This is a genomic window from Halovenus amylolytica (genome assembly GCA_004015825.1).
Classification (GTDB): Archaea; Halobacteriota; Halobacteria; order Halobacteriales; family Haloarculaceae; genus Halovenus; species Halovenus amylolytica.
The window spans coordinates 1-55,148 of sequence record SAYS01000016.1; the positions used below are offsets into that span (position 1 = coordinate 1).

Below are 55,148 nucleotides of genomic sequence, written 5' to 3' on the forward strand. Positions count from 1 at the left end.
CGGGATGGTCTCCGAGCGGAGACCATCCCTGGAGAAGCTCAATTAGCCTTTGCTGAGGGTACATATCCCCTTGATTGGTCGCCTACTACGAGACAGTGGCGAAATTCGTCGGGGCTAAACACGTACGTTGCAGACAACCCGGGTATGCCGGAGCTGCCGCTGTGGGCGGCTATCGGAGTAGTTGCCTGGAGTCTTTCGACTGTCCCGTGGCTCATCTTCGCGTTTCAGTACACCGGGAAATACACCCGGTTCCAGCGGCGAACGGTCGGGTTGCTTTCTATCCCGGTTGTTATCTACTCCGTCATGGCGGTTGCCAGCTCTTCGGGGCGGCTCGCTGGTGGCGTTCTTTTGGATCTGTTCCTGACCTTTACCTCGCTGTATGTGCTCTTTTTTCTGATTATCGGGATCTATCTCGTCGTCCGAACGACCCACGAGTACGGCCACCTGTCGCTGGTCCAGGGTGTCGCCCTCGGCGTCGCCGGATTCGGGACGTTTCTGGGGCTCAATACGTCCGGTATCCTCATCGATGATCCCGGGATCACGGCTGCTTCGGGCGCGTACGCTGTCGGCTTCGTCCTCCCTGCCGGACTGATCGCTTTTACGATCTTCGGATACGATATGTTCGAATCGACGCCAGCCGCCGGAACCATCGGCGAACAGGCGATCGCTCGCGAGACGGACGATCTGGTCTTCGTCGTCGATCAGTCCGAGCGGATAATCAAGCTCAATCCGAAAGTTACCGAAACGTTCGGGGTCAGCAGAACGGAGGCACTCGGTGAGCCAATCGAAGAGATCCTCGATCGATCGCTCGATCAGCTGCGGCGGATGGACACCTACGAGCTGCAAACGGGTATCAGCAGGCGACAGTTCGATCCCACGGTGTCGCCGTTCACCGACCAGCACGGCCGCCAGCTTGGCTCGCTGGTTAGCCTTCACGAGGTGACCGAACGTGAACTCCGAAAACAACGGCTGGAGGTGCTCAACCGTGTCCTCAGGCACAACCTCCGGAACACCGTCGACGTCATCAAAAGCAACGCGGAGGCACTGACCGAGGAGGAATACGCCGATAGACCGACAGACGAACACGCGGATACGATCATCGACTCGGCCGATGGACTGGCACACCTCGGCCAGAAAGCCCGGCTGATCGACCGCTTTGTCTCCCGAAGTGTCCGGGACACCGAGCGGGATCTCACGGCTGTCGTCAGCGAGTTGATCGAAGACGTCTGTAACGCGAAAACGAACGGCACCGGGCCGGACGTGACAGTCGAGTTCGAACGACCGGAGTCGGCCCTCCTTCTGACTGACTGGGAGGCATTGGCTGCTGCCCTCGAAAGCGCCATCGAGAACGCGATCGAACACGCCGAGAACACTGTCTCGATCACCATCACCGAGTATACAACTGGCTACCGGATCACTGTCACCGACGACGGGCCCGGCATCCCCGACTCCGAACTCGAATCGCTCGATGCGGGCCGGGAGACGCCACTCCAGCACGGCAGCGGACTCGGTCTCTGGCAGATCAAGTGGGGGATCAAGAAACTCAATGGCACTGTCTCCTTCCAGACCGATTCGGGGACGACCGTCGAGATGACTGTTCCCGACCAGTCGGCGACCTGAGTGGCAAGCGCTCTGTCTGCTGTATCGTATTTTTACCGCGTACACGGGGTCTCCAGTTCCAAGAACGTCGAAAATCCGTCCTGAATCGATGCTGTTCTCGCACAAACGGTCGGGGCTATTATATAGTAAGCCGTGTTATACCATACCACATGAACGTGTTACAGAAACCCGAGATCGACCACGACGACAGGTCAGATCTCTACGAGTACATCGAGCGCCACGGTGCGACGAGGCCCGAGAAGGCACGACGGTCGCTCAACATGGAGCCGCGGGCGTTCGGTCACCACGTCGCGATTCTCAAACGCGACAGCGTCATCGAGGAAGAAGAGGGGAAACTCCGGATCGCCTTCGATGCGGGGGCCAAAGAGGAGTACGAAAAGGAGAAAATCTCGTTCACGATCCGGCAGGCACGCGAGGAGGATCTGACGGGGCTCGTCGGGGCAATCAGGGAAGCAATCGGCGACGGCGAGTACATCAAAGCCGAGACAGTGGCGGATATCGTCGACAACGAGGGGGTGTTGATGCGACACAACGAGATCGAGTCCCGGATGTTCTTCGTCGCCTGCGTCGAGGGGGATGTCGTCGGCTGGGTCCATCTCAAACACACCGACCTGCGGAAGCTCAACCACACGGCAGAGTTCACACTCGGTGTCCTCGAGGCGTACCGGGGTAACGGGATCGGCAGCCAGCTACTCGAACGCGGCGTCAGATGGGCCGAAGAGCAGGGGCTGGAAAAACTCTACAACGCGATTCCAGCCACCAACCAGAGCGCACTGGACTTTCTCCAGTCCCACGGCTTCGAGACCGAAGCGGTCCGTGAAGACCACTACAAACTCAACGGCAGCTACGTCGACGAGGTGATGATGGCACGCAACCTCTAGTCCCAGACGTCCGACAGCGGGTGATCGTCTGCACTCTCTTTTGTCGAGCCCGTCGAGCGCCGCCGACTCGTCTGCCGTGACGTGCTGCCAGCCAGAGCCTCGCCCGGCGCGAACGACGGCAGCTCCGGCTGTTTCATTCGCCTGACCTGTGCCTGAAACCACTCCGGCATATCTGTCTTTGCTCTGTCGAACAGTTCGAGTAACGAACTGTCCCCGAGATAGGTCGCACCGTAATCGTCCGGCGCGCGAACGACACGCCCGCAGGCCTGGATCACTGTCCGCAGTGCAGTCCGGTAGTACCAGGCCCACTGGCCGTCCTCCAGTCGGCGCGCGACCCTGGAGTCACGGGTGTTCGGATAGGGTGCTTTACAGAGCAGTTGCCACCGGCAGAGTTCCCCCTCCAGATCGAGGGCCTCCTCCATTTTGACCGAGAGAAAGACGCCGGGATCGTCGCTGCGCTGCCAGGCTGCAAGCTGGCCGTCCCGGTCCTCGCGGTCGTGACTGCGGATCCGCGCGTCGACGCCGAAGTCGGCGAGCAGCCCTTCCAGTTGCTCCTGGATCGCATAGGAGTGACAGTGCACCAGTCCCTTCTCCTCGTCGTGGCGGGCCATCAGTCGGACGAGAATCCGGGCGATCTTCGGCAGCGTCTCCTCGCGGTGTTCGTAGGTCATCTTCCCCTGTGTCACGTCGTACAGCGGCCGGTTCTCGACCGGGAACGTGTGGGGCACGTCGACGAGCGCCACGTTCGACGGATCGAGTCCGACGTTCGCACAGAAGGCCTCTTTGTTGAGAATCGTCGCCGAGAGCAGGAGGAACTTCCGCCCACGGTCCCAGACCGTGTGTTTCAGGTAGCGCTCGGGGTTGACCGGCTTGATCGTCACCGGCGACCCCTCGCCGCCATTTTGATCGACGACCCAGGTCGTCACGCTCTCGGGATCGCTGTAGTCCTCGATGAACCAGTTCAGGTCGGTCCGCAGCTTCGTCAGTCGGTCGCGTTTGTCGACCTCTTCGGGGGTGAGTTCGGCGTTGCCCCGCAACGAGTCCAGCCCGCGATCGCAGATCGTCGTCAGATACTGGGCGTACTCGACGGCGTCGTCGAGGCCGTCGATCGTCTCGGGGCGAACGTCCTCCCACGGTGGGATCGTTTCGGGTCCGAGTTCGATCGCCGCGTACATTTCCGCCCAGTCGCCCAGTCCGTGGGCCTCGTCGATGACGACGACGTCGCGCATCCCGAACACGTCGGAGCCAGCCGTCTGCATGAAGTAGGCGAGTGTCATCGCCGCAATCGACCGGTTCGCAGCGATCGCACGATCCGAGAAGTACGGACAGCGGTGTTTGACCTGGCAGTCGAACTCGCGTTCGCGTGCGCAGGGTGCCTGGTTGACCGGCGTGTCGGTCTCGCCGGGGAGAATACAGCTGTAGTTGTTCTTGCCCCGGATGATGCTGAGATCTTCGAGGAGTGGATCCCCCTCGACATCGTCGAGCTGTGAGACCTGCGGCGTGGTGTAGTAGGCACCAGTCGGCTCTTCGGGGCCGACTTCCGCAGGTGTCGCGCCACAGCCAGCGACCGCCCGGGCGAGCAGCGATTTCCCGCTGCCGGTCGGCGCCCGGGCGAGGACGACGTCGTTACCGTCCGCGAATGCCTCTTGGATATCGGAAAGCGCCTGCTCCTGGGCACCGCGGTAGGAGGGCGCGGGAAACTCCTCGAAGATGCGCGAACAGTCCACGCTCGTACTGGGTGGGTGATCGATCTTAAACCCGGGGATCTGTCAGCGGATTCGCCCGGCCTTCCATCCAGGGTCGTCGAGTCGACTTTTCACTCGCTGAAGCTACGTACACCACTCTGCAGTGGCTTTGTCACGGTCTGAAACCAGACGGACCGTTCGGAACTGTTTTAGGCGAACGCTCGCCAATACACGGCAACGAATGAGCGATCTGGACGACGAATACGAACTCGACTACTTCGAGGAGAACGGCTTTCACCGCCTCTCGTGTTCGGAGTGTGGGGCCACCTTCTGGAGTCGCGACGGGTCGCGGGAGACCTGTGGGGAACCGCCCTGTGACACGTACGATTTCCTCGACGACCCCGGCTTCGCCGAAGAGTACACGCTCGAAGAGATGCGGGAAGCCTTCCTCTCGTACTTCGAGGAGCGTGGACACGAACGAATCGACCCGTACCCAGTGGCCGCGAACCGCTGGCGCGACGACGTGTTGCTGACACAGGCGTCTATCTACGATTTCCAGCCACTCGTCACCAGCGGCGAGACGCCGCCGCCGGCGAACCCGCTGACGATCAGCCAGCCCTGCATCCGGATGCAGGATATCGACAACGTCGGGAAGACGGGCCGACACACGATGGCCTTCGAGATGATGGCCCACCACGCCTTCAACGCTCGCGAGGATGTCGAGGGCGAGTACGCCTACGAGGGGGAGGTGTACTGGAAGGACAAAACGGTCGAGTACTGCGATACGCTACTCGAAGAGCTCGGAGCGGATATCGAGGAAGTCACCTACATCGAAGATCCGTGGGTCGGTGGGGGCAACGCCGGGCCTGCGATCGAGGTCATCTACAAGGGTCTGGAGCTCGCGACGCTCGTCTTCATGTCGCTCGAACAGGACCCCGACGGTGAGTACCTCCTCAAGGACGGCAACCACTACTCGCAGATGGACACCTACGTCGTCGACACCGGCTACGGGCTGGAGCGGTGGACCTGGATGAGTCAGGGGACGCCGACGATCTACGAGGCGATCTACCCCGAGATGATAGCGTTCCTGCGCGAGAACGCGGGGATCTCCTACACCGACGAGGAGAACGCGATCGTCCACGACGCTGCTCGACTCTCCGGGAACCTGGATATCGACGATGTGGACGACGTCGAGGCTGCACGTGGCGAAATCGCGGACGAACTCGGTGTCGATGTGGATCAGCTCCGCGAGCTACTCGCGCCGCTGGAATCTATCTACGCGGTCGCCGATCACTGCCGAACGCTCGCGTACATGCTCGGCGACGGGATCGTCCCGTCGAACGTCGGGACAGGGTATCTCGTCCGGATGGTGCTCCGGCGGACCAAGCGACTCACCAACACCGTCGGGATCGATGCGCCGCTGGACGAACTGGTCGATATGCAGGCCGAGCGGCTGGACTACGAGAACCGGGATACGATCCGCGACGTGGTTCGCACCGAGGTCGAAAAGTACCGCGAGACACTCGACCGCGGGACGCGGCGGGTCGAACAGCTCGCAGAGGAGTACGCAGCCGAGGGCGAGCCGATCCCGACCGAGGAACTGGTCGAGCTGTACGACTCACACGGTATCCAGCCGGATATGGTCGAGGAGATCGCGAGCGACCACGACGCCGATGTTGACGTTCCGGACGATTTCTACTCACTCGTCGCCAGCCGTCACAGTGACGAAACCGGTGAGTCGGGGACGGAGTCTGGGCTCGATCCCGACGAGTTCGAAGATCTCCCGGCGACTGACAGGCTCTACTACGAGGATCAGAGCCGCATGGAGTTCGAGGCGGTCGTCCTCGACGTGATCGAACGCGAGGATGGGTACGATGTGGTCCTCGATCAGACGATGTTCTATCCCGAGGGTGGTGGCCAGCCCGCCGACCACGGTGTCCTCTCGACGGACGATCTGACGACGGACGTGACCGATGTCCAGATTGTCGGCGACGTGGTGATCCACCGGACCGAGGACAACCCAGGCAAAGGCGACTTCGTCCGTGGCAAGATCGACTCCCGCCGGCGGCGTCGACACATGCGACATCACACGGCGACACACCTCGTCGGTCACGCAGCACGACAGGTGCTCGGCGATCACATCCGGCAGGCCGGTGCCCAGAAAAGCGAGGACAGCGCCCGGCTGGACGTGAAACACTACGAGTCGATCACGCGCGAGCAGGTCAAAGAGATCGAACTACTCGCCAACGAACTGGTGATGGAAAACGCCTCCGTCGATCAGGAGTGGCTCGACCGCAACGAGGCCGAGGAAAGCTACGGCTTCGATATCTACCAGGGTGGGATTCCACAGGGCGAGCAGATCCGGCTGATCCACGCCCGGGAGGACACCCAGGCCTGCGGTGGGACACACGTCTCCCGCACCGGCGACGTGGGTGCGATCAAGATTCTCGGCACCGAGCGCATCCAGGACGGGGTCATCCGGCTGACCTACGCCGCGGGGGATGCAGCCATCGAGGCGACGCAGGCGACCGAAGACGCGCTCCGGGATGCAGCCGAAGTGCTGGACGTGAGTCCGATGGACGTTCCCGAAACTGCCCAGCGTTTCTTCGACGAGTGGAAAGCACGCGGCAAGCGCATCGACGAACTCAAAGAGGAACTCGCCGACGTGCGCGCCCAGGGTGGCGGCGACGGCGAGGAAGTCGAACTCGACGGGACGACGGCCGTGATCCAGCACCTCGACGGCGACATGGACGAACTCCGCGCGACGGCGAACGCGCTCGTCGAGGACGGGAAAGTTGCAGTGATCGGTTCGGGCGTCGACGGCGCGCAGTTCGTTGTCGCCGTTCCCGATGGTGTCGGTATCGATGCTGGCGACGTGGTCGGCGAACTCGCTGGCCGCGTCGGTGGCGGCGGTGGCGGCCCGCCGGATTTCGCGCAGGGTGGCGGTCCGGACAGCGACGCGCTGGAAGACGCACTGGCGGCGGCTCCCGAGATTCTCCGACAGACGCTTGACGCCTGATCTGGTGTTTTTGTTTTGGAGTGAGATGGCGGATTGGAGTTCGTGACCGCAAGAAAGCTAGTGCAGTAGTGACTAACAAAACAGCCCCGAACAACAAGAAAGCCCCCGCCCGCTCGATGACTGCGACTCGCTGTCGTTCGAAAGACGCGAGCGTCTTTCGTGATGACGAGAGAGCTTCGCTCTCTCGAACCACGCTCCTCGCTCCCTCCGGTCGTTGCGGTGCTTGCGTCGTCTCGCTCATCGAGCGGGCGGCCCCTTTCAGTCCCGCCCTGTGTGATTTCCCAGGCCGGGTGGGACTGAAAGGGGCCGGTCTCTTGATCCACCCCGGACGACGCAAGCACCGACTGGAGCGCAGCGAGTCCCGGGTGGTCAAGAGATCGGGGGCTTTCTTGCTGTTTTTAGACTTCTGTAGAACTCTTCGTCTTGGCTACCTTCTCGAAGCGTAATTTCGAATTCTCACACCTTCTTCGCGAGTCGCAAAATCGCGTCGCTCACCACGTCGACACCGATCAGCAGCGACTCCTCGTCCACATCGAACGTCGAGGTGTGGTGGCCGCCGGGGTGATCCGTCCCGATTCCGACGAATCCTGCAATGCCGCCGTTGTCCTGTACACGCTGCATGAGATAGGTGGCGTCTTCACTGCCTCCGAGATCATCACGGCGCAGTACCGAATTCACTCGTTCAGACGTCTGTGCTGCAGCAAACACCTCTTCGACGACTTCCTCGTCACTTTCCGCGCTCGGCGCTTTCCCAGTCTCTTCGATCGTCACCTGACAGTCGTGCATCTCCGCGGCCGATTCGATGACCCGGTAGGCCTTCTCCCGCGTGTACTCCATCAGTTCGGTGGTCTCCCCGCGAACCTCGCCCTGGATGAACGCTTCCTCGGGTATAATATTGGACGCAGTCCCCCCAGCGACGTGGCCGGCATTGACCCGCGTCGCGCCGTCGCTGTGCCGTGGAATCGCGTACAGATTCTGGACTGCTGTGGCCATCGCCTGGACAGCATTGTTCCCCTCCTCCGGGTGGCCGCCGGCGTGGGCGGGTTCACCTTCGAACTCGGCGTCGACCTGCGCGACAGCCAGGAAGCCGTCGATGCCGGCGACGACCTCACCAGTCGGATGGTCGAGCCCGAGATGGATCGCGATCAGTGCGTCCAGATCGTCCAGCTGGCCGCTCTCCGCGATTGCTTTCCCGCCGCCGATTCGTTCCTCCGCTGGCTGGAAGATGACTTTCAGCGTCCCCTGGAAATCACTCTCCGCGATGGCGCGCAACACACCGAGCCCGATCGTGATGTGGCCGTCGTGGCCGCAGGCGTGCATGTACCCCTCGTTTTCGGACCGGAATCCCTCCACAGCAGGGACGTGGTCGCCGTCATCACTCTCTTTCTGTGGCAGCCCGTCGATATCGACCCGGAGCCCGATCGTCGGCCCATCGCCTCGTTCGAGGGTTGTTATCACACCTGTGTAGCCGCCGGCGATCTGGTCGAGGACGTCGCTGTCGACCCCATCTTCGCGGGCACGGGCGAGCCACGTCTCCAGTTCGGCGTCGTCGGGGACACCCATCCGGCTGTCGGCGTCGAGAATTTCGGGACCGACGAGAATCTCGTCGACAGCCATCTCCCGGAGTTCGTCGACGATGCGTGTGGTGGTGTAAAACTCCCGCCAGGCGGGTTCGGGGCAGCGGTGTAGCTCGCGGCGCAACGACTGGAGCCACTCGGTGTACTCGTCCATATCTCACAGATGGGTTCGGGGTATTAAGAATCCCGGCACCCGGTGTCGAACCACAGAACGCGTCTAGGGCCAGTCGTAGGGCAACTCGTCGGAGTGCTCTTCGATCAGTTCGAGTAGCGGCTCTATCTCGTCGAACTCGGGGCCTCTCTCGATCGTGCCACTCTCCCTGTCCCACTCGATGTAACCCGCCTCCTCCAGTTTCGGCAGGTGGTTGTGGACGAGCGCTGCTTTCGTCTCGTCTTTGCTCCGGAAGAGCAGATCGGCCTCGTTCTCGACAGCCCCGCGTTTCAGCAACAGCAGGACAACTCGACGTTGGCGGTCTGCGAGCGTCTCGAGGAGTCTGTCCGTCTGACGGCTCAGTTCGACGTTAGGTGGTTCGATCGACCGCCCTGACGAGTCGGAGTTACCGGGACTCTCGTAGGACATATCTGGTGTAATGTCCTCCAAATATATAATTCATCGTATACTGAATGTTATCACTACTAACTAATGCTGTCTCATTACTTATGGGTGAGAGTTCTTCGGGAGGGGTGTCTGCCCACCAGTCCGACTCTAGCTGTCCCCGGTCTGATTGAACTGTTCGATATCTGCCGTAATGTGAATCCGCGGTGGGAACTCCTGTTCTGCGACGTTGCGGGCGAACTCGTTGTGGTCGATAATCTCGATGACTCGTGTGTAGACGGTGTAATCCCAGCTTTCGAAGGTTTCGTCGACGCCGACCCGTTTGTACTGCGGGACGGAGTGTCTGCTGGGTGGTTTCGGGTGTGGGCCTTTCAGTTCGACCCCCTTGCGCTCGGCACGGTCTTTGATATCGGAGACGACCGAATCGAGCAACTCGCCGTCCCCACTCTGTAGTGTGAGCCGAGTCACGAAGGGCATACCGGGAGAGAGCGTCTCCCCGGACTAAACCGATTCGATTCCCGGCCGTTCTCGGTTGGCTGGTTGACACGAAACCCGTCGCGTGCTCCGACATTCACTTAACGGGGGGCCAACTAAGAAGGAGTAATGATAGAGGCCACGAGCGCGGGAGCCATCCTCTTTCGCGATACGCGTGGCCGCCGGGAGTACCTCCTGCTGAAGAGTCGCCCCGGGGACTGGGAGTTCCCGAAAGGTGGCGTCGAAGGTGAGGAAGAACTCCAGCAAACCGCGATACGCGAAGTGGAAGAGGAGGCCGGGATCAGCGAGTTCCGGCTCATCGATGGCTTCCGAAAAGACTACGATTACGTGTTCGAAGCGGGCGGTGAGACGATCCACAAGACTGTGCATCTGTTCATCGCTCACTCCTTCGAAGCATCCGCAGAGCTCTCCAAGGAACACCGCGACCACCAGTGGCGCGACTACGACCAGGCGATCAACACGATCACACAGGACGGACCACGCGAGATACTCGAAGATGCCCACGAGTTCATCGAAGCGGAATATTTCGACGACGAGGCGGAGTAATCAGGCCGTCGAGCGCCTGTGAAGCCACGTCGCGAACAGCCGCCAGGGGATCAAAAACAACAGTCCAGTCCCGATGTTTACGAGGATGAACACGAGCGGCGCACCGCCCGGAAACAGTTCGGTCCCGCGGAGCGCGCTGCCGGCCAGCGACGCTGCCACCCAGGCAGGAACCAGGAGCAACAGCGTCCGTCTGTAACTTCCCAGCGTCTCGACACTGAATAGTCCGGCAAGCGAGAAGACGAGGAGCCACCCGAATGCGAACGGTGTCAGGATCAACACTGTGCGGGTGGGTGCCTCCCAGAACAGGTACTCGTGGGTGTACTGCCCAACTGCAATTAGTACGAACAAAACGAACAGATCACCGGCGAAAACGGTGAACGCCGACTGCGTCGTCGGTAATCTGGCCCGGAGTGGTGGACGTGAGCGGACTGTTTCTGTCATGACTGGTCTGGGTTGCAGATCGTTCGGGGTCTGCAAACTTGTCAGCTTCGGGTCCGACGTAGAACTGTCCGCCACCGAACGGTCCGAAGACCGTCGAATAGGCCGGAAACCGTCACACGACGCCGTCGATCCGGTCGACTGGCATCACGGAGTAATCGATCGAGAGCGTGTCCTGGGTTGCCCTGATCTTGCCGACGAAGGTGGAGATATCCTCGAGACTCCCTTCGAGGATGAAAAGCTCCATACAGTAGTGGTCACCGACGTGGTTGTGGACGTGCGAGATCACGAGCTGTTCGTAATCGTGGCGGAGATGCATCATCTTGTGCTCCACATCGGTCGATTCGAAATCGAACAGGACTGTGACGATGCCCATCAGCTCCCTGTCTTCGAGCTGTTTGTCCTGAAACTCCGTGAGGAGGTTCCGGGAGGCTTCCCGAACAACCTCGCTACGGCCCGTATAGCCGTGTTCGTCCGCAAAGGAGTCGAGTCGTTCCAGTAACTCGTCTGGCATCGAGACACTGACTACTGTCATATATTAACTAACGAGTAGCTAGTAGTAGAATCTTATTATTTTTCAGCAGTACAACCGAATCTTTCCAAACACTACCCTCTGCTGTCTGTGGAATTTACCGGTACTAGTGGCTAGTAACTCAACCGATCACCGTCGACCGCTCCCAAAAGTACAAACAGCTAGCCACGTACCAGAGGATATGAGCGTTCGGACAGCAGTCGTCCTGGCAGCCGGTGAGGGAACGCGACTCCGCCCACTGACACACAACCGCCCGAAGCCAATGCTAGTGGCTGCGAACCGCCCGATACTCGAACACGTTCTCGATGCACTGATCGAGGCAGGTATAGAACGACTGGTCCTCGTCGTCGGCTACCGCCGAAACCGCGTTCAGAATCACTTCGGCTCCTCATACCGGGGCGTCGAGATCGAATACGTCGTCCAGTACAAACAGCTCGGCAGCGGCCACGCACTGTTGCAGGCCGCCGACACTGTCTCCGAGCCGATGCTCGTCGTCAACGGTGACCGGCTCATCGAGGCGAGTTCGGTCTCGGAAGTCATGTCGGCATTCGAGGAGGGGTCGGCAGCCGCCACGATGGCGGTCATCGAACACGCGAACACGAGCCGGTACGGCGTCGTCAGTCTCGATGGGACGCGGGTCACAGAGATCATCGAGAAGCCGGAGACGGACGAGTTCCGGCTGATCAACGCCGGTATCTACGCCTTCGACGAGACGATCTTCGAGACGATCTCCGAGACACCACGCCGGTCCGGTGAACTCGCGTTGACGGATACGATCTCGAAACTCATCGACGAGCAGGTCGTTCGCGGCTGCCGGATCGACGGACTGTGGGTCGACGCGACCTACCCATGGGATCTGCTCTCCGTCACCTCGGAGGTGCTCGAACGCGGCCGCGCCACCGATCGAGAACGTAGCGACGGCGTGTGGATCGACGACGACGCTCGTGTCCACGAGGACGCGACGATCCGGCCGCCGGTCGCGGTCGGTGCGAACTGCGAGATCGGACCGGGGTCGGTCGTCGGCCCGAACGTCGCGCTCGCAGCGAACACGACAGTCGGCGCGAACGTGACGATCGAACGCAGCGTCGTCGACGCGGACAGTCGGATCGATCACGCCTCGACGCTCGTCGACGCTGTGCTCGGACAGGACGTCCATCTCGGCGTCGGCACGGTCATCCCCGGCGGCCCGGGTGATGTCCGGGTTGGCCGGGAGGTACACGAAGACCAGCCACTCGGTGCCGTTCTCGCGGACAGGGTTCGTGTGGGCGGGAACGTCTCCTTCGAACCAGGGACGCTCGTCGGAACCGAGGCGGAGATCGGCGGGAGCTGTCACGTCCGTGACCGCGTGCCCGAGGGGGCAGAGGTGATCCGGTAATGTGTGGGATCATCGGCTGTGTCGGGCGAGACGAACGGACTGTCGAGACGCTCGTCCACGGGCTGGAGAAACTGGAGTACCGCGGCTACGACTCGGCCGGCATCGGTGTCGTCGGCGACGGACTGTCGGTCTCGAAAACCGCCGGCGAGATCGAAGCCCTGAGTCAGAAACTCTCCGAACAGTCTCTCGCCGGGACAGTCGGCATCGGACACACGCGCTGGAGTACACACGGACCGCCGACGGACGAGAACGCACACCCACACCAGGACTGCACCGGCCGGGTCGCGGTCGTCCACAACGGGATCATCGAGAACTACCAGGAGCTCCGGGAGGAACTCACGGCGGCAGGACACCGCTTCAGCAGCGACACTGACACTGAAGTTGTACCCCATCTGATCGAGGACGCACTCGAGGCGGGTGCCGAACCGGAGGCGGCCTTCCGGTCGGCGATCGACCGCATCGATGGGAGCTACGCGATCGGCGCACTGATCGAGGGGACCGAGGCGCTGTTTGCCGCGCGCAACGACTCGCCGCTGGTCGTCGGGCTCGGACTCGACGCCGAGGGCGATGGGAGTGCCGAGCTGACGGGCGACGGCCCCTACTTCATCGCCAGTGACGTGCCGGCGTTCAGGGACTACACTGCACGCGTGATCTATCTCGAAGACGGCGAGTTCGCGCGACTCGACGGTGGCGTCTCCGTCACTGACAGCGATGGTATCCCCGTCGAGAAGTCGGTCGAGACGATCACCTGGGACGCCGAGGAGACGGGCAAAAGTGGCTACGACCACTATATGCTCAAGGAGATCCACGAACAGCCCCGCGCCCTCCGGCAGTGTCTCAGCGGCCGGATCGACGAACTCGGCGGCGCTGTCGACATCGAAGAGGTCGGCGATCTCTCCCCGACCGGCGTCCAGTTCGTCGCCTGTGGGACGTCCTATCACGCCGGGCTGTATGCCGCCCAGCTGTTCAACCAGGCCGGGGTTCCGGCCCAGGCCTTCCTCGCGAGTGAGTACGCCAGTTCACCCCCACCCGTCGGGGACGATCTCGTTGTCGGGATTACCCAGAGTGGAGAAACGGCGGATACGCTTTCTGCGCTACGGGAAGCCGCGAACAGAGGCGCAGAGACGCTCGCGGTGACGAACACCGTCGGCTCGACGGCCGCACGGGAGTGTGACCACGCGCTGTACATTCGTTCGGGGCCGGAGATCGGTGTCGCGGCGACGAAAACCTTCGCCGGGCAGCTGGCCGCGCTGAATCTCCTCTCACTCGCGACGGTCGAGGGGGGCCGGAGTCGTCGCGCTGTCGTCCCCGCACTCCGGGATCTGTCCGGCGATATCCAGCACATCCTCGACGACTCGGCTGCCAGCGAGGTCGCCGAAATATACGCTGACTCGAATGCCTATTTCTTCATCGGCCGCCGCTATCAGTTCCCGGTCGCACTGGAAGGTGCGCTCAAACTCAAAGAGATCAGTTACGAACACGCAGAAGGGTTCGCGGCCGGCGAACTCAAACACGGGCCGCTCGCGCTGGTGACGCCGAACACGCCGGTTTTCGCGATCGCGATCGGTGACGGCGACGCTGCACGGAAGACTGTTGGTAATATCAAAGAAGTCGAAGCCCGGGGCGCACCGGTCGTCGCTGTCACCGACGGCCGCAACGACGCTGCGATGTACGCGGATTACGTCCTGGAGGTTCCCGAGACACATCCGCGCGCGGCGGCGCTGCTGGCGAACGTGCAGCTCCAACTTCTGGCCTACCACATCGCGAACGATCTCGGCCGTCCGATCGACAAACCGCGGAATCTGGCCAAGAGTGTCACTGTCGAGTGAATAGCGCCGAAAAACGTCTTCTGGGCCACAGCCGCGTGAACGGACTACTCCTGTCGGGTCAGGTGTGCCGGCTTCACGATGAGCGTCTTCTCTTTGCCACCGTCGGTGATCTGGACTTTGTAGGCTTTGCCCTGTTCGCCGACGACGGTTCCGGTCTGGCCGTTGAAGCGCGGGTGGAACTGTCCTTTCTGGTTGCTCGGGTCGATAGCGAGGTGGACGGTGTCGCCGTTGTCGAACTCCTGTACCGATCGCTGTGGCGGCGACGTGCCCTGATCGCGTGGTTTGTTCTGCAGCTTGTGCCGGGTTCCCTGTTTTGGTCCGTTGGAGTTAGGCATTCGTGAGGTGGTCTAAACCACTCGGCATTATAAAACGTGCGTTCCGCGGTAGCGGGCTTCCGATGGGTTTAAACAGACCGATAGAAAAGCAGTGAGTGCGGGCTCGTAGATCAGTGGTAGATCATCCCCCTGGCACGGGGAAGGCCTCGGGTTCAAATCCCGACGAGTCCACTCACTTCCTTCGGTCGCTGCGCTCGTCGTCGTTCGTGGACTCGTCGACCCTCGCAAACGCTACGCGTTTGCTCGGTCCCGACGAGTCCATCGGAGCGAACGAGTTCTACGAGTGAGCGAGAATGGTCGAGGCGAGATTTGGTGCCCTGGAAGTCGCGCGCAACGCAGTGAGCACGTCTGGTTCCGGGTTCAAATCCCGGAGCGGCGGAGCCGCTCCGACCCTCGCGAAACCTGCGGTTTCGCTCGGTCCCGACGTCCGCACGAGTGAACGAAGTAAACGAGCAAGGGCTCGAAAGACGAGCGGCACTGGCCCGAGTCTTTCGGCGAGTCCACCCGTTTCTTGCCGACGCACGGACAGCGAGTGCAGATGGTGTGCTCGTGTTCAGTTTGTTTCATAGTGATTGTTGCGGTTATTTTCGTGACCGAGTCACGGATATCGACGTTTCACGGCGTGTAACACAGAATTTGCGTCGCCAGAGCGGTACAGACTCGCAACAATCACTATCAGACATAGGGTGGTCACTGTCGGGTCGTCTCCAGTGCAAATACAGAACGGAGTGAGAATTAGAAGACGTATTCGTCGTCGTGGCCCATCATACCGTCGTCCTCGTATCCGCCACCAGGGCTCTCGTCTTCGTCGGTTGGACCACTCGTCTTGTACGCTTTTAGTCCTGTGGAGAGCAGATCCTCGATCGCCTCCTCTCGGTTGAGAAATTCGCCTTGCTCGACCATCTGGGCGATCTGCATTTCAAGATGCTCCGGGATTGTAATCTCGACTTTTGGCATCGGAACACTGGGACCTTCGAGTATGTTGTATTTATAGTTGACGGGGGATCTATCGCCTCATTATTGTCTCTGAATACGCCCGATCGAGAGGACAGCGGGCTTCCAGCCGTCGGTTCGGGGTCCCACCTGTCGCTAGCTATCAGAGTTCTGTATTCTGACCCGACTCGAATCCACTCGATAGCGCTTTTCCGGACGGCTATCTGGCGAGCCTTGTGGGAGTATCGACTCCAGATGGATCGTGCGAACGCCACGGTTTGTCGAAAGTGTGTTAACGTCCCTCAGAACACTACTATAATCCTCCAGTCTCAATATAGGGTTGACTATGAAAAAGCAAGAGCTCATTCATCTTCACGGACTCCTTGCACAGGTACAGACACATTACGAGACAGATACCGGAAACGACGTCGACAACAGTGGGTACGCATCGCTCGGTGTCGAACCGACGTCGATCCACAAATCGAAAACGGAACACAAGGAGGCAGTCGCCGCGCTCGCTCACTGTCTCACGGACGAGATGACCGAGAAAAAGGCCGAGCGGACCCCCGCTACTGCCGACTGATCTTCTCTCTTCTTGCCGGTCTCTTGCTCCCTCTGGAGTATCCACTCTGTCTAAAAAAGCGATCCCCGGACGCGGGTGTTACTCCGGTCCGAGCAGTTCGTCGACGATCCGCTCGGGTTCGAACCGCTCCAGGTCGTCGTACTGCTGGCCAGTACCGAGGAAGAGAATCGGTTTGTCGATGACGTGTGCGATAGAGATCGCTGCGCCGCCGTCCTGATCTGCGTCCGCTTTCGTCAGAATCGAGGCGTCGATCTCCGCCGCGTCGTTGAAGCCGGCTGCCCGGTTGACCGCATCCTGGCCGGCGACCGCCTCGTCGACGAACACAGTCATATCCGGATCGATCACGCGGTCGATCTTCGCGAGTTGATCCATCAGGTCGTTGCTCGTCTGTAGCCGTCCCGCCGTGTCGCCGAGGACGACATCGACGTCGTTTGCCCTGGCGTACTCCACGGCGTCGTAGATGACCGCAGCCGGGTCCGATCCCTGTTCGTGCGTGATGAGCTTTCGATCCAGGGCGTCGGCGTGTTCCTGGAGTTGCTCGTTCGCGCCGGCTCGGTACGTGTCGCCGTTTGCCAGCACCGAGGAGTAGCCCCGGTCTTCGAGATACTTCGAGAGCTTCGCGATCGTCGTCGTCTTCCCGACGCCGTTGACGCCGGTGAAAATCATCACGAAGGGTTTTTTCGCGTCGGCGATGCGCTCGTCGAAATCGAACTGCCCGACGTCGATCACGTCGTACAGCGACTCCCGGAGTGCATCTTCGACGATACTGCCGGTGCTCTGGAGTCGCCCCCGGGTCTCCCCGGTGAGGTTCTCCTCGACGCCGTTGAGAATCTCGATCGTGACCTCCAGTTCGACGTTACTGTCGAGCAAGGCGACTTCGAGTTCGTCCAGATGTTTCTGAAGTTCCTCTTGCTCGATGACCGTCTTCCCGGTCGCGAAGGCTTTCGCCTTTTTTGTAAAGCCGGCCGAGGAACTCTCCTCGGATTCGGTATCCGCCGAGTCGGCGTCTTCCGCTTCCGAATCTGGCTCGGCATCCGCTGTCTCTGATGCCGTTGCTTCACCTTCGGTAGTCGCCGCCTGTGTCTCCGCTTCCTGGCTCCCCGAGTCGTCGCTGCGGTCGTCGACCGGTTCCGCAGTCGAGGCGTCGGTAGCCTCGTCAGGGCTCTCCTCGACGCTTTCCGATTCTGTTTCGTCCTCGGCGTCTTCGACCTCGTCGAGATCAGCCTCTTCTTCGACGTCTTCAGTGAAGCTACTCAGCTTGTCTTTTAATCCATCGAACATCGCGGAAAGTTACTCGTCTTGTTGCTGCTGTTGTTGCTGCTGCATCTGCTGCATCTGCTGGGCCTGCATCTGCTCTGCCTTTTGTTCGAGCTGTTCGGTTTCGGTCTCGATCTCCGCGATGTCGGACTGGATGTCCTCGATCCGATCGTCGAGCGTGTCTTTCTTGGATTCGAGCGAACTCTTCGCGCCCTCCTGGTCACGCTCTGCGGCGTAGTCGGCGCCGAGGTCGACGATCACTTCATCGATGTCCTGCACTTCGGCGCGGAGGTACGCGCCGCCGCCGAGCGGGACCTGCACGGTCGAGCCCGAATCGAGCGTTTCGATCGCCTCGATGGCCTCGTCGATCTCGCGTTTCTCCTGCTGGAGCCCGTCGATTTCGCCCTGCAGGGCCTCCTTGTGCTGTTCGAGTTCCTCGATCTGCTGTGCGACCTGCTGCATCTGTCCGCCGCCGCCGCCACCACCGAGGCTCATGCTGACACCTCCGCGATCTCGACCTGTGTACGGTTCAGGCCGTGGCGCGAGCCGAACTCGGCGTAGACGTGTTCGACTGCAACGTCTTCATTTTCCGCTTCGAGTGCCTTCTCGAAGGACTGCCATCCATCCCGAGCGTTCCAGCGTCCGGTGACGGTGTATTCGTCCATGTCCACTGATGGGACATCGACGCGGAAGAATCTTCCTACTTGGGTGACGCAACTGTTCGGTGTCACAGAGGCAATCTCGACGCCAGTTCGAAAGACACTACGGGAGCAATCGCGTTCCTATCTGTCGGATTGGGTTTCGCCGTCTGTCTCACCGGAGTCCTGGATCTTCTCGTCGACTGCCTTTTCGACTTTCTCTTCGACTGCGTTCTCGACTGAATCTTCCACTGTGTCGCCGACTGTCTCCTCGACTGTATCTTCGACAGTCTCCTCGACTTTGTCGCCGACGGTCTCTTCGACAGTTTTCTCGACAGTCTCCTCGACTTTGTCGCCGACGGTCTCTTCGACAGTTTTCTCGACAGCCTCCTCGACTTTGTCTTCGACTGTCTTCTCCACGGTTTTTTCGACCGACCCTTCGACAGTTTCAGGAACTGTCTGTTCGACAGTCTCCTCGACAGTCTTCTCGACTGACCCCTCGACGGTCTCGCCGACAGTGTCCTCGACGGTATCCTCGACAGTCTCCTCGACTTTGTCGCCGACGGTATCCTCGACAGTCTCCTCGACTTTGTCGCCGACGGTATCCTCGACAGTCTCCTCGACTTTGTCGCCGACGGTATCCTCGACAGTCTTCTCGACTTTGTCGCCGACGGTATCCTCGACAGTCTTCTCGACAGTTTCGCCAACGGTGTCCTCGACGGTCTGTTCGACCGTTTCACCGACGCTCGCTTCGACCTGTTTTTCGACAGCCTCGCCGACGCTCCGTTCGACACTTTCGTCTACCTGCTCGCCGACGGTGTCTTCGACTGTCGTCTCGACAGTTTCCTCGACAGCCTCCGTCATCCACTCCGGATCGAACCGTCCCATCTTCCAGACGACGTGTAGCGCATACGAGACGAGCACCCCGAGTGCGAATGCGATCCCGGTCTGCTGACCGACCACTGCCATGAGCACAACAGCAATGAAAATCAATACACCGTACGAAAGATCGATAAGAGCGTCGATCCGGCCTGGTTCCATACGCTGCATTCGTCGGGGGCGCGTTAATTATTTCCGAAACTCCATCGAAGATGGGGCGCTGTGACCGTTTTCTCAGCCAGAATACGGCAACCGGACTGTCGCGAGATAGTTACTGTTAACTCTTGGGACACAGATCAATAATACAATGAGTGGAACATCCGGCCCGCGGATCCTCGTCCCCGTGGGCGATTCGGTCACACTCCGGAACACTGTTGCCTACGCCGTCCGCGAGCTGACCGAGGCTTCCGAAGACGGCTCGGTCCACTTCGTTTTTCCGACCCACTGGCAGACCCGGCAACTCGACGAGGAGGCGGCCGAGGCTGCCGAAGAGCTGCTCGATCGCATCCAGACCTGGGTCCGCGAAGATCTGGATCTCGAACCCGACGAGGAGGTACCCATGTCGGTTACGACGGCGCTTATCGCGACAGAAGAGTATCTGTTCAGCTACCGGGATTACGCCGATTCGCTCGTCGAGTACGCCCGCGAGCACGACCTCGATCACATCGTCTTCGATCCGGAGTACAACCCCGACGGACAGGGGCCGCTCCTGAGCCCGATCGAGGCCGAACTCGACCGTCTCGACGATATCACGTACGAAACGGCACCGGTCGAACGGGAGATCCGCGGGCGGCAACTCCTCACCGGCGGTATCAACATCGGCACGTTTCTCGGAACCTTCGTTCTCTCCTTTTTGTTCTACCAGTTCCTGGGCGGTTTCAGCGGGACGTTCGACTACGCGACTGGTGCCATCAGCGCGGGCATCGTCGCCGCAGTCCTCTCCGGAATCACGTTCAGTGGCGATTTCCGACCGCTCCGTGCCCTGCGAACGATCGGCCGACTGCTCGTCTATTTTCCTTTCCTGCTCTGGGAGATCGCGAAGGCGAATCTCCAGGTCGCCTACATCGTGCTCCATCCGTCGCTTCCGATCGACCCCAGCGTCGAGCGGATCCGCCCCGCAGTGCCGATCGGGCTCCCGGTGACGCTCCTGGCAAACAGCATCACGCTGACGCCGGGGACGGTGACGATCGACATCCGGGATCGGGAGTTTTACGTCCACGCCTTCTCCCAGTCCTCCAGAGATGGCCTCTACGACGGCGATCTCGAACGCTGGGTCAGGTTCGTCTTCTTCGGCCGAGGTGGGTTCAGAATCGCCTCACTGCGCGAACGTGGACAGGCCGACGAATCAGCCGACGACCAGGAGTCACCGCCGGCCACCGAGGAGGCTGATTCAGTATGACACTCGTCAGTGAGGGACTCGTCGGTGACGTCTTCCTGGCGCTGGTCGGTGCGTTCATCCTGACTGCGATCGTCGCGATGTACCGCGTCATCCAGGGTCCGACGACACAGGATCGCGTGATCGGCGTCAACGCTGTCGGGACGACGACCGTGCTCATCATCGCGCTGATTGCGGCCGTCTTCGACCAGCCGGCGTTTCTGGATATCGCGATCGTCTATGCACTCCTGAACTTCCTGATGAGCATCGCGATCTCGAAGTTCACGGTCGAACGCGGGGGTGTCCTATGAGCCTGCTGGCCTGGAGTGCCGTCGCGCTCGTCGTCGTCGGCCTGTTCTTTACCATCGTCGCCGCCGTTGGCCTCATCCGACTACCGGATCTCTACACACGTGCACACGCTACATCGAAAGCGGATACACTCGGCACCCTCCTCACCCTCGCTGGCGTCGCGGTCGTGTTCCAGTCCGGGGTGCCCCGCATCAAACTCGGCTTGCTCGCGGTGTTTATGCTGATTACGACACCGACGGCGACACACGCGATCACCCGCGCGGCACACGACCAGGGGATCGCGCCGTGGGTCCTCGGGGGTGACGAGGAGTGATCACGCTGCTCGAAGCGGCGTTGCTCGGGTTCGTCCTCGTGAGCGCGGTCGCGACGATCCTTCTGCGGGATGTCCTGGCAGCGATCGTCGCCTTCGGTGCGTACAGTCTCGGTCTCGCAATGTTGTGGCTCACGCTGCAGGCACCCGATGTCGCACTCACGGAGGCGGCGATCGGTGCCGGTGTGACGACGATCCTGTTCATTCTGACGCTGACGAAGACTGTCCGGCCGAGCGAGGATTCGGTGTTCACGCCGATCAACTGGCCGGCTGCGGGTGTAGCCGTCCTCTTCGCCGGCGCATTGCTCTGGACGGTGCCGGCGATGCCGGCGATCGGTGATCCCAGCGCACCCGCCTGGGCAGATGACGTAACGCAGTTCTATCTCGAAAGCGGCTACGCGGAGACCGGCGTCGAAAACGTCGTGACGGCCGTCCTCGCCGCGTTCCGTGGCTTCGACACCTTCGGCGAGGCGGTCGTCGTCTTCGCTGCGGGTGTTGCAGTCCTCGTCATCATCAGGGAGGAACAGTTCACATGAGCAATCATAATCCAGAGACAGAACGAGTAGAACGCCCGTACACGGAGAGTAGCGTCATTATGACTACCGTCAGGGTCGTCGCCCCCTTCGTGTTCACCTACGGACTGTTCGTCATGTTCCACGGCGCGTCGTCTTCGGGCGGGGGCTTCCAGGGCGGTGCGATCGTCGCCGCGATGGTGTTGATGCTCGCTTTCGCGTTCGGGATCGAACCGACACAGCGGTGGTTCAAAAACACCGCCATCGTCCTGCTGGCGACCGGGGGTGTCCTCGCTTTCCTCTTCATCGGCGTCGGCCCACTCCTGCTGGACGGGACCTTCCTCGAATACAGTGCCTACGGATTCAAGAAGGCACCAAAATACGGGATCGAGGGCGTCGAGCTCGGGATCGGGGCGATCGTCGCCAGCGTCATCTCCGGGCTCTTTTTCGCCATTGCCCGTGGCTTCGAGTACACGGAGGGACAACAATGATCGACCTCCTGACGACGAAGTACAACTACATCGCGGCAATCTTGCTGATGGCCGGCGGACTGTACATGGTCATCGGCGACCGGAACCTCGTCAAGAAGGTGATCGGGATGAACCTCTTCCAGACGGGGATCTTCCTGTTTTTCATCACGACCGCCTTCGTCGAGGGCGGCGAGCCGCCGGTGATCCAGGAGGGTGTCGAAACCTACGTCAGCCCGCTGCCACACGTCCTCATCCTGACTGCGATCGTCGTCGGGGTGAGCCTGACGGCCGTCGCGCTGACGCTCATTATCCGGATCTACAGCGAGTACGGGACACTCAGAGAAGACGTGATAACGGAGATGGAAACCGATGACTGACGCAATCGTTCTGGCGGTGGTTGTACCGATTTTTGGGGCGATGCTCTCGATGATTGCCGGCCTGCGGTTCGACCGGTCGGGCTGGACAGTCGCCGCCCTGACCTGTCTCGCACAGTTGGGGACTGCGCTCGCGATCCTGTACACCGTCGTCCAGGACGGGACACAGCGGTACGAACTCGCCGGCTTCACTCCACCGGAGGGGATCGAACTCGTCGCGGATGGGCTCTCCGCACCGGTAATCGTTCTGGTCGCCACTGTCTCACTCGCGGTCGTCGTCTACGCACGCCAGGCAGGCCCACGCGGAAATGCCTTCTACACTCTCTACCTGCTCCTTGTCGGTGGACTGGCAGGCGTGACGTTGACGGGGGACATCTTCAACATGTACGTCTTCCTCGAAATCACGGGTCTGGCAGCCTACGCGCTGGTCGCGAGCGGCGATTCGACGGAAAGCGCCGTGGCAGGACTGAAATACCTCATCCTGGGGACGATCGGTGCCTCGCTGTTCCTCCTCGGTGCGGGCTACGCCTACATCGCGACGGGGACGCTGAATATGGTCGATCTCTCGGAACAGCTGGCAGCCGCTGGCTACGGCTCGCGGCTGGTCCTGGGTGCGTTCGGCCTGCTCGTCACTGGATTGCTCGTCAAGGTGGCGCTGTTCCCGGTCCACACCTGGCAGCCTGGCGCGTACTCGAATGCACCCGACAGCGTCAGCGTCTACATCTCCGCGCTCGTCTCGACGGTCGCCGCCTACGCCGTTGCCCGCGTCCTCTACACCGTCTTCACCCCCGAATTCTTCACTGCCAACCCAATCGCACAGACCGCACTCGTCTACGCGGCTGCAGTCAGTATTATCGCAGGCAGCGTGCTCGCAGTCCTCCAGCGCGATCTCAAACGCATGCTCGCGTACTCCTCCGTCTCGCAGTTCGGGATGGTCGTCGCAGGCTTTGCCCTCCTCTCGCAGTCGGCGGCAGTCGGTGGTGTCATCCACCTGATCGGCCACGCAGTGCTGAAAGGCGGACTGTTCGCGGCGGTCGGCGTCGTCGCCGCACAGACCGGGGCGCGGAGCATCGACGAGTACGCCGGCCTCGCCAGCCGCGCACCGCTGTCGGCGGGACTGGTCGCCGTGCTCGGCCTCTCGCTGGTCGGTGTCCCGCCGAGTGTCGGCTTCGTCGGAAAGTTCTACATCGCCGTCGGTGCTGTCGAGACCGGCACGTGGCCGATCGCGGCGGTCATTTTTGCCAGCACTGTGTTGACACTCGCCTACTTCGCGCGGATCATCGAGCGGATGTATTTCGCCCAGCCTGCGGTCGAACCGTCCTCGGATGGCGCTGTCGCAGTCGACGTCGGCGACGGTGTGTCGGCTGACGGTGGCGAAGAAATCCACTCGTCAGCGGGTGCCTCTCCGGAGATGGTCGCTGTCGTCGTGGTCGCTGCTGTCGCTGCGGTGACACTCGGCTTCGCCGGGAGTGCAATCGAGAGCTTCCTCGAACCGACGCTCGTGGAGGTGTTCGGCTGATGAGCGACGTCGCCTCCCTCCGGCCGCTCGCGGCGGTGCTCGTCTCCGCGGTCGCGATCCCGCTGATCGTCGGCTCCTATCGTCGGCAGAACCTCAGGGAGTTCTGGACGATTCTGGTCGCACTCGCCAAAGTCGCGATCGTCGGCAGCATGGTGCCCGGTGTGCTCGACGGGACGGTCTACGTCACGGACATCGGTGCCTACGTCGCTGATATCAGTTTCGTCCTGCGGGTCGACCCACTCGGACTCCTGTTTGGCCTGCTCGCGAGCGCGCTGTGGGTCATCACGAGTTTCTACAGCATCGGCTACATGCGCGGACTCAGCGAGGACTCGCAGACGCGATACTTCGCCTCCTTCGCGGCGAGTGTGAGCACTGCGATCGGTGTCGCCTTCGCTGGCAACCTGATCACGCTGTTTATCTTCTACGAACTGCTGACCGTCGCGACCTACCCGCTCGTCGCCCACGACGAGACGGCGGAAGCACGCGCTGCCGGCCGGAAATACCTCACCTACACGTTTATCGGCGGGGTTGCAGTCCTCGCAGGAACGGTGCTCGTCTTCTCGATGGCGGGCACGACGTCGTTCACACCGGGCGGGATCGGGGAACTCGCCGACGCCGATCCAGCACTCGCACGCCTCGCCTTCGCGCTGCTTGCCGGCGGGTTCGGCGTCAAGGCCGCACTGATGCCGATGCACTCCTGGCTTCCTGACGCGATGGTTGCGCCGACGCCGGTCTCCGGGCTGCTCCACGCCGTCGCGGTCGTCAAAAGCGGTGTGTTCGGGATCGCCCGCGTCACGCTCGACGTGTTCGGCCCCGGGACGATGCAGGATCTGGGCGTTGGGCTCCCACTGGCAGCTATCGCCGCGTTCACCCTTCTGACCGCGAGTATCATCGCGCTCCGGAAGGATAACCTCAAGCGGCGACTCGCCTACTCGACGATCAGCCAGCTCTCCTATATCGTGCTCGGCCTCGGGATTCTCTCGGGTGAGGCCGTCGTCGGAGCCTTACTGCATATCCCCGCCCACGCGTTCATGAAGCTCACACTCTTCTTCTGTGCGGGTGCGATTCACGTCGAGACGCACACCGACGACATCTCGGATATGGCCGGGATCGGCAAGCGCATGCCACTGACGATGGTCGCCTTCGCCGTCGCCGCGGCCGGGATGGCGGGGATTCCGCTGGTCGCCGGCTTCGTCAGCAAGTGGTATCTGCTGATCGGCAGCGTCAGCGCCGGCCAGGAGATCTTCGCGGTGGTGCTGTTGATCTCCGGCATGCTCAACATCGCCTACTTCTGGCCGATCGTCTACCAGGCCTTCTTCGAGAGTCCCGACGCACACGACGAGAAACCGCTGATCGAATCGCCGTTCGGCGGGCTGTTCGGCTCGGAATCGGGTGAGTCGACTCCCGTCGATGGCACGACTGTCAAGGCAGACGGTGGTGACACCGTGAACGACGATGACCACGACGAACACGACGACGCCGACCACGAGACGGATACCGATGTGGACCACGACGACCACTATCATCACGGTGGCCCGCCAGCGGGTGGCTGGGACGAGCGCAACTGGCACGGGAGCGAATCGACCTGGTTCATGCTCGGGCCGATCCTCGCGGCCGCGACCGGTGCGCTCGCGCTCGGGATCGTCCCCGCGACAGCGCTGTTCCTCGAGATCGTTCAGGAGGTCGCGATCAACGTGGGGGTGATGCCATGAGTTCGCTCGGCCTCGTCCCGCCGGGACTGGTCGTCATCGCCGTCGCCCTCCTCTTGCCACTCCTCTCGCGACGTGTTGGGCACGCGCTCGGATTGGCCGCGACACTCGGCGTCCTCGGCTGGGCCGCAGTGATTCCGACTGGCGACTACCTGGACGTCCAGTTTCTCGGTTTCGACGCGATCCTGTTCAGCGTCGACGACTTCTCGCGGCTGATGGCGCTGATCTTCGCCTTTATCGGTGCGATCGGTGTCATCTACTCCTACGCGACGGATGCCGAAAACAAACAGACAGCCTTCGCACTGGGCTACGTCGGAACTAGTATCGGTGCTGCCTTCGCCGGTGACTGGCTTTCTTTCGTCTTCTTCGTCGAACTGATGGGTGTCGCCTCCACACTGCTGGTCTGGCACTACGGCGGCGAGGCAGTCCGGGCTGGCTTCCGGTACGCGCTCTGGCACGGCCTCGGCGGGAGTCTGATCCTCGCGGGGATTGTCTGGCACTACGTCGAGGCTGGCACCTTCATCATGGAGACCGGGGCCGGGATCACGCCGGGGGTTCCGGCAGCCCTCTACGCGCTCGGGTTCGGCGTCAACGTCGGCTACGTCGGCTTCCACGTCTGGCTGCCCGACACCTACCCGCGGCCACACATCGCCGCGAGTGTCTTCCTCTGTGTCTACACCACCAAAACGGGCGTCTACGGCCTCTACCGTGGCTTTCCGGACGGACACCTCTGGCTGGCCTACATGGGCGGCGCGATGGCCGTCTTCGGTGCCTTCAGTGCACTCCTCCAGAACGATATGCGCCGCCTGCTCTCCTATCACATCCAGTCGCAGGTCGGCTACATGGTCGCTGGCGTCGGTGTCGGGACCGCACTCGCCACCTCGGGTGCGTTCGCACACGTCTTCAACCACATCCTCTACAAGAGCCTGCTGTTCATGTGTGCCGGTGCGATCATCTACCGGACGAACACGTCGAGTCTGAAGAAACTCGGCGGGCTCTGGCGGGAGATGCCACTGACAGGGGTCGTCTTCGGGATCGCGGCGCTGTCGATCGCCGGCTTCCCCGGCTTCAACGGCTTCGTCAGCAAGGGGATGGTCGTCAATGCGGCCCACAAGGAGCACCTGGACGCGCTGTGGTACATCCTGCTTCTCGGCGGCGTCGGCACCTTCATGTCATTTATCAAGTTCGGCTACTACGCCTTCTTCCACGGCGAGGCCCAGCAGACCGTCTCCGGGCCGGGGCTCAATCTCGGCCAGAAGACGGCGATGGTCTCCGTCGCGGCGCTGTGTGTCATCTACGGGCTGTACCCCGACGCGCTGTTCAGCATCTTGCCCGGTGGCGGTGCGAGCGAGGCCCACCCATTTACCGTCTCTCACATCGCCGAGGGGCTGATTCTGGCTGCACTGGGACTGATCGGCTTCGCGATCCTCAAAAAGCCACTCTCGAAGGTCGGCCGCGTCCCCGATATCGACGCCGTCTACAACCGCGTGGCCTTCTACGGCACTCGGTCGGTCGTCGTCGGCGTTACCGAACTGTACGCCGCAGTCGACCGGCTGGCTGTCAGGGCGGCCGACACCGCGATGTGGGCGGCTCGGAACCCGGCTGCCAGTGTCGAACGCGTGACGCCAATCCGGATAGCGAACGAAGCCCGGGCCAACGGCAGTGGCCGCCCCGCGCTCCAGGCTGACATCGGCCAGTCGACGATGATCATGATCGGCGTCCTCGTCGTCGGACTGCTCGTTCTGTTCCTCTTCGTCTGAGCTGTTCGTGTGAACTACCCCACCCTACTCAGCCGCTGGCGCGGCTTCCTTGAGGGTGGGGCTTCCTGTCTCAACGACGCGCTGTACATCCACAACATCGGAAGCACCCGATGGCGTGAACATAGGGAGCGCAGTCTCCACAGGCGTTGTATCTTCGGACTGTCCCAGTCCTAGCTTCTCGAAACCGCGAAATAAAATGTTGAGCGCAGCGTTTGCATCTCTGTCCATCTCGAACCCACAGGCAGGACACGAGTGTTCTCGCACCCACAACGGTTTGTCTGATTCGACACCACACGAAGCACACTCTTTGGTCGTACCCGCAGGCTCGACCTCAACAAAGTGCGTGCCCTCTCGCTTGCACTTATATTGGAGCATCGTGGTGAACGTGTCCCACGCCGCCGAAGCCGTGTTCCGACTGTTTCTAGCCGACTCCAGCATCGACTTCACATTCAAGTCCTCGACAGCCACCAAGTCGTACTCTGTGGCGTAATAGTTGGAGAGTTTGTGCAGGAAGTCGTGGCGTTTCCGCCTGACTTGCTGGTGGCACTCGGCTACTCTCAACCGCTGCTGCTCCCAGTTGTTTGACCCCTGTTGTTTCCGCGAGAGCGACCGTTGTTCGCGCTTGAGTCGCTCTCGTTCATCTTGTAAATCAAGTGACCCCACTGCACGCCCGTCCGTATCGTGAGCGTATTTGAGGATACCAACGTCAATGCCGATACAGCGGTCAGGATTAGCTGGTTTCGGTGGCTCTTCTTTGCCTTCGACAGCGAAGGAAGCGTACCATTCACCAGTCCGTTCTTTTTTGAGACAGACCTCTTTCACCGCGACATCATCGGGAATCTCACGGTGGTAACTGATTGGGATGTCTGCAAGTTTGGATAGTGAGATAACAGTCTGGCCGTCCTTTCTATCGAACTCGAAGCCAGACTGAACGTAGGTGAAACTCCTGAACTCGTCTGGTGCTTTCCAATTGAGGCTCCCGACGTTGTAGCCGTTCTGTTTGAGTTGTGAGAGAGCTTTGATGCTGTCTTCGATTCGCATCACAGCGGCTTGTGTGACTGTCGAGTACAGGTCGGTAAGCTCGTCCCACCAGTCCTTGAGGTCAGTAAGCTGGTCACGGACTTGACGCACTCGTTGGTTAAGCGTTCCCGCCGATTCAGGGATTTTCTCAAACTCGTTGAGTGCGTGGTTGTACAGTTGCCGACAGGTATCGCGGTGGTAGTCCAGCGTCTCTCGCTGGTCTTCTGTTGGGTGGAGGCGATACCTGTAGGCGTAGTGCATGAGTTACTCGTCGGGTTCTGATGTTCGGACGATTTTCACGTCTGCGCCACGCCAGTCTTTCGGGACAAAAACGTGAGCGCCGTTACCAGTGGCTTTCACTTCGCCTTTGATGACTTCGTGGCCTTCAATTTCGTGTCTATCCATCATCAGAGTGTATACATTGTACCTACATTAATGTGTTTACTCCGTGGGCCTGTGGGACTGCAATAGAACAGTGTATGCGAGACGATGACGGCGTTGACGAATCGCGGAGCGATTCGTTCGCACACCAGAAATCGGAGATTTCTGGGGACGCTGTATCCCCGCCCTACTGCGCTACTCACTCGCTCCACTCGTTGCGTTGCTCCTTGAGGACGGGGGCTTAGCGCCTATGTACTGCTAAAAGAGTCGCTTTCGGGCCCTCTCGTTTTCCTACCGACCCTGCCGGTGGACGATGCCCTGCATGTTCGCGGTCTTGCCCGTGAACTCCCTGAGGGCCTCGCTCGTCTCCCCCTCGCCGAGCACCATCGGTTCGCCGTCGTCGCCGCCCTCGCGGATCGCCGGATCGATCGGGATCTCGCCGAGGAAGGGCAGGTCGACCTCGTCGGCGAACGTTCGGCCGCCGCCGCTGCCGAAGATCGGATGCTCGCCGCCACAGTCCGGACAGTGGAACGTGGACATGTTCTCGACGATGCCCAGCACTGGCGTCTCGTGTTCCCCGAACATCTCCAGTCCCTTGCGAGCGTCGTCGAGGGCCACCTCCTGCGGTGTCGTGACGATCACCGCCCCCGAGACCGGCACACTCTGGAGCATCGTCAGCTGGGTGTCACCGGTGCCCGGTGGCAGATCGATCACCATGTAGTCGAGATAGCCCCAGTCGACGTCCTCCCAGAGTTGAGTCAGCACCTTGTGGACCATCGGGCCACGCCAGATGACGGGGTCGTCCTCGCCAAGCAAGAAATCCATGCTCATCAGCTTCATTCCGAACTTTTTGGGCGGAATGATCTGCTCGTCCTCGGTTGCGGAGGGCATCTCGTTGGCGTCGACCATGCGGGGCACGTTCGGCCCGTAGATGTCCGCATCGAACAGCCCGACACGCGCACCGAGATCCGAGAGCCCGGCCGCGAGATTCACCGCGATGGTCGATTTGCCGACGCCACCTTTCCCCGACGCCACGGCGATAATATTCTGTACCCGAGGGAGGATCTCGTCTTCCGGATCGTGGTCGTCCTCGACCGAAGCCGAGAGTTCGACATCGTAGTCGAGGTCGGATAGTGCCTCACGGCTGTCCGCTGCGATCGTGGTCTCCGATGGGGAGAAGGGCGCACCCAGCACCAGGTCCACGTAGATCACCGACTCGTCGTGGTCGATATCGATCGCGTTGACCAGATTCAGCGAGACGATATCGTCACCGAGGTCGGGATCGGTCACAGTCCGCAGACGGTCACGCACGTCGCCTTCGTCGATCATACTTCTTTTTCCGGTACTCCTGGCGAAAAGCGTTGTGAACCGTGATTTCCCGCTGCCCGGTACTGCCTCGTCACCGAAGAACCGGCAACGTCGCAACCGCTAAATGAGAGCCAGCCGAAAGAACAGTATGGTTAACATCACACTGATCGAACTCCACGCGGACGATGGCTCGTTTTCAGCCAACCTCCCGTTCGGCAGCGGTACTGACGACGAGGAGGAGGATATCGAACTGGACGAGGAGGCCGAAATCGAGGACTCGGACGGTGGAAACAAGGGTCTCGCAGTGCTCGGCGTCTTCCTGTTCATGATCGCCGCTGCCGCCGCTGTCAAATATCTCAGCGGCGACGACGAGATGCCCGACGTCGACATCGATACCGAAGACGAGCCGTCGGTCGAAGTCGCGACAAACGAGTAGGGATACTCTTTACTCTGTAGCCGTTCAGTGATAGGTATGACTCTCTATCGAAGTGTTCGGGCTGTAACTGGTGCAGCGGGTGACGGGCCGGTCGACTGGACGGCTGTCGTCGACGCAGCACGCGAGTCGACCGATCCCGGTCACCTCGATCTGGACGAGGGAGAACGCGAGGGGTACGCCACAGACGTCGGTGACGCCCGCGACCGCGTTCGCGCTGTCGCGAAACTCGACTTCGATCTCCCGGAGCGCGTCGAGGTGATGAACCGCCACCACTGGCTCGATGCCAACGTCGAGACTTTCGAACGCGTGATGGACCCGATCGAACAGCAGGCCGAATACATCCCGGGTGTCGCCCGGATGGTCAACACCGGATCGATGGCCTTTGCCCTGTCCTTTCTCTCGGATCACGTTCTCGGACAGTACGATCCACTGCTGCTTGCCGACAACGACAACCACGCACTGTACTTCGTCCGACCGAACATCGTGAACGCGGCAGAGCAACTCGACGTTCCATACCCGCGGTTCCGTCGCTGGATCGCCTTCCACGAAGTGACCCACGCCGCGGAGTTCGGTGCCGCCCCGTGGCTGCCCGACCACCTCGAATCCGCGATGATGGAGGCTGTCGAGAATCTTTCGACTGGCAACATCGATCGTGAGACGCTCGGCGAACTCGATACGACGATGACTGCCGTCGAGGGGTACGCCGAACTCATCATGGACGAAGCCTTCGACGACGAGTACGCCGATCTCCGGCGCAAACTCGACGAACGGCGGCAGGGTCGTGGCCCGGTCGAGAAACTGATCCGGCGAGTTCTCGGACTGAGCGTCAAACGCCGCCAGTACGAACGCGGCAAATCATTCTTCGACACTGTCGTCGAGCAACGCGATATCGAAACTGCCGGCCGTGTCTGGGAGTCACCCGATATGCTGCCGACCGACGCGGAACTGGACGATCCCGACGCCTGGCTCGCACGGATCGAGGGATAAGCTGGTCTCTTTCTAATCGCCGAGCGTACAGGCCCCAGAATACTCACCGTCGGCAACTGACTCGATCGCTGGCTCGTCGCCACAGACCGGACACTCCGGGTTGGGAGCGATCGGGACGAACTCCATCGCCATGTCACGTGCGTCGTAGGCGAGTAACCGCCCGTCGAGTGGCTCACCCTCTTCGAGCAGAAGCTTCACTACCTCTGTCGCCTGGATCGCACCGATCGTCCCTGGAACGACTCCCAGAACCCCCGCAGTTGCACAGTCGGGAACGGCACCCTCCGGCGGCGCTTCGGGGAACAGACATCGATAGCAGGGACTCCCGGTCAGTGTCGTCGCCTGCCCCTCGAAGCGGTACACTGCACCGTGCGAGAGTGGGATATCGGCGAGCATGCAGGCGTCGTTGAGCAGAAAGCGGGTCGGGAAGTTATCCGACGCATCCACGACGACATCGTAACCGTCGATCAGTTCGTCGACGTTCGCCTGGCTGACTCGTGTTTCGTACGTTTCGACGGCGATATCGGGATTCAGTCGAGCGATGAACTCCCGGGCGCTGTCGACTTTCGGCCGGCCGACGTCGTCGTTGCCGTGGATCACCTGTCGCTGGAGATTGCTCAGTTCTACTTCGTCGTCGTCGGCGATCCCGATGGTCCCGACGCCCGCCGCGGCGAGATACTGCAGGGCTGGCGAGCCCAGCCCACCGGCCCCCACCACGAGGACACTGCTATCCAGCAGGGCAGCCTGTCCCTCCGGCCCCACGTCGTCCATGATGATGTGCCGCGAGTAGCGGTCGAGTTGTTCGGCGTCGAGATTGAGGCTCATACTCTCGTATTGTCCCGAACCGGCAAAAAAGGGCTGTCGGCCGGATTTTCAATGTGGGAGTTAGGATGGTGTCTCGAATCGGACGAGCACTGCGGCGTCGACGGTATCGGGCCGCCAGGTAACCCAGCTCTGTGTTCCGCCATCGACGGTCTGTTCGCTCGTGAACGTCTCTCCTTCGGATACCTCTCCGTCCCAGAATTCGTGCTGTACCTCGCCGTCGTGAACGTAGCGAACCTGCAGATCAGTGCCAGTCGAACCGCCGGCATGCTTGATCTCCAGTATCCCGTCTTCGATCATCGGCTGGAAGAAGATCCGGGGCGGGGCCTCCCGACCGAGATCAGACGGCGAGATCGGTGTGAACAGATCGTTGTAACCCGGGACTTGTAGTGCTGTTCGGAATATCGCTACAGGTAGCGTACCATCTTGTGTCGTCCGGGCACTGATCGTTGCGCCAGTCTTCGAGAATGACCAGTCTGTGGCCGGAATCTCGTCTGTCTCAGATGCCTCGAAGGCATCACGGATCGTGGATTCACTTCCCATCCCCTCATCGAGGTAACTGATCGATCGCTGTAACTCCGTCTCCTCGCCCGGCGTTGCACTCACACCAGTCCCATCGACCCCCCGGATGACGTCGTCGAAGGCTGCTGTTCCGGTGTCGGAGCCAAGCGGCAGTAACGCGTAGCCGACCCCCACACGGATTGGTCCGTCGTCTAGCGTTGCGACGACATCAGCGAATGCAGGCGCACTCTGTACAATCGGTGCTGATTCCCGTTCGATCTGCTCGAATTCCAGGGCAAGTGCCTCGGCCGGTTCGACCGAAACATTCGTACGGCGTGTAGCGACGAACTGGTCGTCTGCGACTGCGAAGGCTCTGAACTCGTCTATCTGTTCTCGTTGTCTGATAAATTGCTCGAAACCCGATGCTTCACCGACCGATTCGAATAGATCGTTCGTGTTGAAAAAATCGGCAATCGGGGCCGCATCGAAGGTTCCTGTGACGTGGATTCCTTCGCCACTCGGAACTTCGATATCCAGTCCTGCAGCGATCCCCTGGGATCTGTACGTGCTTCCGACAATGCGGTCGAGATCAGCAAGCACAATTCCCTCGAACTGTGAATTGAAGGTTTCGATGATCGCACGGGCCGAGACACTCCCCTGAACATCTGGAAGGATCTCGATCGGATCGGCGTGTTCCAGAAGATCACTGATCCTGTACTGGTAGCCAGCGAAGTACTTCGGTGGGATCTGTGACGATGGATCGGCAACTGATCGCAAAAACTCGTCCTCTGTATCGACGCTTGCTCCTGGTTCGGACTGTTCTTCTCCAGAGTTTCCGGAGCCAAGACAGCCTGCCATTCCAGTAACTCCAGCCGTCATTAGTGTACTCGCTGCAAGAAAACGCCGTCGGGTAGTCATTACCTACTCTCTCTCACGCGAGTAATAAACTCTTGTGTCCACGGTATCAGACGCGATACATACAAGTACGTCTCTCATATGTGATTACACTCGTGTGGGGCCCATTGACACTCGACAATTCCAAAAAAGTATGACTCGTTATTCGAAGTCGGATCTCTTACAGGGTCACCTCACTTTCGTCGGATTCGATGGTGTCAGGCACTTCGATGAAGGCGTTCCGCGTCGCGCGGTCAGCCGTCGTGATTTCCAGCTCAGCCTCTTCACCTGTTTCCATATCTGACAAGCCACTATCAACACCACCAGATTGGAAATCGCTATCTCCGCTTGTAGGGTCATCACTTTCCAGGCTGAAGTTTGTTGGGCCCGTAGATGCGTTTCCAAATGGAATTACAATCTGGTATCGATCTGAATCCTCTGTCATCACCGCATCATCGCTATCCGAGGTGATTACATTTAGATAGTACAGATCGTCGGTATCATCCCCCTGTGTCGCGTGGACGTAGTTGGCGAAGCCGTTGTCGCCGACGTACTGGATCGACAACTCTGAGAGATCAACGTTATCAGATCCCGGCGACCGCTGGACCGTCAATCTAACTCGATTAATGGTATCCAACGAGGCGTTGACCTCACCGACTTCACCGATCACGTTGATGTTGTTCGCAACCTGACTCGTACTCTCTTCGCCGGTCTGTTCGGACTGGGTTTGCAGGAACCCGGCCGTGTTGATCAGAACGCCCGCCGCGATCGCTGCGACGAGGACCAGTGCGATGAACACGATCAGCGTACCGATTCCGACCTGACCGCGGTCGTCGGTGAGTGCATCTCTAATCATTACAGTGTCACCTCACTTTCGTCGGATTCGATGGTGTCAGGCACTTCGATGAAGGCGTTCCGCGTCGCGCGGTCAGCCGTCGTTATCTCCAGCTCTGCCTCATTGCCTGTGGCAAGGTCACTTAGAGTCGAATTAAGTTCATTGGTTTCGCCAGTATCTCCTGCTTCTGTGTAGTTTACACCAGATTCGTATTCAACGCTGAATGGGATAACAATCTGATATCGATCGGAATCATCGGTCATTACTGCATCGTCTGAGGAACTCGCAGTGATCGTTTCGACACCATACGAGTTATCACTCGGATCTTTGCTCGTGTGGATGTAGTTTGCGAAGCCATTGTCGCCGACGTACTGGATCGACAACTCTGAGAGATCCACGTTGTCTGACCCCGGCGCCCGCTGGACCGTCAACCGCGTTGTGTTGATGCCATCATTATTTTCATTAACAACACCAATTTCGCCGATGATATTGATGTTGTTGGCAACTTGGCTCGAACTGTCTTCACCGGTCTGTTCGGCCTGGGTTTGCAAGAATCCGGCCGTGTTGATCAGCACACCGGCCGCAATCGCTGCGACGAGGACCAGTGCGATGAACACAATTAGTGTTCCAATACCAACCTGCCCGCGTTTGTCAGTTAGTTTATTTCGTATCATTGTTTTAATTGGTTATTTCGATCACAGTCCAATAGTGTCACCATCGTCAACGTCGAGTGTATCCGGTGCCTGGAGGAAGGCGTTCCGCGTTGCGCGATCGGCCGTTGTTATCTCCAGTTCGGCTTCCTGCCCCGCTTTCAAAACGGAAAGGTCGGCCGAATTTAGACCGAGACCGGCTCCTTCATTGGCATCATCCACAACAACGGTACCATCTGAGTAGGTCCCAGCAAAGGGGATAACAATCTGATACCGATCGGCGTCGTCCGTCATTACTGCATCGTCGGATTCGGCCGTAATTTGTGTAATTCCATAGGTTGCGGTTGAAGATTCATTATCCGTTTGAGAACTGTTGTGGACGAGGTTTTCGAAGCCGTTGTCCCCGACATACTGGATACTTAGTTCGGTAAGATCGACATTATCAGAGCCCGGGGAGCGCTGCACGGTCAGTTTTGACTGATTAATTTCGCCATTCGAAGCATCACTTACCACACCAACTTCTCCGATAATGTTGATGTTGTTCGCAACCTGTGAGGAACTTTCTTCCCCAGTCTGTTCGGCCTGGGTTTGCAGGAACCCAGCGGTGTTGATCAGCACGCCCGCCGCGATCGCGGCGACGAGTACCAGTGCGATGAACACGATCAGTGTCCCGATACCCACCTGACCTCGTTCGTTTCGTTTTATGTAACCTTTCATAGTTGTCTCGTCTGCACCAGTTGTGCTGCAGACTTACTTTCCACTTGCTTATTCATACTAATAAGCGTGCGCTCCAAATTATCGCTTCTGAAAATACAGTAGTTCGTCGATTCAACAAATGAAAATAAGGTATAGGGGCGCTCAAAGCCGTCTTTTCTCCATTCTACTCCCAGGATGACAGTCCCCAAGTCTGGTGACTATTTTTTCAATTGACACCTGGATAGCCCTCGAATATCCGTAGTAAATATATTCTACTAAGCCACTACCCTGGGATACAGGAATCTGCCTGATAGATAGTCTACTAAATATATCAAAAATCGTACGTCTACTTGTCGTAGTTGACGATACTGAGTATCACGAACAGCATCCCGATCGTAATGAGGCCGCTGTGGACTAGCAGGAGCCACCGTGCATTATCAAAGCCGTAGAGAAAGGCGCTGATCAGCGTTGCTGCCGCACCCGCGACCGCCAATGCGAACCCTATGGAGAGGTGTAACATCGAGGTTCTGGACGTTTCTAAGTATGCGCGGAGACCCATTCCTGACATCGTCAGACAGCTTGCGATGAATATCACGGCCGTCATGGCGTACAGCGTTGCAATCACAGTCGACACTATACTGCTACTTTTCTGTTCTCTAATTTAAATCCAACTATCCAAATTTTGTTTCTGATAACTTACTGGAGACGTTGTTTCAACTCCCGATAGCTGGTCGGGTTCGTTCGATGAGCTTGACCGCCAGACACCGCCTCGGCGCGGCCAGAACGACCGCGGTCTGCCACACTGTCAGCTGGCTTGCTGTAAATCTACGCCAGCCATCACAGCGTCGTGGCTATCGGCAGCTTGTATATACGTCTGTCTGGCCCGGGGCGCGTAGTCGACGCCCCAGAACGGTTACTCGGGCGAGGGTCAAGCGAGTTTCGCCCACGACACTCCAACCGATGTGGGGTATTGACTGCACACGCGGGAGAAGAGATCACTGTCTCTGTTCAGAGACACTCACAGGACGGAAATGATACTGGGGAAGTCAGCCTTCCGAGAGCGTTCGCCAGGCTTCGTCGAGCGTGTTGGTCACTTCCTGGCGCTCCTCGATGGTCACACCGAGTTCCTCCCCGAAATCGATCCGGACCGAGTCGACGTTCCGCCGGTACACTTTGATCCGTCGACGGTCGTCCGAGAGAATGTTGTCGTGTAGCTCCAGCAGATTGTTCTCGGTCAGCTCGTCGATCCGTCGGTAACAGGTCGCGATCGGAATCTCCAGTTCGTCGCTGAGCTCCTGGGCTGACCGTGGCTCGTCGGTCGCATCGAGTATCTCTGCGCTGTATTTGTTCCCCAGCGTCTGCAACAGGTCCACTGAAGACATCTATTATCAGATTATAAAACACGATACCCATAAATCTACCGCCTGGCGACGGAAATTATCGGTCGCTCTGGCACCTGGAGAATGCGGATAAAATACCGGTTCTGAAAGTTTAGGCCGCTATTTTAATTCGTAATAACAACACTGCGGTCACAGTGGTGAGTCGTTTTCACTCATCATCGAAAACGCGCTGGCATTGTGATGGACTGTGATCCCACCGTCGGTGATCTCCATCGGGAAGATGTCGGTCTCGATGTTCTGCTTTCGCATTTTCGCTACCCAGACGTACCGGCTCACGCCGGAGTCAGTCGGCGTCTGGATCAGATAGATGTTGCCGTCGGTCAGGAAGTTCTCCAGGTTGATCTCCGTCTCCGGGAAAATCTGGCCCTGTTCGTTCGTCATCAAGGTGGTGAGTTCGTTGTCGGCGAGGATATCCGTAAACTTGAGTAGGTACGTGCGCTGTTCGCGCTCGGTGTCGAAGAAGAGTTTGAACATCGTCAGCGAATCGAGCACCAGTCGCTCGTAGTTTTCGTCGTCGAGTTCACCGAGCAGCAGTTCGAGCGAGGAGCTAAAGTCGTTCTCGCGGAGGAGGACCTGCTTGTCGTAGACTGTGATCCGTCCCTCGTCGACGTACTGCTGCCAGTTGTCGAAGCCGATCGATTCGGCAGCCTGGCGGAGGTCCTTTTCGCTCTCCTCGAAGGAGAGGAAGATGCCGTCCTCGTCGAACATCTCGACGCCGTTGTAGATGTACTGCAGGCCGAGGATACTCTTTCCTGCACCGGGGTTCCCGCTGACGAGTGTCGTTGAGTTCTTGACGATACCACCGTTGAGTATGTCATCGAGTCCGTCGATGCCAGTTTTGGTAAGTTCAATCATGAGTGTACTTGTTGTGGATCGACCCAGATGACGAAGTTGCCGTCGCCTTTTTTGATGACCCCTTTGATGGCGTCTTTGTCTGCAGCAGGTGATTCGTCGACGTTTGCGTAGTCGACCTGGACGACCTGTTTGACCTCGTCGACCAGCCAGCCAGCAGCACCCTGGTTCTGGGTGATTTCGGGGTCGTAGACGATGATCCGGTTGGCCTCCATGTCGCCGTCACCGAGTCCGAACACCGTCTTCGGGTTGACGATCGACGTCGTTCGGCCGCGGAGATCCATCACGCCTTCGACGTGTGGCGGCGAGTTCGGTACAGTCGTCAACTCGCCGACGTCGACGATTTCGGTCACGTAGTCGATGCTCACACAGTAGGTTTCGTCGCCGAGTTTGAATTCGAGTACTTGTCCGTTCGTTTGTGTCATCCCAGTTGCCTCCGTGGGTTCGCCGCAATCCTGACCGCTGAACACACCGTGGCTGCCACCAGCGACGGTGTCGTCCACTGATTCGTGTACTCAATGAAATTTTGCGACGCAACTTAAATCTGCCCGTTAAGCTATCATATTTGATTACATGGGCGGAGTATTTATTTGATGAGTCGACGCAGAGTAAGACGAGAATGGAGCCGAGCCTCGCACAGTTGCTAGTCAGTGGTGTCGCACCGGTGGGTGGTCGATGACCAGCGCAGTCGTCGCCGACGACTCGCATTTCATGCAGAGTGTCATCTCCGACATCCTCGAAGACGGCGGGATCGAGGTCGTCGCGCAGGCACGCAACGGTAAAGAGGCAGTCGAGGCCGTCATCGAACACAGTCCGGACGTGGTGACGATGGACGTCGAGATGCCCGAGATGAACGGAATCGAGGCAGTCGAACAGATCATGGCCAGACAGCCGACGCCGGTGCTCATGCTGTCGGCACACACCGACGAGAACGCCGACGTCTCCTTCCAGGCACTCGACAAGGGGGCTGTGGATTTCTTCACGAAACCCGGTGGAGAGGTGTCGATGGAGATGTCCCGCCTGAAAGATCAACTCGTCGAGATGGTCCGATCGGTCGCCAAAGCGGACGTCGGCGAGGCGAGCCGGTCCCGCCCGGACGCGCGGTCGACCCGTCAGCAGACCGAGACCACGGAACCAACATCAGCCACCGCCAGCCCGGCTGCCGACTACGTCGAGAACCCAACCCTCCTCATCGGTTCATCGACGGGCGGCCCGAAGATGGTCGAACAGGTCATGTCACAGCTGCCGATCGAGGCGGACTTTCGAGTACTTATCGTCCAGCACATGCCCGGTGGGTTCACCGAGCGGTTCGCAAACCGGATCAACGAAGGAAGCGACTACGAGGTGAGCGAGGCAGCGGACGGTGACCGCATCGGTGGCGGTGAAGCCATCGTCGCCGCTGGCGGGAAACACATGGTGGTCTCGAACTATCACAAGGGACGTCTCCGGGTCAAACTCACCGAGGATCCGCCGGTCAACAGTGTCCGACCGGCCGTCGATATGACGATGTCGAGTGCGGCGGAGCTGATCGACGACCCGATGACCGGCGTCATCCTGACTGGGATGGGCGAAGACGGCGCGGCCGGCATCAAATCTATCAAGGCCGTCGATGGGGCGACGATTGCACAGAACGAAGAGACGTCAGCAGTGTTTGGGATGCCCAAGCGAGCGATCGAGACGGGCTTCGTCGACGAGGTACTTCCGATCGGGGAGATCCCTGATGGAATTGTGAATACAGTGAAAGATGGTGCGAAACATTAGCCGATCACGACACGAGGTGAACTAACTATGGACGACCAGTATCTCGATGCGTTCATTCGGGAAAGCGAAGAGGAGATCACGAAGCTGAACAACTCGTTGCTGGAACTCGAATCAGACCCCAGCAACCAGGAAGCGATGGATCAGATCTTCCGGACAGCCCACACGCTGAAGGGGAACTTCGGGGCGATGGGGTTCGAGGATGCCGCCGATCTCGCACACGCGATGGAGGATCTTCTGGACGAGATGCGTGACGGCAACATGGAGGTAACGCCGGCAGTGATGGATCTGATCTTCGACGGTGTCGACGGGATCGAGGCCATCGTCGGCGAGATCGAAGACGAGGGTGAGTCGACACTCGACACGAGCGCGACTGTTGCCCAACTCCGAGACGTGCTCGAAAACGGCGTCGAGGCGGCTGGCGGCGAGCCAGCAGACACCGGGAGCGATTCGACCACGTCCGACGGTAGTTCGACAGCGACGCTCGATACAGATATAGACCTCTCCGATGTCGACCTCGACGAAGACGATGTCGACGAGCAGGTCGCCTACGTGGAGGTCAAACTCGAAGAGACCGATATGCCCGGTGTCGATGCCATCTTCGCGATGGAGTCCGTCGAGGAGGTGTTCGATGTCCTCGCGACGACACCGGACCGGGCCGACATCGAGGATGGAAACTACGACGAGACCTTCGGGCTGGTCCTCGACGCGGAGGATCTCGGCCGTGTCGACGCCGAACTGGGTGCCGTCGGCGAGATCGAACGAACCGAGGTCGAGGACGTCACCGACGAGGTGTTCGGCGGCGGCAGCGCCGGAGGCTCCACCGACGCAACCGGCGAAGACGAACACTCCGTCGACGAGATCAAATCCGTGCGCGTCGACGTCGACCAGCTCGACGACCTCCACGGACTGGTCGAACAGCTCGTCACCTCCCGGATCAAGCTGCGCCGCGCCGTCGAAGACGAGAATATGGATTCGGCCGAGGAGACGCTGAGCGAACTCGACAAGATCACCGCCAGTCTCCAGAACACGGTGATGGATATGCGGCTGATCCCGCTGAAGAAAGTCGTCGGCAAGTTCCCGCGGATGGTCCGGGATCTCTCCCGGGAACTGGGCAAGGATGTCGACTTCGAGATCGAGGGCGAGGAGATCGAACTCGACCGGACGATCCTCACCGAGATTTCCGATCCGCTGATGCACATCATCCGGAACTCGCTGGATCACGGCATCGAACCGCCCGAGGAGCGTGTCGAGAAGGACAAACCTCGCGAGGGGCAGGTCACACTCAGTGCCTCCCGTGAGCGCGACCACGTCATCATCCAGGTCGAAGACGACGGTGCCGGGCTGGACGTCGAACAGATCAAGAAGAAAGCCATCGAGAAGGAGGTCCGGACGGCCGAAGAACTGGAGACGATGAGCAACTCGGCGATCTACGATCTCGTCTTCCACCCTGGGTTCTCGACGGCCGACGAGGTGACCGATACCAGTGGTCGCGGAGTCGGGATGGACGTCGTCCACGACACCGTCACGCAACTGGATGGCTCGGTCGACGTCGACAGCACACCCGGCGAGGGAACGACCGTTTCCCTGCGGCTACCGGTGACGATGGCCATCGTGAAGGTGCTCTTCGTCCAGGTCGGCGACGAGGAGTACGGCGTCCCGATCAAGAACGTCGACGAGATCACCCGGACCGACGAGATGAAACAGGTCAACGGCCGGAACGTGATCAAACACAACAACGAGATCTATCCGATCGTCGATCTCGGGGAGACGTTCAACGTCCCCCGGAAAGCCGAGACGGACGGCGGGACGGCCGAGGCGGGCAACATGCTCGTCCGGATCCGCGAGTCCGAACGCCAGATCGCCCTGCGCTGTGATGCAGTCAACGCCCAGGAGGAGGTCGTCGTCAAACCGCTGGAGGGCATCCTCAGTGGGACGCCCGGACTCTCCGGGACGGCCGTCCTCGGCGACGGCAACATCGTCCACATCCTCGATGTGGTGACGCTATGAACGAGACAGAGGAACGATCTTTCGAGAAACTGCTCGAGTACATCGGGCGCGAACTCGATTTCGAGTCGGACTTTTACAACAACGCCTACCTCGACCGGCGGATCACCGCCCGGATGCGCCGGACGGACAGAGACAGCTACAGTTCCTACAAGCGGCTGCTCGAATCCGACGACGAGGAGAAAGACGCCCTGCTGGACTCACTGTCGATCAACGTCACCGGATTTTTCAGGAATCCGGAGGCGTGGGAGAAACTCCGGCAGGTGTTACGTGACCTGACAGCGGAGAACCGTCGGGTTCGCATCTGGTCTGCCCCCTGTGCCGACGGCCGCGAACCGTACTCGATCGCGATGCTGGCACTCGACGACCCCGAGATCCGTGAGCGATCCATCGAGATCACGGCGACGGATATCAACCCGGATATTCTGGAGGTTGCTCGTGCCGGCGTCTACGAAACCTCACAGACGAGCGATATCGCCGGCGAACTGGAGCCACTCGACGCCTACGAACCGTACATCGACAGAGAGGAGAACCGGTTTTCGGTGAAAGATCGGGTCAAGAAGATGATCTCCTTCGAACAGCACGATCTCATCCGCGGTGACCCCAAACGGGATTTCGACCTCGTCCTCTGTCGGAATCTCCTCATCTACATCGACTCCTCGTTCAAGGTCCCGATCTTCGAGACGATCCGGAACTCCCTGCGAGACGGTGGGTACCTCATGATCGGGATGACGGAGACGCTCCCGACACAGTCCCGGGATGGGTTCGAACCGGTGTACAAACAACAGCGGATCTACCGACGGATCTGATGTCTCTGTTCCAGCACGAGCGCGACGGCAACGCCCAGAAGATTATCGAGGCGTTACAGAACGCGAACAGCGCCGAAGTGCGCAAACGCGCAGCCGAGGTGCTCGGCCGGATGGAAGACCACGACGACCGGGACGATATGATCACCGCCCTCGTCCGTGCCGCCCAGGAAGACGACTCTGACGCGGTCGTCGCGGCCGCGATCGACGCCCTCGACGAACTCGGGCAAGACGGGCTCGAACGGCTGATCACGAGTATGGCCGATCTCAATCTGAGCGCAGACGCGGCCGACTGGAAGAAGGTCAAAGCCTTCGCCCGTGCACTCGAAGCGGACATTCCAGAACTCAGGATGGCCGCGGCGAACGCGATCGGCGAACTCGAAGTCCCCGACGCCATCCCGGCGCTCGCCGATCGGTTCGACGATCCGGATCCCCGTGTTCGTGCACGAGCGGCACGGGCCTGCCGAAATATCGGGGACGCCCGGGCGACGGATTCCCTGACCGGACTGCTCTCTGATCCGAAGGCGGCCGTCCGGCGCGAGGCCGCCGAAGCGCTCGGTCGGATCGGGAACAGACAGGCGCTGCAGGCACTCCTCCAACTGTACGACGACGACAGCGAGATGGTCCGCCGGATCGCAGTCCGCGGGTTCGGCAAGTTCCGCAACGACCGCCCGGTGGAGTATCTCGCGGACGCGCTCTCGGACGAATCCTCGGCCGTTCGCCGGACGGCCGTCTTCTCGCTGATCGAGTTACTCTCGAACGTTCCGACCGAGCAGAGCCACCAGATCCGTGAGGTTGTCGTCGAGCAACTCACCGAGACCGAACGCGAGGACAAGTCGGTCGTCGATCCGCTGGTCGAGATTCTCGATGCCGGGACGAAAGCCGCACAGCGCCGGAACACTGCCTGGTTGCTCGGCCGGATCATGGAAGGGGAGACCAACCGCGACGCCATCGACGCACTCGTCACGACACTGGACGAGGGCGGCAAGATGACAAAACAGTTCGCGGCGACGAGTCTCGCGGAGGTCGGCGCGACGTACACGGAGAAACAGCTTCTCGAACTCGCGAGAGATGACAATAACGATACTGACGCACGCGCCCAGGCAGTGTTCACACTGGGGAAGATCGGCGACGAGGATACCGCAGAGGCGATCGAGCGACTCCTCGACGAGACCGAGGACGAACAGGTTCGCAAACGGGCTTTCTCGGCGCTGTCGAAACTCGGAGGTGCCAAACGATGACCCTTCTCGGCGCTGTCGAAACTCGGAGGTGCCAAACGATGACCGCCCCCGAGTGCCCGCGGGCGACGCCAAGCCACACCATTAATACAACCGCATACAAAACCGTAGCTACTGAATAGAGAGATGAGCAACGGAGAAACCACACTCGCAGACCAGCGAGGGAAGTTCACGCAGGTCGTCAAAGACGGCCAGAAAGTTCCCGACGTGGAGTGGATTCCCGGCAGGATTCTCCTCTCGGAGAAACGGATCGTCCTCGCGAGCAACCAGGGCAAACGGACGATCCCACTCTCGAAGGTATCGACGATCAAGGTCCGGGACGATGCGAGCCAGCCGTTTGCCAACGTCTCCAGCTATCTCTCCTTGCAGGTCGGCAACGACGTGACACTCGTCGCCCCGAACGAACACGAGGAGTTCGAACACCAGCTGTACAACGCCGTCCTCGACGGCGAGGTGGTGATCGTCAAACACCCCGCAGTCAAAGGCGGCGTGATCCAGGATTCGGAGTGGCAGAAAGGCCGGATGGCCGTCGACGAGGACCAGATCGGTCTCGCACTCGCCAACGGCCAGTTCGTCGAGGTCGAGACCGACGACGTGGGCTCTGTCGAACGGCAGAAAGCAGACGTGATGGACAAAGAGCGACTCTACATCGAGGTCGAACACACGGTCGGCGATACCGCCGTCGAGACCCACATCTCGGGGAACACACAGCACGTCAACATCCTGGGTGGGCTGCTCGGCTCGAATCAAACACAGGATCCCGACAGTATCGATCTCGGCCCCGAAGAACAGGAGGTGCTCATGGCGCTGTACTCGGGTGTTTCGCCCTTCCAGATCCCCGATTTCGTCGGCAAGGATGTCGATCAGGTCGAGCAGATCTACGACCAGCTCATCGAAGAGGGGATTCTCGAACTCGAACGGGAACGCCGCGAGGTCGAACTCAAGGCACGCGGCCGGAACGTCGCCGGCGAGGCGATGGGCCAGGAGTGAGGTCGTTCTTCCGTCGCTCAAACGTTGACGTCGTCGAGATATCTGTTGACGACGATCTGTCCTTTCGGCGTGAGTTGTGTCCCGCTGGCGGAGTCGATGACGAGTTCTTTCTCTTCGAGACGGTTCAGGATCATCGTGACGTTCGATGGATCGGTGTCGACGATGCCCGCGAGTGAGACCCCTTCCTGGCCGCCGCCGGAGTAGACCGCAGTCAGGATCTCCTTTTCGTCGTCGGAGATCTCCACGTCTTTGAGTTCGTTGATCAACTCGGTGTACTCCAGGCGGAGATACCGGCCGAGAATCGACATCTCCCGGCGGGTGTTCATCGCAGCCATCGTCACGACTGCCTCGCCGGATGGCATGTGCTGAAACTCCAGGACAGGGTGTGTCTTGCCGTTGATCGGCCGGGAGGAGTGTGTGAACTGTGTCACCGTCGCCAGTCTGATCTCGATCGTTTCGCTCTCACTTCTGAACTGCACAGTCTGGGGGCGCAGATAGAGCCGTGCCGGAACGAACGACTCGTCGGTGACACGACCTCCCACTCTGGCCGGATGTTTGATCGTCATCTCGGTGCCGTTCAACACCGCCTTGAACAGCACCGTCGAGAACTTCTGGATGGTGCTGTCGTCGGCCTCGATGACTGCCTTGTGTCCCCGGTCGTTGAGTTCGAAGGCGATCGTCACCGTCGATTCGAAAAATCCCTGGATCTCGTCTGGGACGTGACCGACGGCGATATCGATGATCGACGACAGCGGGATCGTCAGCCTGTCGTTGCTGTTGACAACGAGAACCAGTCGCTTCTGGCTCAATAGCACGCGTCCCTGTGTGGGTTCGGGCCGGGTCGCAACGCTCGAGTCGAACTGCGCTACGAAATCCGCGATGACTGATTCCGACATGTGTCTGGCGAGACGCGTGAACCGCGACTGTCTGCAAGAACGGAATGTGTATGCAAAAGTGTGACGGCACCCAAAACTGTCAGCAGGCGAGACTACTCTTCGAGGGATCGTGCGATATCTGCGAGTGACGAACTCGACGGATCTGTCGCCTCGTAAACGACACGACTCCCCGGTTCACGGAGTCCGTAGGCGTGGCCCTCGGTGACCACATCGAAGACGAGGGTGGTGCCGGGACCGAACCCTCGCTCGTCGAGCGCAGTCCGGAAGAGATTCTCACCGTCGTCAGCCCGGGCCAGCCGGCGGTTCGCGAACGCGCCCTCGATCGCTGTCTCTCCTGCCAGGTCCGAGACAACTTCGGCGTACAGTCGATCACCGAAGACAGTTAGCTCGACGACATCGCCGACAACACAGTCGACAGCCGCCGGGAGCGGTAGCTGTGGGCGTCCAGTTCGGCCGACACCTTCGAGTTCGACGCGGTGAGAATCGACAGTATCGTGATCCGACGGAATCGAGTCCGTCACGGCCTCACTCCTCGGCGAGGAGTTCGTCGACGTCGCCGGAGCCGTGTTCGCTGATCTTTGCGTTGATCTGTCGGGTCGCATCACTCACTTCGCGCCCGCGGACGGTCACGCGTTTGCGCTCGCCATCGGTCGAGGGTTTGAAACCGACGCCACCTTCGAGGAGGATGGCCTTGAGGCTCGCGCCCTTGACGTCTTCGCGCATCGGTCGGCCGGCGTTGTCCGAGCCACCGGTCAGTTCGAGCGTGTAGCCGTCGAGGCCGACGGCGCTGCCGTCGACTTCCTCGCCGAGTTCCTTGCCGATGAATCGGATGGTGTCCTGATCCGAGACCTCTTTCTGGTATGTCATCCCCGTCTCCGGGTCCGAGATCGCAACTGTAAATTCAGCCATACTGGTATCCAGTAAAGCCCGGATAAAAAGCCCGTCGAAGTGCTCTCCCTGTCGCCTGTCGCCGGGAGCCGTCCCGTATGCTTTTGACCGAGCGACTGCCAGTAGTTGCTATGTTCACACTGGATATCGACCAGTTCATGTTCGAACTGAAAGACGGCGCACTCAAACACATCGGCGGGTCGAACAAGTCGGCGACGGCGAAGCTGTACGACATCGAATCCGTCGATGTGCGGGAGTTCGGAGACGAACGCATCAAGATCAGCTGTGCGGACGACAGCGACAACACTGCCGAGATCGCACTGGACCCCGCCGAGGCACGCGAGGTCGCACGCGAACTCGAGCGCCTGGAGGCGGAAAGCGGCGTCTTCGAGTGATCCGCGCCGTGAAAGGGCGACACACAGACGGCCCAAGCCGGTACGTTTATGCACGCCCTCGCACCCGATATGAGTATGAGCGAGAACGGGAACCGACCGCTTGACGTACTCGAGACATCAGTCGGTGAATCTGTCACCATCCAGCTGAAGGATGGCGAACGCTACGAGGGTGAACTCGTCGGCTACGACCAGCATATGAACCTCGTGGTCGAAGAAGACGAAGACACAACGATTATACGCGGGGATAACGTCGTGACTATACGTCCATGACGAAGGGAACGTCAAGCCAGGGCAAGAAAAACACGACGACACACGTGAAATGTCGCCGCTGTGGCGAGAAGTCGTATCACGTAAAGAAGAAGGTCTGTTCGTCGTGTGGATTCGGAAAATCGGCAAAGCGCCGTGATTACGCCTGGCAGAACAAAGCTGGCGAATAAAATGAACGAGAAGTGCGGCGTCGTTGGCATCTCACTTGCGGACCGAGAGGCCGCGCGGCCGCTTTATTACTCTTTGTACGCTCTCCAGCACCGCGGCCAGGAGTCCGCAGGGATTGTCACGCACGACGGCTTCCAGCAGCACGAACACGTCGAGATGGGGCTGGTCGGCGACGCGTTCGACTCCGACGATCTCGACGCATTGAGCGGCTCGAACGGGATCGGCCACGTCCGATACCCGACCGCAGGTAGCGTCAACGCCTGCTGTGCCCAGCCGTTTTCTGTCTCTTTCAAGAGTGGCTCGCTCGGGCTGGCACACAACGGCAACCTCGTCAACACCGAGGAGGTCCGCGATGAACTCGCGAGTCTCGGGCACGCATTCACGTCCTCGGGTGATACCGAGGTCATCGCACACGATCTCGCCCGGAATCTCCTCGAAGAGGATCTGGTCCGGGCTGTGAAATCGACGATGGATCGGATCCACGGCTCGTACTCGCTTACGATCATGCACGACGAGACTGTTCTCGGCGTGCGGGATCCACAGGGCAACCGACCGCTCGTGCTGGGCGAACTCGACGACGGCTACGTGATCGCCTCCGAATCGGCGACGATCGACACACTCGACGGCGAGTTGATCCGGGACGTCGAACCCGGCGAACTGATCGTCCTGAAACCCGACGGGAGCGGCTACGACAGCTATCAGCTGTTCGATCTGGAGAAGACGGCACACTGCTTTTTCGAGCACGTCTACTTCGCGCGTCCGGACTCGATCATCGACGAGAAACTCGTCTACGAGGTCCGGCGTGATCTGGGTCGCAAACTCTGGGAGGAATCGGGTATCGAGACCGACGTCGTGATGCCGGTACCCGACTCGGGGCGCTCGTTTGCCTCCGGCTACGCCGAGGCGGCAGCCGAGGACGGCGCGCGAACCGAGTTCGCAGAGGGGCTGATGAAAAACCGGTACGTCGGTCGAACCTTCATCATGCCCACGCAAGACGAACGCGAGCGTGCAGTCCGGCTGAAACTCAACCCGATCAAATCGACGATCGAGGGTCGGTCTGTGACGCTGATCGACGATTCGATCGTTCGCGGGACGACGTCGACACAGCTCGTCGAGTTGCTCCGTGATGCGGGTGCCGAAGAGATCCACGTCCGGATCGGTTCGCCGAAGATCATCGCCCCGTGTTATCTCGGGATCGATATGGCGAGCCGAGACGAGCTGATCGCGGCCGACAGAACGACCGAGGATATCCGCGAGGCAATCGGCGCAGACAGCCTCTCCTATCTCTCGATCGAGTCGATCACCGAGGCGCTAGACAACGACTACGACGAACTCTGTCTGGGTTGTGTCACCGGCGAGTACCCCTACGATGTCGAGGGCGAGAAAACCGACCGCGACGTCTCACGGCCGGCGATCGGCGAACAGCCCAGCGCCGACTGATCCTGTATCTTTTATTCCGAGCGGCGTCGCTGACTCCCGCTGTCGAGGCGATCGGCAGTTCGAGACAGAACGTCGCACCGCTGTCCGTCTCTGCGAGTGACAGTCGGCCATCGTACCGTCCGACGATCAGCGAGCCGACGTAGAGCCCGAGCCCATCACCCTCCCGGAGTGCCGCTGTCATTTCCGCGGGTAAGCCACTGTTTCGCTCGCCTCCCGTTCGCTAGGAGAAACATAACGGCGAAAAAACATAACCATGTAAACAGTAAATAGGTTTATTACACCGGAAACACCCAAATAGATACATGAGTGATTCACAGGCGTACGAGGAGGTCACTGTCACCTCGGAGGGTGTGACAGTCGTCAAACGGTTCGAGGAGGACGAGTTTCCCGTCCCGGCAATCGCGTTCGAGTTCGACTCTGCCCGCGAGGACGCTGTCACAGTCCGGATGAGCGATTCAGTTCCCGAGGGGATCGAAGTCGAGGATCTGGGATTCCATCCGGAGTACGGCAGCGAGTTCTGGACCATCGACGACGACACGATCACCTTCGAGCGCGAACTCGAAGCCGGCGGCTCGTATACGACCGTCTATGGCATCCGCGCGACGGGGAGCGACAACGTCCAGCAGTTTCTGACCGAGCCAGCAATCGAGGAGGTCGATCCGCCCCTGCCCGAGGGTGAGACTGTCGACCCAGGCGACGTCATTCCGGAGAGCGACGACGACGTCGTCAAAGATGCGATCGCAGGTGACGGCGAAATTCCCGGGCTGGAAGACGACGACGAGGACGACGAGGACGCCGAAGACGTAACCCTGGAACTCAACGATCCCAACAACGAGAGGCAGGCCGAGGCAGAGAGGTCGGCCGACGGCGAGGAGAGTGATGACAGTGACAGTAGTGGCGGCGGTAGTACTGTCGCGCTCGAAAACGGCAGTCTGGCTGGCGCGCTAGCGACCGAGATCCGCGAACAGAACGTCTCCGGCGAGGATCTGAAACTGCTCCGGCGCGCGCTCGACGTCGCCGCAAAAAACGACGGGGTCAACGAAGCGCGGATCGAGCAACTCCAGAGCGATATTTCTGATCTGCGTGCCTACACGGGTGCACTCGAGGAGTTCCTCGACGAGAACGGGACGGGCGACGAGATGATCCGCGAGTTCCAAACGGAGCTCGACTCCTTCGACGACCGCCTCCAGTCCGTCCAGTCGGAGATCGAATCCAACAGCCAGGAGGTCGACAGTATCAGTGATACTGTCTCGCAAGTCGACGAAGAGATGGACTCACTGAGTGAGGACGTCGACTCGGTCAGTGGCGAGATGGACTCCGTGCAAGACGAGGTCGCGTCCGTCAGTGGCCAACTCGACGATCTCGACGCGGCAATCGACGACATCGAAGGCCAGATCGACGAACTCGAAGGGAAGATCACGGAGGGTGACATCGCGTCCCAGATCGACGATATCCAGCAGCAGATCGACGAACTCCAGACCTGGCAGGAACAGATCAAGCAAACGTTCGGCGGTTAGAGACGGTCCGGTCGGCGGGCCCGCAAACGGCTGGATTCTTATATCCGGGCGTCTGACACCAACCCAATGAGCGTCACGAACAGGGTGAGTCAGCGATGAGCGATTCGACCGATGGGGTCAGAGCCTACACGGTGCGGCTGGAGCTGGTCGATCGGCCAGGGGAGTTGCTTCGCGCACTCGAACCGATCGCGAATCAGGGTGGCAATCTCCTCTCTATTTTCCACGAACGGGGCAATCTGACACCGCGTGGACACATCCCGGTCGAGGTGGATCTCGAAGCCAACACGGAGCAGTTCGACGAGATCGTCTCTGCGCTGCGCGAGGAGGGGATCAACGTCATCCAGGCGGGCGCAGAACGGTACAGCGAGGAGATCGTGATCATTCTCGTCGGCCACCTCGTCGATACAGATCTCTCGCATACGCTATCACGCTTGCAGGAGGAGACCGGCTCCACCGTCCGGGACTTCTCTCTGTCCGCGCCGGAGGGTGACAGCGGCGAGTCGAGCGCACGACTCCGGCTTGCGACACAGAGTGGCCAGGTCGAGGATGTGCTGGGAACAGTCAGAGACGTTGCCGGGGAGAAGGATCTCCGTGTCGTCGAACCGCTCGCTGGAGGGGAGGCATGAAACTCGCAGTCGTCGGCGCGGGCGCGGTCGGCTCCTCTGTCGTCGAACTCGCTGGCGAGTACGGCCACACTGTCACGGCACTCGCGGACTCTCGGAGTGCTGCGGTCGATGCTGACGGTATCGATCCAGCGGCTGTGCTCGAACACAAACGAACGGAGGGTGTCGTCGGTGCCGAAGACAAGACCGCGGCACTGGAAGCGGAGTACGACGTGCTCGTCGAGGTGACACCGACGACGCTCGGCGACGCAGAGCCCGGCTTCGGACACGTGCAGACGGCACTCGAGCGTGACCGAAACGTCGTCCTCGCGAACAAGGGGCCCGTTGCCGAACGCTACGGCGAACTGCAGGACCTCGCGGCGGCAAGCGATGGCGAGATCCGATTCGAGGCGACTGTCGGCGGTGCGATCCCCATTCTCTCGACGATTACCGATTTCGACGCGAAACACATTACTGCCGTGCGGGGCGTGCTGAACGGCACTGCGAACTTCATTCTCTCGCGGATGGCCGCAGAGGGGCTCGGATACGAACACGTCCTCGCCGAAGCACAGGATCTCGGCGTTGCAGAGGCTGACCCGAGCTTCGACGTGGAGGGGACTGACGCGGCGCTGAAGTGTGTCATAATCGCCAACGTGCTCGCGGAGGGGGAGCGCGAGTACACTCTCGACGATGCGACAGTCGAGGGGATTCACGAACTTCCCGCGAGCGCGCTCGAACTGGCAAAAGCCGACGACCGGACGATCAGACTGATCGGCGAGGTTAGTTCAGAGACTGTCCGTGTCAGCCCGCGGCTGGTCCCCGCGGATAGCGCGCTTGCGGTCACTGGCACGCGAAATATCGTCCAGCTGGAGACGACTCACGCCGGACGACTCAACATCTCCGGGCGCGGTGCGGGCGGTCCGGAGACAGCATCCGCGATTTTCGCCGATATAGGTCGGCTGGGCAGTCGGTAGCAGCCGGCTGCGACAGGGGTTTTTGCAGACTATCTGACTCCCCGCTGCCACGAACCCCCGAACCCGTCCCCGGAGAGTATCCAAAACCGAGAGACGGGGACCGATCCGTTGCCCGTGAGAGTAGCTAACAAAACCACCGGACGGCGTTGAGATTGCTATCGAAATGATTTTATGAACAACCACGTAAAGAATCCGATATAGCGCCTCTGCGCGTGAGATAAATAATGAGCGACAAACCACACCAGAACTTGGCCGTCATCGGCCACGTAGACCACGGAAAGAGTACGCTGGTCGGACGACTCCTGTACGAGACAGAGAACGTTCCGGAGCACGTCATCGAGCAGCACAAGGAAGAGGCAGAAGAAAAAGGCAAGGGCGGATTCGAGTTCGCCTACGTGATGGACAATCTCGCCGAGGAGCGAGAGCGTGGTGTCACGATCGACATCGCCCACCAGGAGTTCGACACTGACGAGTACTACTTCACCATCGTCGACTGTCCTGGTCACCGCGACTTCGTGAAAAACATGATCACGGGCGCGAGCCAGGCCGACAACGCTGTACTCGTCGTCGCGGCCGACGACGGTGTCCAGCCACAGACCCAGGAGCACGTCTTCCTGGCCCGAACCCTCGGGATCGGCGAGATGATCATCGCGATCAACAAGATGGACCTCGTCGACTACGAAGAGAGTCGCTACGAGGAGACCAAGGAAGAAGTCGAGGGGCTGCTCAAGCAGGTCCGCTTCGACACTGACAGTGTCAAGTACATCCCGGTCTCGGCGTTCGAGGGCGACAACATCGCCTCCGAGTCCGAGAACACGGGCTGGTACGACGGCGAGATCCTGCTCGAAGCGCTGAACAACCTGCCGGAAGCAGAGCCGCCGACGGACGCGCCGCTACGACTCCCGATCCAGGACGTCTACACGATCTCCGGGATCGGTACCGTTCCGGTCGGACGTGTCGAGACGGGTATTCTGAACACGGGCGACAACGTCTCCTTCCAGCCATCCGACGTGGGTGGGGAAGTCAAGACCGTCGAGATGCACCACGAAGAGGTGCCGAAAGCAGAGCCCGGTGACAACGTCGGATTCAACGTCCGCGGCATCGGCAAGGACGACATCCGCCGTGGTGACGTCTGTGGGCCGGCTGACGACCCGCCATCGGTCGCCGAGACCTTCCAGGCACAGATCGTCGTCATGCAGCACCCGAGCGTGATCACGGCCGGCTACACGCCGGTCTTCCACGCCCACACGGCACAGGTCGCATGTACTATCGAGTCCATCGACAAGAAGATCGACCCGGCCTCCGGCGAGACCGCCGAGGAGAACCCGGACTTCATCCAGTCCGGCGACGCCGCAGTCGTGACCGTCCGACCACAGAAACCGCTCAGCATCGAGCCGTCGGGCGAGATTCCGGAGCTCGGCTCGTTCGCGATCCGAGACATGGGCCAGACCATCGCAGCCGGAAAGGTTCTGTCGGTCAACGAGCGATAACATGCAGCAAGCACGCGTCCGCCTGGCAGGAACCAGCCCCGAGGATCTCGACAGCATCTGCGGTGAGGTCCAGGACATCGCCGACAAGACTGGCGTGAAGCTCTCGGGTCCGGTTCCGCTGCCGACGAAGACGCTCGAAGTTCCCTCGCGGAAATCCCCCGACGGTGAGGGGACTGCGACGTGGGAGCACTGGGAGATGCGCGTTCACAAACGGCTCATCGATATCGACGCCGACGAACGCGCGCTGCGCCAGCTGATGCGCATCCAGGTTCCGAACGACGTCAGTATCGAGATCGTCCTCGAGGACTGACTCCCTCACGCGCAGGGATTTCGTGTACTGGGCGGCAAATTTCACCATCGCGGGCTCGTAGATCAGTGGTAGATCGCTTCCTTCGCAAGGAAGAGGCCTCGGGTTCAAATCCCGACGAGTCCACTCACTTCCTTCGGTCGCTGCGCTCGTCGTCGTTCGTGGACTCGTCGACCCTCGCAAACGCTACGCGTTTGCTCGGTCCCGACGAGTCCATCGGAGCGAGCGAATTTTTGAGCGAGCGAGAATGGTCGAGGCGGGATTTGATGCCCTGGAAGTCGCAGCACCGAGCGTAGCGAGGTGACCGTCTTCCTCTGGGTTCAAATCCCGGAGCGGCGAAGCCGCTCCGACTCTCGCAAAACCTGTGGTTTCGCTCGGTCCCGGCGAGTCCACTTATTCACTATCGCCTATTTTGACGTCTTTCAGGTCCTCTAACTATCTCTGAGTGTGACTGTCCTGGAATCGCGTAGTTCTCCAGATGAGGCCGTCGTCTCGATCGGAACAGCCACCGTCGATCGAATCCAGGGACACTCGTTCTCACTTATCCGTCCTTACGCTCCGTTTCGAGCCAGTCCCGGCGGCAGGAACTGCTACAGAACAGCAATACCGAGACAGCGGTGTCCGACTCTGCCACGACAGGATGTTTCTCGTAGGTATCGAGCGAAGATCCACACGTCGCACAGACGTACGTCTCTACCACACCCGTCTGTTCGCGTGAGAGGGATCGCTCCGCGATCTCATCGGCATCGTATGGTGTCATTTTCGTGTGGTGAGTGGTCAGCATATAGTTGTCCGTTGCCCCCTGTTCCGAAGACTCACTACTCCTCACCAGTTCGGCCGTCGGCACGTCGCTGTACGGTCACCGTCTCGTCGGAGTCTACCGCTACCTCACAGCCGGCATAGGTGAACGTGAGTCTCACCTGTCCAGCCCTGTCGGACGAATGCGAGAAGAGCTGTTCGAAGGCATCCGGATCGATTGCGGTTCGCAGCTGGGGCAGTTCCAGAGGGTCAAGATCACGCACATCGGCCACGGATTCGATAACGTCGATCGAAAGCGACCGACTCTCCTGCTCCGCCACTGACTCTGTAGTTCGCACACTCATGATTTCG

The 55,148-nt window shown here is 60.2% G+C and carries 61 protein-coding genes and 2 tRNA genes; 34 read left to right on the forward strand and 29 right to left on the reverse strand.

Annotation, left to right across the window (positions count from 1 at the left end):
* Positions 1-144 precede the first annotated feature (144 nt).
* On the forward strand, positions 145-1,620 hold the full coding sequence (locus EOW68_RS12705) for an ATP-binding protein (protein ID WP_431358917.1): 1,476 nt from the start codon (positions 145-147) through the stop codon (positions 1,618-1,620).
* 149 nt (positions 1,621-1,769) lie between these two features.
* Entirely contained in the window at positions 1,770-2,501 is a 732-nt protein-coding gene (locus EOW68_RS12710) for a GNAT family N-acetyltransferase (protein WP_128225543.1), read from the forward strand.
* Here EOW68_RS12710 and EOW68_RS12715 read toward each other — a convergent pair.
* A complete protein-coding gene (locus tag EOW68_RS12715) occupies positions 2,498-4,228 on the reverse strand; it encodes a helicase C-terminal domain-containing protein (protein WP_128225544.1) in 1,731 nt (576 codons plus the stop codon). The genes EOW68_RS12710 and EOW68_RS12715 overlap by 4 nt on opposite strands.
* Before the next feature lie 199 nt (positions 4,229-4,427).
* On the opposite strand from EOW68_RS12715, the gene alaS reads away from it, so the two are divergent.
* Positions 4,428-7,205 (forward strand): alanine--tRNA ligase, encoded by a 2,778-nt coding sequence (gene alaS / locus EOW68_RS12720; protein ID WP_128225545.1) that lies wholly within the window; start codon positions 4,428-4,430, stop codon positions 7,203-7,205.
* Positions 7,206-7,661: 456 nt separating this feature from the next.
* Here alaS and EOW68_RS12725 read toward each other — a convergent pair whose 3' ends face one another.
* The 3 genes from EOW68_RS12725 to EOW68_RS12735 form a co-directional block, all read right to left on the reverse strand.
* Positions 7,662-8,936: an amidohydrolase gene (locus EOW68_RS12725; RefSeq protein WP_128225546.1), complete on the reverse strand. Its 1,275-nt coding sequence runs from the start codon at positions 8,934-8,936 to the stop codon at positions 7,662-7,664.
* A 63-nt stretch (positions 8,937-8,999) separates the two neighbouring features.
* Complete coding sequence (locus tag EOW68_RS12730) at positions 9,000-9,362, reverse strand: DUF7344 domain-containing protein (RefSeq protein ID WP_431358918.1); 363 nt, start codon at positions 9,360-9,362, stop codon at positions 9,000-9,002.
* A 126-nt stretch (positions 9,363-9,488) separates the two neighbouring features.
* Entirely contained in the window at positions 9,489-9,815 is a 327-nt protein-coding gene (locus tag EOW68_RS12735) for a 30S ribosomal protein S10 (protein ID WP_128225547.1), read from the reverse strand.
* Between the two features lie 126 nt (positions 9,816-9,941).
* Here EOW68_RS12735 and EOW68_RS12740 point away from each other — a divergent pair, with 126 nt between their 5' ends.
* Positions 9,942-10,379, forward strand: coding sequence for a bis(5'-nucleosyl)-tetraphosphatase (locus EOW68_RS12740; RefSeq protein WP_128225548.1), 438 nt, complete (start codon positions 9,942-9,944; stop codon positions 10,377-10,379).
* Here the strand turns inward: EOW68_RS12740 and EOW68_RS12745 are convergent, their stop codons facing one another.
* Both EOW68_RS12745 and EOW68_RS12750 read right to left on the reverse strand, forming a co-directional pair.
* Positions 10,380-10,820, reverse strand: a complete 441-nt coding sequence (locus tag EOW68_RS12745) for a DUF3054 domain-containing protein (RefSeq protein WP_128225549.1) — start codon at positions 10,818-10,820, stop codon at positions 10,380-10,382.
* A gap of 112 nt (positions 10,821-10,932) precedes the next feature.
* Positions 10,933-11,352: a CopG family ribbon-helix-helix protein gene (locus tag EOW68_RS12750; protein WP_128225550.1), complete on the reverse strand. Its 420-nt coding sequence runs from the start codon at positions 11,350-11,352 to the stop codon at positions 10,933-10,935.
* Positions 11,353-11,530: 178 nt separating this feature from the next.
* Here EOW68_RS12750 and glmU point away from each other — a divergent pair, with 178 nt between their 5' ends.
* Positions 11,531-12,724: a bifunctional sugar-1-phosphate nucleotidylyltransferase/acetyltransferase gene (gene glmU, locus EOW68_RS12755; protein ID WP_128225551.1), complete on the forward strand. Its 1,194-nt coding sequence runs from the start codon at positions 11,531-11,533 to the stop codon at positions 12,722-12,724.
* Complete coding sequence (glmS, locus tag EOW68_RS12760; protein WP_128225552.1) at positions 12,724-14,553, forward strand: glutamine--fructose-6-phosphate transaminase (isomerizing); 1,830 nt, start codon at positions 12,724-12,726, stop codon at positions 14,551-14,553. The genes glmU and glmS overlap by 1 nt, the downstream gene beginning before the upstream one ends.
* A gap of 44 nt (positions 14,554-14,597) precedes the next feature.
* Here glmS and EOW68_RS12765 read toward each other — a convergent pair whose 3' ends face one another.
* The gene (locus tag EOW68_RS12765; protein ID WP_128225553.1) at positions 14,598-14,888 is read right to left on the reverse strand and encodes a 50S ribosomal protein L21e; all 291 of its coding nucleotides are present in this window, start codon (positions 14,886-14,888) and stop codon (positions 14,598-14,600) included.
* A 99-nt stretch (positions 14,889-14,987) separates the two neighbouring features.
* Here EOW68_RS12765 and EOW68_RS12770 point away from each other — a divergent pair.
* A tRNA-Ala gene (locus EOW68_RS12770) sits at positions 14,988-15,059 on the forward strand.
* 564 nt (positions 15,060-15,623) lie between these two features.
* On the opposite strand, the gene EOW68_RS12775 is transcribed toward EOW68_RS12770, so the two are convergent.
* Complete coding sequence (locus EOW68_RS12775) at positions 15,624-15,845, reverse strand: ribbon-helix-helix domain-containing protein (RefSeq protein WP_128225554.1); 222 nt, start codon at positions 15,843-15,845, stop codon at positions 15,624-15,626.
* A 322-nt stretch (positions 15,846-16,167) separates the two neighbouring features.
* On the opposite strand from EOW68_RS12775, the gene EOW68_RS12780 reads away from it, so the two are divergent.
* Positions 16,168-16,404: a UPF0058 family protein gene (locus EOW68_RS12780; RefSeq protein WP_128225555.1), complete on the forward strand. Its 237-nt coding sequence runs from the start codon at positions 16,168-16,170 to the stop codon at positions 16,402-16,404.
* 78 nt (positions 16,405-16,482) lie between these two features.
* On the opposite strand, the gene ftsY is transcribed toward EOW68_RS12780, so the two are convergent.
* From ftsY to EOW68_RS12800, 4 genes are all read right to left on the reverse strand, one after another.
* Positions 16,483-17,685 (reverse strand): signal recognition particle-docking protein FtsY, encoded by a 1,203-nt coding sequence (ftsY, locus tag EOW68_RS12785; protein WP_128225556.1) that lies wholly within the window; start codon positions 17,683-17,685, stop codon positions 16,483-16,485.
* Positions 17,686-17,694: 9 nt separating this feature from the next.
* Positions 17,695-18,156 carry a prefoldin subunit alpha gene (gene pfdA / locus EOW68_RS12790; protein WP_128225557.1) on the reverse strand — a complete coding sequence of 154 codons (462 nt, stop codon included), beginning with the start codon at positions 18,154-18,156 and terminating at the stop codon, positions 17,695-17,697.
* Positions 18,153-18,326, reverse strand: a complete 174-nt coding sequence (rpl18a, locus tag EOW68_RS12795) for a 50S ribosomal protein L18Ae (RefSeq protein WP_128225558.1) — start codon at positions 18,324-18,326, stop codon at positions 18,153-18,155. The genes pfdA and rpl18a overlap by 4 nt, the downstream gene beginning before the upstream one ends.
* A gap of 117 nt (positions 18,327-18,443) precedes the next feature.
* A complete protein-coding gene (locus EOW68_RS12800; RefSeq protein ID WP_128225559.1) occupies positions 18,444-19,340 on the reverse strand; it encodes a hypothetical protein in 897 nt (298 codons plus the stop codon).
* Positions 19,341-19,485: 145 nt separating this feature from the next.
* Here EOW68_RS12800 and EOW68_RS12805 point away from each other — a divergent pair, with 145 nt between their 5' ends.
* From EOW68_RS12805 to EOW68_RS12845, 9 genes are read left to right on the forward strand one after another with little or no spacing between them, the layout of a single operon-like run.
* Positions 19,486-20,577 carry a monovalent cation/H+ antiporter subunit E gene (locus tag EOW68_RS12805; RefSeq protein WP_128225560.1) on the forward strand — a complete coding sequence of 364 codons (1,092 nt, stop codon included), beginning with the start codon at positions 19,486-19,488 and terminating at the stop codon, positions 20,575-20,577.
* Entirely contained in the window at positions 20,574-20,864 is a 291-nt protein-coding gene (locus EOW68_RS12810) for a cation:proton antiporter (protein WP_128225561.1), read from the forward strand. The genes EOW68_RS12805 and EOW68_RS12810 overlap by 4 nt, the downstream gene beginning before the upstream one ends.
* Positions 20,861-21,175 carry a monovalent cation/H(+) antiporter subunit G gene (mnhG, locus tag EOW68_RS12815; RefSeq protein ID WP_128225562.1) on the forward strand — a complete coding sequence of 105 codons (315 nt, stop codon included), beginning with the start codon at positions 20,861-20,863 and terminating at the stop codon, positions 21,173-21,175. The genes EOW68_RS12810 and mnhG overlap by 4 nt, the downstream gene beginning before the upstream one ends.
* Positions 21,172-21,708: a DUF4040 domain-containing protein gene (locus EOW68_RS12820; RefSeq protein WP_128225563.1), complete on the forward strand. Its 537-nt coding sequence runs from the start codon at positions 21,172-21,174 to the stop codon at positions 21,706-21,708. Before mnhG ends, EOW68_RS12820 begins: the two co-directional genes overlap by 4 nt.
* Positions 21,705-22,175, forward strand: a complete 471-nt coding sequence (locus EOW68_RS12825) for an MnhB domain-containing protein (protein ID WP_128225564.1) — start codon at positions 21,705-21,707, stop codon at positions 22,173-22,175. Before EOW68_RS12820 ends, EOW68_RS12825 begins: the two co-directional genes overlap by 4 nt.
* Positions 22,172-22,531, forward strand: coding sequence for a cation:proton antiporter subunit C (locus tag EOW68_RS12830; protein ID WP_128225565.1), 360 nt, complete (start codon positions 22,172-22,174; stop codon positions 22,529-22,531). Before EOW68_RS12825 ends, EOW68_RS12830 begins: the two co-directional genes overlap by 4 nt.
* Positions 22,524-24,047 carry a monovalent cation/H+ antiporter subunit D family protein gene (locus EOW68_RS12835; RefSeq protein WP_128225566.1) on the forward strand — a complete coding sequence of 508 codons (1,524 nt, stop codon included), beginning with the start codon at positions 22,524-22,526 and terminating at the stop codon, positions 24,045-24,047. The genes EOW68_RS12830 and EOW68_RS12835 overlap by 8 nt, the downstream gene beginning before the upstream one ends.
* The gene (locus tag EOW68_RS12840; RefSeq protein WP_128225567.1) at positions 24,047-25,759 is read left to right on the forward strand and encodes a cation:proton antiporter; all 1,713 of its coding nucleotides are present in this window, start codon (positions 24,047-24,049) and stop codon (positions 25,757-25,759) included. The genes EOW68_RS12835 and EOW68_RS12840 overlap by 1 nt, the downstream gene beginning before the upstream one ends.
* Complete coding sequence (locus EOW68_RS12845; RefSeq protein WP_128225568.1) at positions 25,756-27,516, forward strand: Na(+)/H(+) antiporter subunit D; 1,761 nt, start codon at positions 25,756-25,758, stop codon at positions 27,514-27,516. The genes EOW68_RS12840 and EOW68_RS12845 overlap by 4 nt, the downstream gene beginning before the upstream one ends.
* 24 nt (positions 27,517-27,540) lie before the next feature.
* Here the strand turns inward: EOW68_RS12845 and EOW68_RS12850 are convergent, their stop codons facing one another.
* The 3 genes from EOW68_RS12850 to EOW68_RS12860 all read right to left on the reverse strand — a co-directional run bounded on the left by EOW68_RS12850 (position 27,541) and on the right by EOW68_RS12860 (position 30,243).
* Positions 27,541-28,797: an RNA-guided endonuclease InsQ/TnpB family protein gene (locus tag EOW68_RS12850; protein WP_128225569.1), complete on the reverse strand. Its 1,257-nt coding sequence runs from the start codon at positions 28,795-28,797 to the stop codon at positions 27,541-27,543.
* Between the two features lie 3 nt (positions 28,798-28,800).
* Positions 28,801-28,941: a DUF2080 family transposase-associated protein gene (locus EOW68_RS12855; protein WP_128225674.1), complete on the reverse strand. Its 141-nt coding sequence runs from the start codon at positions 28,939-28,941 to the stop codon at positions 28,801-28,803.
* Positions 28,942-29,208: 267 nt separating this feature from the next.
* Entirely contained in the window at positions 29,209-30,243 is a 1,035-nt protein-coding gene (locus tag EOW68_RS12860) for an Mrp/NBP35 family ATP-binding protein (protein WP_128225675.1), read from the reverse strand.
* A gap of 130 nt (positions 30,244-30,373) precedes the next feature.
* Between EOW68_RS12860 and EOW68_RS12865 the strand changes: the two genes are divergently transcribed.
* Together EOW68_RS12865 and EOW68_RS12870 are read left to right on the forward strand one after the other, a co-directional pair.
* Positions 30,374-30,661, forward strand: coding sequence for a hypothetical protein (locus EOW68_RS12865; RefSeq protein ID WP_128225570.1), 288 nt, complete (start codon positions 30,374-30,376; stop codon positions 30,659-30,661).
* A gap of 36 nt (positions 30,662-30,697) precedes the next feature.
* Positions 30,698-31,648: a zinc-dependent metalloprotease gene (locus EOW68_RS12870; protein ID WP_128225571.1), complete on the forward strand. Its 951-nt coding sequence runs from the start codon at positions 30,698-30,700 to the stop codon at positions 31,646-31,648.
* A 12-nt stretch (positions 31,649-31,660) separates the two neighbouring features.
* On the opposite strand, the gene ubaA is transcribed toward EOW68_RS12870, so the two are convergent.
* The 9 genes from ubaA to EOW68_RS12915 all read right to left on the reverse strand — a co-directional run bounded on the left by ubaA (position 31,661) and on the right by EOW68_RS12915 (position 38,720).
* Positions 31,661-32,470, reverse strand: coding sequence for an SAMP-activating enzyme E1 (gene ubaA, locus EOW68_RS12875; RefSeq protein ID WP_128225572.1), 810 nt, complete (start codon positions 32,468-32,470; stop codon positions 31,661-31,663).
* Between the two features lie 60 nt (positions 32,471-32,530).
* Positions 32,531-33,847, reverse strand: a complete 1,317-nt coding sequence (locus EOW68_RS12880; protein ID WP_128225573.1) for a hypothetical protein — start codon at positions 33,845-33,847, stop codon at positions 32,531-32,533.
* Positions 33,848-34,043: 196 nt separating this feature from the next.
* Positions 34,044-34,718 (reverse strand): flagellin, encoded by a 675-nt coding sequence (locus EOW68_RS12885; RefSeq protein WP_128225574.1) that lies wholly within the window; start codon positions 34,716-34,718, stop codon positions 34,044-34,046.
* Positions 34,718-35,371: a flagellin gene (locus EOW68_RS12890; protein ID WP_128225575.1), complete on the reverse strand. Its 654-nt coding sequence runs from the start codon at positions 35,369-35,371 to the stop codon at positions 34,718-34,720. The genes EOW68_RS12885 and EOW68_RS12890 overlap by 1 nt, the downstream gene beginning before the upstream one ends.
* A 21-nt stretch (positions 35,372-35,392) precedes the next feature.
* Positions 35,393-36,064 (reverse strand): flagellin, encoded by a 672-nt coding sequence (locus EOW68_RS12895; protein WP_128225576.1) that lies wholly within the window; start codon positions 36,062-36,064, stop codon positions 35,393-35,395.
* A gap of 325 nt (positions 36,065-36,389) precedes the next feature.
* On the reverse strand, positions 36,390-36,563 hold the full coding sequence (locus EOW68_RS18770; RefSeq protein WP_431358919.1) for a hypothetical protein: 174 nt from the start codon (positions 36,561-36,563) through the stop codon (positions 36,390-36,392).
* 526 nt (positions 36,564-37,089) lie between these two features.
* Entirely contained in the window at positions 37,090-37,425 is a 336-nt protein-coding gene (locus EOW68_RS12905; protein WP_128225577.1) for a helix-turn-helix domain-containing protein, read from the reverse strand.
* A 147-nt stretch (positions 37,426-37,572) separates the two neighbouring features.
* Positions 37,573-38,298 carry an RAD55 family ATPase gene (locus EOW68_RS12910; RefSeq protein WP_128225578.1) on the reverse strand — a complete coding sequence of 242 codons (726 nt, stop codon included), beginning with the start codon at positions 38,296-38,298 and terminating at the stop codon, positions 37,573-37,575.
* On the reverse strand, positions 38,295-38,720 hold the full coding sequence (locus EOW68_RS12915; RefSeq protein ID WP_128225579.1) for a chemotaxis protein CheW: 426 nt from the start codon (positions 38,718-38,720) through the stop codon (positions 38,295-38,297). The genes EOW68_RS12910 and EOW68_RS12915 overlap by 4 nt, the downstream gene beginning before the upstream one ends.
* Positions 38,721-38,970: 250 nt before the next feature.
* Here EOW68_RS12915 and EOW68_RS12920 point away from each other — a divergent pair, with 250 nt between their 5' ends.
* The 5 genes from EOW68_RS12920 (at position 38,971) to EOW68_RS12940 (ending at position 45,094) form a co-directional block, all read left to right on the forward strand.
* On the forward strand, positions 38,971-40,056 hold the full coding sequence (locus EOW68_RS12920; protein ID WP_128225580.1) for a protein-glutamate methylesterase/protein-glutamine glutaminase: 1,086 nt from the start codon (positions 38,971-38,973) through the stop codon (positions 40,054-40,056).
* Between the two features lie 27 nt (positions 40,057-40,083).
* Positions 40,084-42,063: a chemotaxis protein CheA gene (gene cheA, locus EOW68_RS12925; protein WP_128225581.1), complete on the forward strand. Its 1,980-nt coding sequence runs from the start codon at positions 40,084-40,086 to the stop codon at positions 42,061-42,063.
* Positions 42,060-42,869, forward strand: a complete 810-nt coding sequence (locus EOW68_RS12930; protein WP_128225582.1) for a CheR family methyltransferase — start codon at positions 42,060-42,062, stop codon at positions 42,867-42,869. The genes cheA and EOW68_RS12930 overlap by 4 nt, the downstream gene beginning before the upstream one ends.
* Positions 42,869-44,107 carry a HEAT repeat domain-containing protein gene (locus tag EOW68_RS12935; protein ID WP_128225583.1) on the forward strand — a complete coding sequence of 413 codons (1,239 nt, stop codon included), beginning with the start codon at positions 42,869-42,871 and terminating at the stop codon, positions 44,105-44,107. The genes EOW68_RS12930 and EOW68_RS12935 overlap by 1 nt, the downstream gene beginning before the upstream one ends.
* 123 nt (positions 44,108-44,230) lie before the next feature.
* On the forward strand, positions 44,231-45,094 hold the full coding sequence (locus tag EOW68_RS12940; RefSeq protein WP_128225584.1) for a CheF family chemotaxis protein: 864 nt from the start codon (positions 44,231-44,233) through the stop codon (positions 45,092-45,094).
* A gap of 17 nt (positions 45,095-45,111) precedes the next feature.
* Here EOW68_RS12940 and EOW68_RS12945 read toward each other — a convergent pair whose 3' ends face one another.
* The 3 genes from EOW68_RS12945 to EOW68_RS12955 all read right to left on the reverse strand — a co-directional run bounded on the left by EOW68_RS12945 (position 45,112) and on the right by EOW68_RS12955 (position 46,899).
* A complete protein-coding gene (locus tag EOW68_RS12945) occupies positions 45,112-45,990 on the reverse strand; it encodes a CheF family chemotaxis protein (protein ID WP_128225585.1) in 879 nt (292 codons plus the stop codon).
* Positions 45,991-46,082: 92 nt separating this feature from the next.
* Positions 46,083-46,511 (reverse strand): DUF7112 family protein, encoded by a 429-nt coding sequence (locus EOW68_RS12950; protein ID WP_128225586.1) that lies wholly within the window; start codon positions 46,509-46,511, stop codon positions 46,083-46,085.
* 4 nt (positions 46,512-46,515) lie between these two features.
* On the reverse strand, positions 46,516-46,899 hold the full coding sequence (locus EOW68_RS12955) for a 30S ribosomal protein S6e (protein WP_128225587.1): 384 nt from the start codon (positions 46,897-46,899) through the stop codon (positions 46,516-46,518).
* Positions 46,900-47,009: 110 nt separating this feature from the next.
* Here EOW68_RS12955 and EOW68_RS12960 point away from each other — a divergent pair, with 110 nt between their 5' ends.
* From EOW68_RS12960 to EOW68_RS13005, 10 genes are all read left to right on the forward strand, one after another.
* Positions 47,010-47,273, forward strand: a complete 264-nt coding sequence (locus EOW68_RS12960; RefSeq protein ID WP_128225588.1) for a hypothetical protein — start codon at positions 47,010-47,012, stop codon at positions 47,271-47,273.
* A gap of 75 nt (positions 47,274-47,348) precedes the next feature.
* Positions 47,349-47,543 carry an LSM domain-containing protein gene (locus tag EOW68_RS12965; RefSeq protein ID WP_128225589.1) on the forward strand — a complete coding sequence of 65 codons (195 nt, stop codon included), beginning with the start codon at positions 47,349-47,351 and terminating at the stop codon, positions 47,541-47,543.
* Positions 47,540-47,710, forward strand: coding sequence for a 50S ribosomal protein L37e (locus EOW68_RS12970; RefSeq protein WP_128225590.1), 171 nt, complete (start codon positions 47,540-47,542; stop codon positions 47,708-47,710). The genes EOW68_RS12965 and EOW68_RS12970 overlap by 4 nt, the downstream gene beginning before the upstream one ends.
* A 1-nt stretch (position 47,711) precedes the next feature.
* Positions 47,712-49,148: an amidophosphoribosyltransferase gene (gene purF, locus EOW68_RS12975; protein ID WP_128225591.1), complete on the forward strand. Its 1,437-nt coding sequence runs from the start codon at positions 47,712-47,714 to the stop codon at positions 49,146-49,148.
* Between the two features lie 302 nt (positions 49,149-49,450).
* Positions 49,451-50,665: a hypothetical protein gene (locus tag EOW68_RS12980; protein WP_128225592.1), complete on the forward strand. Its 1,215-nt coding sequence runs from the start codon at positions 49,451-49,453 to the stop codon at positions 50,663-50,665.
* Positions 50,666-50,760: 95 nt separating this feature from the next.
* Entirely contained in the window at positions 50,761-51,291 is a 531-nt protein-coding gene (locus EOW68_RS12985; RefSeq protein ID WP_128225593.1) for an amino acid-binding protein, read from the forward strand.
* Complete coding sequence (locus EOW68_RS12990) at positions 51,288-52,241, forward strand: homoserine dehydrogenase (RefSeq protein WP_128225594.1); 954 nt, start codon at positions 51,288-51,290, stop codon at positions 52,239-52,241. The genes EOW68_RS12985 and EOW68_RS12990 overlap by 4 nt, the downstream gene beginning before the upstream one ends.
* Before the next feature lie 224 nt (positions 52,242-52,465).
* Positions 52,466-53,731 carry a translation elongation factor EF-1 subunit alpha gene (gene tuf, locus EOW68_RS12995; RefSeq protein WP_128225595.1) on the forward strand — a complete coding sequence of 422 codons (1,266 nt, stop codon included), beginning with the start codon at positions 52,466-52,468 and terminating at the stop codon, positions 53,729-53,731.
* A gap of 1 nt (position 53,732) precedes the next feature.
* Positions 53,733-54,041 carry a 30S ribosomal protein S10 gene (gene rpsJ / locus EOW68_RS13000; RefSeq protein WP_128225596.1) on the forward strand — a complete coding sequence of 103 codons (309 nt, stop codon included), beginning with the start codon at positions 53,733-53,735 and terminating at the stop codon, positions 54,039-54,041.
* A 51-nt stretch (positions 54,042-54,092) separates the two neighbouring features.
* A tRNA-Ala gene (locus tag EOW68_RS13005) sits at positions 54,093-54,164 on the forward strand.
* Positions 54,165-54,579: 415 nt separating this feature from the next.
* On the opposite strand, the gene EOW68_RS13010 is transcribed toward EOW68_RS13005, so the two are convergent.
* Both EOW68_RS13010 and EOW68_RS13015 read right to left on the reverse strand, forming a co-directional pair.
* The gene (locus EOW68_RS13010) at positions 54,580-54,798 is read right to left on the reverse strand and encodes a DUF7576 family protein (protein ID WP_128225597.1); all 219 of its coding nucleotides are present in this window, start codon (positions 54,796-54,798) and stop codon (positions 54,580-54,582) included.
* Between the two features lie 58 nt (positions 54,799-54,856).
* Complete coding sequence (locus EOW68_RS13015; protein ID WP_128225598.1) at positions 54,857-55,141, reverse strand: HalOD1 output domain-containing protein; 285 nt, start codon at positions 55,139-55,141, stop codon at positions 54,857-54,859.
* Positions 55,142-55,148 lie beyond the last annotated feature (7 nt).

Coding starts and splice junctions, on each gene's coding strand:
- purF (WP_128225591.1), top strand. CDS start 47,712: ATGAACGAGAAGTGCGGCGTCGTTGGCATCTCACTTGCGGACCGAGAG.
- EOW68_RS12865 (WP_128225570.1), top strand. CDS start 30,374: ATGGTTAACATCACACTGATCGAACTCCACGCGGACGATGGCTCGTTT.
- EOW68_RS12825 (WP_128225564.1), top strand. CDS start 21,705: ATGAGCAATCATAATCCAGAGACAGAACGAGTAGAACGCCCGTACACG.
- EOW68_RS12895 (WP_128225576.1), bottom strand. CDS start 36,064: ATGAAAGGTTACATAAAACGAAACGAACGAGGTCAGGTGGGTATCGGG.
- EOW68_RS12740 (WP_128225548.1), top strand. CDS start 9,942: ATGATAGAGGCCACGAGCGCGGGAGCCATCCTCTTTCGCGATACGCGT.
- EOW68_RS12850 (WP_128225569.1), bottom strand. CDS start 28,797: ATGCACTACGCCTACAGGTATCGCCTCCACCCAACAGAAGACCAGCGA.
- EOW68_RS12955 (WP_128225587.1), bottom strand. CDS start 46,899: ATGGCTGAATTTACAGTTGCGATCTCGGACCCGGAGACGGGGATGACA.
- EOW68_RS12935 (WP_128225583.1), top strand. CDS start 42,869: ATGTCTCTGTTCCAGCACGAGCGCGACGGCAACGCCCAGAAGATTATC.
- EOW68_RS12800 (WP_128225559.1), bottom strand. CDS start 19,340: ATGGAACCAGGCCGGATCGACGCTCTTATCGATCTTTCGTACGGTGTA.
- EOW68_RS12730 (WP_431358918.1), bottom strand. CDS start 9,362: ATGTCCTACGAGAGTCCCGGTAACTCCGACTCGTCAGGGCGGTCGATC.
- EOW68_RS18770 (WP_431358919.1), bottom strand. CDS start 36,563: ATGTTACACCTCTCCATAGGGTTCGCATTGGCGGTCGCGGGTGCGGCA.
- EOW68_RS12945 (WP_128225585.1), bottom strand. CDS start 45,990: ATGTCGGAATCAGTCATCGCGGATTTCGTAGCGCAGTTCGACTCGAGC.
- EOW68_RS12910 (WP_128225578.1), bottom strand. CDS start 38,298: ATGATTGAACTTACCAAAACTGGCATCGACGGACTCGATGACATACTC.
- pfdA (WP_128225557.1), bottom strand. CDS start 18,156: ATGAGCCTCGGTGGTGGCGGCGGCGGCGGACAGATGCAGCAGGTCGCA.
- EOW68_RS12750 (WP_128225550.1), bottom strand. CDS start 11,352: ATGACAGTAGTCAGTGTCTCGATGCCAGACGAGTTACTGGAACGACTC.
- EOW68_RS12765 (WP_128225553.1), bottom strand. CDS start 14,888: ATGCCTAACTCCAACGGACCAAAACAGGGAACCCGGCACAAGCTGCAG.
- EOW68_RS12965 (WP_128225589.1), top strand. CDS start 47,349: ATGAGCGAGAACGGGAACCGACCGCTTGACGTACTCGAGACATCAGTC.
- EOW68_RS12705 (WP_431358917.1), top strand. CDS start 145: ATGCCGGAGCTGCCGCTGTGGGCGGCTATCGGAGTAGTTGCCTGGAGT.
- tuf (WP_128225595.1), top strand. CDS start 52,466: ATGAGCGACAAACCACACCAGAACTTGGCCGTCATCGGCCACGTAGAC.
- rpl18a (WP_128225558.1), bottom strand. CDS start 18,326: ATGGACGAATACACCGTCACCGGACGCTGGAACGCTCGGGATGGATGG.
- EOW68_RS12855 (WP_128225674.1), bottom strand. CDS start 28,941: ATGGATAGACACGAAATTGAAGGCCACGAAGTCATCAAAGGCGAAGTG.
- EOW68_RS13015 (WP_128225598.1), bottom strand. CDS start 55,141: ATGAGTGTGCGAACTACAGAGTCAGTGGCGGAGCAGGAGAGTCGGTCG.
- EOW68_RS12960 (WP_128225588.1), top strand. CDS start 47,010: ATGTTCACACTGGATATCGACCAGTTCATGTTCGAACTGAAAGACGGC.
- glmS (WP_128225552.1), top strand. CDS start 12,724: ATGTGTGGGATCATCGGCTGTGTCGGGCGAGACGAACGGACTGTCGAG.
- EOW68_RS12930 (WP_128225582.1), top strand. CDS start 42,060: ATGAACGAGACAGAGGAACGATCTTTCGAGAAACTGCTCGAGTACATC.
- ubaA (WP_128225572.1), bottom strand. CDS start 32,470: ATGAGCCTCAATCTCGACGCCGAACAACTCGACCGCTACTCGCGGCAC.
- EOW68_RS12710 (WP_128225543.1), top strand. CDS start 1,770: ATGAACGTGTTACAGAAACCCGAGATCGACCACGACGACAGGTCAGAT.
- EOW68_RS12920 (WP_128225580.1), top strand. CDS start 38,971: ATGACCAGCGCAGTCGTCGCCGACGACTCGCATTTCATGCAGAGTGTC.
- EOW68_RS12780 (WP_128225555.1), top strand. CDS start 16,168: ATGAAAAAGCAAGAGCTCATTCATCTTCACGGACTCCTTGCACAGGTA.
- EOW68_RS12915 (WP_128225579.1), bottom strand. CDS start 38,720: ATGACACAAACGAACGGACAAGTACTCGAATTCAAACTCGGCGACGAA.
- EOW68_RS12805 (WP_128225560.1), top strand. CDS start 19,486: ATGAGTGGAACATCCGGCCCGCGGATCCTCGTCCCCGTGGGCGATTCG.
- EOW68_RS12890 (WP_128225575.1), bottom strand. CDS start 35,371: ATGATACGAAATAAACTAACTGACAAACGCGGGCAGGTTGGTATTGGA.
- EOW68_RS12725 (WP_128225546.1), bottom strand. CDS start 8,936: ATGGACGAGTACACCGAGTGGCTCCAGTCGTTGCGCCGCGAGCTACAC.
- EOW68_RS12990 (WP_128225594.1), top strand. CDS start 51,288: ATGAAACTCGCAGTCGTCGGCGCGGGCGCGGTCGGCTCCTCTGTCGTC.
- EOW68_RS12880 (WP_128225573.1), bottom strand. CDS start 33,847: ATGACGGCTGGAGTTACTGGAATGGCAGGCTGTCTTGGCTCCGGAAAC.
- EOW68_RS12745 (WP_128225549.1), bottom strand. CDS start 10,820: ATGACAGAAACAGTCCGCTCACGTCCACCACTCCGGGCCAGATTACCG.
- EOW68_RS12905 (WP_128225577.1), bottom strand. CDS start 37,425: ATGTCTTCAGTGGACCTGTTGCAGACGCTGGGGAACAAATACAGCGCA.
- EOW68_RS12775 (WP_128225554.1), bottom strand. CDS start 15,845: ATGCCAAAAGTCGAGATTACAATCCCGGAGCATCTTGAAATGCAGATC.
- EOW68_RS12845 (WP_128225568.1), top strand. CDS start 25,756: ATGAGTTCGCTCGGCCTCGTCCCGCCGGGACTGGTCGTCATCGCCGTC.
- EOW68_RS12810 (WP_128225561.1), top strand. CDS start 20,574: ATGACACTCGTCAGTGAGGGACTCGTCGGTGACGTCTTCCTGGCGCTG.
- ftsY (WP_128225556.1), bottom strand. CDS start 17,685: ATGTTCGATGGATTAAAAGACAAGCTGAGTAGCTTCACTGAAGACGTC.
- EOW68_RS12835 (WP_128225566.1), top strand. CDS start 22,524: ATGACTGACGCAATCGTTCTGGCGGTGGTTGTACCGATTTTTGGGGCG.
- EOW68_RS12970 (WP_128225590.1), top strand. CDS start 47,540: ATGACGAAGGGAACGTCAAGCCAGGGCAAGAAAAACACGACGACACAC.
- EOW68_RS12940 (WP_128225584.1), top strand. CDS start 44,231: ATGAGCAACGGAGAAACCACACTCGCAGACCAGCGAGGGAAGTTCACG.
- EOW68_RS12735 (WP_128225547.1), bottom strand. CDS start 9,815: ATGCCCTTCGTGACTCGGCTCACACTACAGAGTGGGGACGGCGAGTTG.
- EOW68_RS12840 (WP_128225567.1), top strand. CDS start 24,047: ATGAGCGACGTCGCCTCCCTCCGGCCGCTCGCGGCGGTGCTCGTCTCC.
- glmU (WP_128225551.1), top strand. CDS start 11,531: ATGAGCGTTCGGACAGCAGTCGTCCTGGCAGCCGGTGAGGGAACGCGA.
- rpsJ (WP_128225596.1), top strand. CDS start 53,733: ATGCAGCAAGCACGCGTCCGCCTGGCAGGAACCAGCCCCGAGGATCTC.
- EOW68_RS12985 (WP_128225593.1), top strand. CDS start 50,761: ATGAGCGATTCGACCGATGGGGTCAGAGCCTACACGGTGCGGCTGGAG.
- alaS (WP_128225545.1), top strand. CDS start 4,428: ATGAGCGATCTGGACGACGAATACGAACTCGACTACTTCGAGGAGAAC.
- EOW68_RS13010 (WP_128225597.1), bottom strand. CDS start 54,798: ATGACACCATACGATGCCGATGAGATCGCGGAGCGATCCCTCTCACGC.
- EOW68_RS12870 (WP_128225571.1), top strand. CDS start 30,698: ATGACTCTCTATCGAAGTGTTCGGGCTGTAACTGGTGCAGCGGGTGAC.
- cheA (WP_128225581.1), top strand. CDS start 40,084: ATGGACGACCAGTATCTCGATGCGTTCATTCGGGAAAGCGAAGAGGAG.
- EOW68_RS12830 (WP_128225565.1), top strand. CDS start 22,172: ATGATCGACCTCCTGACGACGAAGTACAACTACATCGCGGCAATCTTG.
- EOW68_RS12885 (WP_128225574.1), bottom strand. CDS start 34,718: ATGATTAGAGATGCACTCACCGACGACCGCGGTCAGGTCGGAATCGGT.
- mnhG (WP_128225562.1), top strand. CDS start 20,861: ATGAGCCTGCTGGCCTGGAGTGCCGTCGCGCTCGTCGTCGTCGGCCTG.
- EOW68_RS12980 (WP_128225592.1), top strand. CDS start 49,451: ATGAGTGATTCACAGGCGTACGAGGAGGTCACTGTCACCTCGGAGGGT.